This window comes from Empedobacter sp. UBA5036 (assembly GCF_002415215.1).
Taxonomy (GTDB): domain Bacteria; phylum Bacteroidota; class Bacteroidia; order Flavobacteriales; family Weeksellaceae; genus Empedobacter; species Empedobacter falsenii_B.
Genome location: NZ_DICC01000020.1, coordinates 1 through 55,224 on the forward strand (window position 1 = coordinate 1; position 55,224 = coordinate 55,224).

The 55,224-nt window shown below is 31.3% G+C and carries 53 protein-coding genes and 1 tRNA gene; 36 read left to right on the forward strand and 18 right to left on the reverse strand.

The window, feature by feature from the left end:
* The first annotated feature begins 268 nt into the window (after nt 1-268).
* Both B4J88_RS03275 and B4J88_RS03280 read left to right on the forward strand, forming a co-directional pair.
* Nucleotides 269-712, forward strand: a complete 444-nt coding sequence (locus B4J88_RS03275) for an acyl-CoA thioesterase (RefSeq protein ID WP_260392413.1) — start codon at nt 269-271, stop codon at nt 710-712.
* 54 nt (nt 713-766) lie between these two features.
* The gene (locus tag B4J88_RS03280) at nt 767-1,972 is read left to right on the forward strand and encodes an RsmB/NOP family class I SAM-dependent RNA methyltransferase (RefSeq protein WP_038333863.1); all 1,206 of its coding nucleotides are present in this window, start codon (nt 767-769) and stop codon (nt 1,970-1,972) included.
* A gap of 63 nt (nt 1,973-2,035) precedes the next feature.
* Here the strand turns inward: B4J88_RS03280 and B4J88_RS03285 are convergent, their stop codons facing one another.
* Nucleotides 2,036-4,189 (reverse strand): OmpA family protein, encoded by a 2,154-nt coding sequence (locus tag B4J88_RS03285; protein WP_291066367.1) that lies wholly within the window; start codon nt 4,187-4,189, stop codon nt 2,036-2,038.
* Between the two features lie 289 nt (nt 4,190-4,478).
* Between B4J88_RS03285 and B4J88_RS03290 the strand changes: the two genes are divergently transcribed.
* The 3 genes from B4J88_RS03290 (at nt 4,479) to mnmA (ending at nt 8,085) form a co-directional block, all read left to right on the forward strand.
* Nucleotides 4,479-5,345, forward strand: coding sequence for a cupin-like domain-containing protein (locus B4J88_RS03290; RefSeq protein WP_125350158.1), 867 nt, complete (start codon nt 4,479-4,481; stop codon nt 5,343-5,345).
* 165 nt (nt 5,346-5,510) lie between these two features.
* A complete protein-coding gene (locus B4J88_RS03295; RefSeq protein ID WP_219034557.1) occupies nt 5,511-6,827 on the forward strand; it encodes a Na+/H+ antiporter NhaC family protein in 1,317 nt (438 codons plus the stop codon).
* 64 nt (nt 6,828-6,891) lie between these two features.
* The gene (gene mnmA, locus B4J88_RS03300) at nt 6,892-8,085 is read left to right on the forward strand and encodes a tRNA 2-thiouridine(34) synthase MnmA (RefSeq protein WP_219034556.1); all 1,194 of its coding nucleotides are present in this window, start codon (nt 6,892-6,894) and stop codon (nt 8,083-8,085) included.
* Nucleotides 8,086-8,269: 184 nt separating this feature from the next.
* Here the strand turns inward: mnmA and B4J88_RS03305 are convergent, their stop codons facing one another.
* On the reverse strand, nt 8,270-8,923 hold the full coding sequence (locus B4J88_RS03305) for a CDGSH iron-sulfur domain-containing protein (RefSeq protein ID WP_219034555.1): 654 nt from the start codon (nt 8,921-8,923) through the stop codon (nt 8,270-8,272).
* Between the two features lie 161 nt (nt 8,924-9,084).
* Here B4J88_RS03305 and B4J88_RS03310 point away from each other — a divergent pair, with 161 nt between their 5' ends.
* A complete protein-coding gene (locus tag B4J88_RS03310; RefSeq protein WP_219034554.1) occupies nt 9,085-9,564 on the forward strand; it encodes a GNAT family N-acetyltransferase in 480 nt (159 codons plus the stop codon).
* Nucleotides 9,565-9,619: 55 nt separating this feature from the next.
* Here B4J88_RS03310 and B4J88_RS03315 read toward each other — a convergent pair whose 3' ends face one another.
* Nucleotides 9,620-9,832: a DUF2071 domain-containing protein gene (locus tag B4J88_RS03315; RefSeq protein ID WP_260392011.1), complete on the reverse strand. Its 213-nt coding sequence runs from the start codon at nt 9,830-9,832 to the stop codon at nt 9,620-9,622.
* Nucleotides 9,833-10,055: 223 nt separating this feature from the next.
* On the opposite strand from B4J88_RS03315, the gene B4J88_RS03320 reads away from it, so the two are divergent.
* Nucleotides 10,056-11,090 (forward strand): alpha/beta hydrolase, encoded by a 1,035-nt coding sequence (locus B4J88_RS03320; protein WP_219034553.1) that lies wholly within the window; start codon nt 10,056-10,058, stop codon nt 11,088-11,090.
* Between the two features lie 43 nt (nt 11,091-11,133).
* Here the strand turns inward: B4J88_RS03320 and B4J88_RS03325 are convergent, their stop codons facing one another.
* A complete protein-coding gene (locus B4J88_RS03325) occupies nt 11,134-11,625 on the reverse strand; it encodes a metallophosphoesterase family protein (protein WP_125350164.1) in 492 nt (163 codons plus the stop codon).
* Between the two features lie 34 nt (nt 11,626-11,659).
* On the opposite strand from B4J88_RS03325, the gene truA reads away from it, so the two are divergent.
* The 4 genes from truA to B4J88_RS03345 all read left to right on the forward strand — a co-directional run bounded on the left by truA (nt 11,660) and on the right by B4J88_RS03345 (nt 15,742).
* Nucleotides 11,660-12,415, forward strand: a complete 756-nt coding sequence (gene truA, locus B4J88_RS03330; RefSeq protein ID WP_125350165.1) for a tRNA pseudouridine(38-40) synthase TruA — start codon at nt 11,660-11,662, stop codon at nt 12,413-12,415.
* Entirely contained in the window at nt 12,402-14,162 is a 1,761-nt protein-coding gene (locus tag B4J88_RS03335) for an ABC transporter ATP-binding protein (RefSeq protein WP_038334120.1), read from the forward strand. The genes truA and B4J88_RS03335 overlap by 14 nt, the downstream gene beginning before the upstream one ends.
* Nucleotides 14,163-14,239: 77 nt before the next feature.
* A complete protein-coding gene (locus B4J88_RS03340) occupies nt 14,240-14,656 on the forward strand; it encodes a hypothetical protein (RefSeq protein ID WP_280062513.1) in 417 nt (138 codons plus the stop codon).
* 135 nt (nt 14,657-14,791) lie between these two features.
* On the forward strand, nt 14,792-15,742 hold the full coding sequence (locus tag B4J88_RS03345; RefSeq protein WP_038333906.1) for a LysR substrate-binding domain-containing protein: 951 nt from the start codon (nt 14,792-14,794) through the stop codon (nt 15,740-15,742).
* Between the two features lie 59 nt (nt 15,743-15,801).
* On the opposite strand, the gene B4J88_RS03350 is transcribed toward B4J88_RS03345, so the two are convergent.
* Nucleotides 15,802-16,920: a calcium:proton antiporter gene (locus B4J88_RS03350; RefSeq protein WP_038333912.1), complete on the reverse strand. Its 1,119-nt coding sequence runs from the start codon at nt 16,918-16,920 to the stop codon at nt 15,802-15,804.
* 228 nt (nt 16,921-17,148) lie between these two features.
* Here B4J88_RS03350 and B4J88_RS03355 point away from each other — a divergent pair, with 228 nt between their 5' ends.
* The 12 genes from B4J88_RS03355 to B4J88_RS03405 all read left to right on the forward strand — a co-directional run bounded on the left by B4J88_RS03355 (nt 17,149) and on the right by B4J88_RS03405 (nt 31,659).
* Nucleotides 17,149-17,460: a DUF3817 domain-containing protein gene (locus B4J88_RS03355; protein ID WP_038333915.1), complete on the forward strand. Its 312-nt coding sequence runs from the start codon at nt 17,149-17,151 to the stop codon at nt 17,458-17,460.
* Between the two features lie 606 nt (nt 17,461-18,066).
* Nucleotides 18,067-19,269 carry an enoyl-ACP reductase FabV gene (fabV, locus tag B4J88_RS03360; RefSeq protein WP_180906024.1) on the forward strand — a complete coding sequence of 401 codons (1,203 nt, stop codon included), beginning with the start codon at nt 18,067-18,069 and terminating at the stop codon, nt 19,267-19,269.
* Between the two features lie 312 nt (nt 19,270-19,581).
* Nucleotides 19,582-20,991 carry an amino acid permease gene (locus B4J88_RS03365; protein WP_291066370.1) on the forward strand — a complete coding sequence of 470 codons (1,410 nt, stop codon included), beginning with the start codon at nt 19,582-19,584 and terminating at the stop codon, nt 20,989-20,991.
* A 204-nt stretch (nt 20,992-21,195) separates the two neighbouring features.
* On the forward strand, nt 21,196-22,530 hold the full coding sequence (locus B4J88_RS03370; protein WP_291066372.1) for a sigma-54-dependent transcriptional regulator: 1,335 nt from the start codon (nt 21,196-21,198) through the stop codon (nt 22,528-22,530).
* A 367-nt stretch (nt 22,531-22,897) separates the two neighbouring features.
* Nucleotides 22,898-23,188, forward strand: coding sequence for a DUF7674 family protein (locus tag B4J88_RS03375; RefSeq protein WP_114999274.1), 291 nt, complete (start codon nt 22,898-22,900; stop codon nt 23,186-23,188).
* A gap of 89 nt (nt 23,189-23,277) precedes the next feature.
* The gene (gene kdpF / locus B4J88_RS15195; RefSeq protein WP_369012327.1) at nt 23,278-23,355 is read left to right on the forward strand and encodes a K(+)-transporting ATPase subunit F; all 78 of its coding nucleotides are present in this window, start codon (nt 23,278-23,280) and stop codon (nt 23,353-23,355) included.
* A gap of 18 nt (nt 23,356-23,373) precedes the next feature.
* Nucleotides 23,374-25,068 (forward strand): potassium-transporting ATPase subunit KdpA, encoded by a 1,695-nt coding sequence (gene kdpA / locus B4J88_RS03380; RefSeq protein ID WP_114999277.1) that lies wholly within the window; start codon nt 23,374-23,376, stop codon nt 25,066-25,068.
* A gap of 3 nt (nt 25,069-25,071) precedes the next feature.
* Nucleotides 25,072-27,087 (forward strand): potassium-transporting ATPase subunit KdpB, encoded by a 2,016-nt coding sequence (gene kdpB, locus B4J88_RS03385; RefSeq protein ID WP_291066375.1) that lies wholly within the window; start codon nt 25,072-25,074, stop codon nt 27,085-27,087.
* A gap of 80 nt (nt 27,088-27,167) precedes the next feature.
* Nucleotides 27,168-27,734: a potassium-transporting ATPase subunit KdpC gene (gene kdpC, locus B4J88_RS03390; RefSeq protein WP_291066377.1), complete on the forward strand. Its 567-nt coding sequence runs from the start codon at nt 27,168-27,170 to the stop codon at nt 27,732-27,734.
* Nucleotides 27,734-28,807: a porin gene (locus B4J88_RS03395; protein WP_291066379.1), complete on the forward strand. Its 1,074-nt coding sequence runs from the start codon at nt 27,734-27,736 to the stop codon at nt 28,805-28,807. The genes kdpC and B4J88_RS03395 overlap by 1 nt, the downstream gene beginning before the upstream one ends.
* The gene (locus B4J88_RS03400) at nt 28,808-29,938 is read left to right on the forward strand and encodes a sensor protein KdpD (RefSeq protein ID WP_291066381.1); all 1,131 of its coding nucleotides are present in this window, start codon (nt 28,808-28,810) and stop codon (nt 29,936-29,938) included.
* Complete coding sequence (locus tag B4J88_RS03405) at nt 29,935-31,659, forward strand: HAMP domain-containing sensor histidine kinase (protein WP_286484633.1); 1,725 nt, start codon at nt 29,935-29,937, stop codon at nt 31,657-31,659. The genes B4J88_RS03400 and B4J88_RS03405 overlap by 4 nt, the downstream gene beginning before the upstream one ends.
* A 157-nt stretch (nt 31,660-31,816) precedes the next feature.
* Here B4J88_RS03405 and B4J88_RS03410 read toward each other — a convergent pair whose 3' ends face one another.
* Both B4J88_RS03410 and B4J88_RS03415 read right to left on the reverse strand, forming a co-directional pair.
* Nucleotides 31,817-31,957 carry a hypothetical protein gene (locus B4J88_RS03410; RefSeq protein WP_291066384.1) on the reverse strand — a complete coding sequence of 47 codons (141 nt, stop codon included), beginning with the start codon at nt 31,955-31,957 and terminating at the stop codon, nt 31,817-31,819.
* 748 nt (nt 31,958-32,705) lie between these two features.
* A tRNA-Ser gene (locus B4J88_RS03415) sits at nt 32,706-32,790 on the reverse strand.
* Between the two features lie 176 nt (nt 32,791-32,966).
* Between B4J88_RS03415 and B4J88_RS03420 the strand changes: the two genes are divergently transcribed.
* The 4 genes from B4J88_RS03420 to B4J88_RS03435 all read left to right on the forward strand — a co-directional run bounded on the left by B4J88_RS03420 (nt 32,967) and on the right by B4J88_RS03435 (nt 37,137).
* On the forward strand, nt 32,967-33,389 hold the full coding sequence (locus B4J88_RS03420; RefSeq protein ID WP_291066386.1) for a GNAT family N-acetyltransferase: 423 nt from the start codon (nt 32,967-32,969) through the stop codon (nt 33,387-33,389).
* 41 nt (nt 33,390-33,430) lie between these two features.
* Nucleotides 33,431-34,606: an MFS transporter gene (locus B4J88_RS03425; RefSeq protein WP_291066388.1), complete on the forward strand. Its 1,176-nt coding sequence runs from the start codon at nt 33,431-33,433 to the stop codon at nt 34,604-34,606.
* A gap of 353 nt (nt 34,607-34,959) precedes the next feature.
* On the forward strand, nt 34,960-36,432 hold the full coding sequence (locus B4J88_RS03430; protein ID WP_291066390.1) for a TrkH family potassium uptake protein: 1,473 nt from the start codon (nt 34,960-34,962) through the stop codon (nt 36,430-36,432).
* Between the two features lie 9 nt (nt 36,433-36,441).
* On the forward strand, nt 36,442-37,137 hold the full coding sequence (locus B4J88_RS03435) for a potassium channel family protein (protein ID WP_291066392.1): 696 nt from the start codon (nt 36,442-36,444) through the stop codon (nt 37,135-37,137).
* Here the strand turns inward: B4J88_RS03435 and B4J88_RS03440 are convergent.
* A complete protein-coding gene (locus tag B4J88_RS03440) occupies nt 37,124-37,504 on the reverse strand; it encodes a hypothetical protein (RefSeq protein ID WP_180906033.1) in 381 nt (126 codons plus the stop codon). The two genes, B4J88_RS03435 and B4J88_RS03440, sit on opposite strands and share 14 nt — an antisense overlap.
* Nucleotides 37,505-37,757: 253 nt before the next feature.
* Between B4J88_RS03440 and B4J88_RS03445 the strand changes: the two genes are divergently transcribed.
* Entirely contained in the window at nt 37,758-38,096 is a 339-nt protein-coding gene (locus tag B4J88_RS03445) for a hypothetical protein (protein ID WP_291066394.1), read from the forward strand.
* Nucleotides 38,097-38,158: 62 nt separating this feature from the next.
* Here B4J88_RS03445 and lysA read toward each other — a convergent pair whose 3' ends face one another.
* On the reverse strand, nt 38,159-39,370 hold the full coding sequence (gene lysA / locus B4J88_RS03450; RefSeq protein ID WP_125350173.1) for a diaminopimelate decarboxylase: 1,212 nt from the start codon (nt 39,368-39,370) through the stop codon (nt 38,159-38,161).
* A gap of 162 nt (nt 39,371-39,532) precedes the next feature.
* The gene (locus B4J88_RS03455; RefSeq protein ID WP_291066396.1) at nt 39,533-40,666 is read right to left on the reverse strand and encodes an MBL fold metallo-hydrolase; all 1,134 of its coding nucleotides are present in this window, start codon (nt 40,664-40,666) and stop codon (nt 39,533-39,535) included.
* A 128-nt stretch (nt 40,667-40,794) separates the two neighbouring features.
* Here B4J88_RS03455 and B4J88_RS03460 point away from each other — a divergent pair, with 128 nt between their 5' ends.
* From B4J88_RS03460 to B4J88_RS03480, 5 genes are all read left to right on the forward strand, one after another.
* Nucleotides 40,795-41,343 (forward strand): YeeE/YedE family protein, encoded by a 549-nt coding sequence (locus tag B4J88_RS03460; RefSeq protein WP_291066398.1) that lies wholly within the window; start codon nt 40,795-40,797, stop codon nt 41,341-41,343.
* 4 nt (nt 41,344-41,347) lie between these two features.
* Nucleotides 41,348-41,761 (forward strand): YeeE/YedE family protein, encoded by a 414-nt coding sequence (locus B4J88_RS03465; RefSeq protein WP_135836085.1) that lies wholly within the window; start codon nt 41,348-41,350, stop codon nt 41,759-41,761.
* A 2-nt stretch (nt 41,762-41,763) separates the two neighbouring features.
* A complete protein-coding gene (locus tag B4J88_RS03470; RefSeq protein ID WP_291066400.1) occupies nt 41,764-42,393 on the forward strand; it encodes a Crp/Fnr family transcriptional regulator in 630 nt (209 codons plus the stop codon).
* Nucleotides 42,394-42,563: 170 nt separating this feature from the next.
* Entirely contained in the window at nt 42,564-43,337 is a 774-nt protein-coding gene (locus B4J88_RS03475; RefSeq protein ID WP_291066402.1) for a YeiH family protein, read from the forward strand.
* A 254-nt stretch (nt 43,338-43,591) separates the two neighbouring features.
* Nucleotides 43,592-44,986: an MBL fold metallo-hydrolase gene (locus B4J88_RS03480; RefSeq protein ID WP_291066404.1), complete on the forward strand. Its 1,395-nt coding sequence runs from the start codon at nt 43,592-43,594 to the stop codon at nt 44,984-44,986.
* A 162-nt stretch (nt 44,987-45,148) separates the two neighbouring features.
* Here B4J88_RS03480 and B4J88_RS03485 read toward each other — a convergent pair whose 3' ends face one another.
* The 6 genes from B4J88_RS03485 to B4J88_RS03510 all read right to left on the reverse strand — a co-directional run bounded on the left by B4J88_RS03485 (nt 45,149) and on the right by B4J88_RS03510 (nt 49,120).
* Nucleotides 45,149-45,376: a YHS domain-containing protein gene (locus B4J88_RS03485; RefSeq protein ID WP_114999320.1), complete on the reverse strand. Its 228-nt coding sequence runs from the start codon at nt 45,374-45,376 to the stop codon at nt 45,149-45,151.
* Nucleotides 45,377-45,378: 2 nt separating this feature from the next.
* On the reverse strand, nt 45,379-46,344 hold the full coding sequence (locus tag B4J88_RS03490; protein ID WP_280049722.1) for a hypothetical protein: 966 nt from the start codon (nt 46,342-46,344) through the stop codon (nt 45,379-45,381).
* Nucleotides 46,345-46,354: 10 nt separating this feature from the next.
* Complete coding sequence (locus B4J88_RS03495) at nt 46,355-47,395, reverse strand: cytochrome-c peroxidase (RefSeq protein WP_291066406.1); 1,041 nt, start codon at nt 47,393-47,395, stop codon at nt 46,355-46,357.
* A gap of 44 nt (nt 47,396-47,439) precedes the next feature.
* Complete coding sequence (locus tag B4J88_RS03500; RefSeq protein ID WP_280046164.1) at nt 47,440-48,282, reverse strand: MbnP family protein; 843 nt, start codon at nt 48,280-48,282, stop codon at nt 47,440-47,442.
* An 84-nt stretch (nt 48,283-48,366) separates the two neighbouring features.
* On the reverse strand, nt 48,367-48,597 hold the full coding sequence (locus B4J88_RS03505) for a hypothetical protein (RefSeq protein WP_291047165.1): 231 nt from the start codon (nt 48,595-48,597) through the stop codon (nt 48,367-48,369).
* A gap of 208 nt (nt 48,598-48,805) precedes the next feature.
* Entirely contained in the window at nt 48,806-49,120 is a 315-nt protein-coding gene (locus B4J88_RS03510; RefSeq protein WP_219034535.1) for a hypothetical protein, read from the reverse strand.
* A gap of 530 nt (nt 49,121-49,650) precedes the next feature.
* Between B4J88_RS03510 and B4J88_RS03515 the strand changes: the two genes are divergently transcribed.
* On the forward strand, nt 49,651-50,028 hold the full coding sequence (locus tag B4J88_RS03515; RefSeq protein WP_125350614.1) for a GreA/GreB family elongation factor: 378 nt from the start codon (nt 49,651-49,653) through the stop codon (nt 50,026-50,028).
* Between the two features lie 73 nt (nt 50,029-50,101).
* Here B4J88_RS03515 and murI read toward each other — a convergent pair whose 3' ends face one another.
* Together murI and B4J88_RS03525 are read right to left on the reverse strand one after the other, a co-directional pair.
* Nucleotides 50,102-50,911 (reverse strand): glutamate racemase, encoded by an 810-nt coding sequence (murI, locus tag B4J88_RS03520; protein WP_038334087.1) that lies wholly within the window; start codon nt 50,909-50,911, stop codon nt 50,102-50,104.
* A 132-nt stretch (nt 50,912-51,043) separates the two neighbouring features.
* Nucleotides 51,044-52,138 carry a PepSY-associated TM helix domain-containing protein gene (locus tag B4J88_RS03525; protein WP_291066409.1) on the reverse strand — a complete coding sequence of 365 codons (1,095 nt, stop codon included), beginning with the start codon at nt 52,136-52,138 and terminating at the stop codon, nt 51,044-51,046.
* A 67-nt stretch (nt 52,139-52,205) separates the two neighbouring features.
* On the opposite strand from B4J88_RS03525, the gene B4J88_RS03530 reads away from it, so the two are divergent.
* Together B4J88_RS03530 and B4J88_RS03535 are read left to right on the forward strand one after the other, a co-directional pair.
* On the forward strand, nt 52,206-54,428 hold the full coding sequence (locus B4J88_RS03530; protein ID WP_291066411.1) for a TonB-dependent receptor: 2,223 nt from the start codon (nt 52,206-52,208) through the stop codon (nt 54,426-54,428).
* A 208-nt stretch (nt 54,429-54,636) separates the two neighbouring features.
* Nucleotides 54,637-55,188, forward strand: coding sequence for a lipocalin family protein (locus B4J88_RS03535; protein ID WP_038334090.1), 552 nt, complete (start codon nt 54,637-54,639; stop codon nt 55,186-55,188).
* Nucleotides 55,189-55,224: the final 36 nt, after the last annotated feature.

Genomic DNA, 55,224 nt, shown 5'->3' on the forward strand with positions numbered 1-55,224 from the left:
TAATACAAATGCACTACGGGTATAATAATCTAAATATTTAGAGTTTTTTATATCAGTCTTATTTTAAATAAAAAAGAATAATAAAAAATTTCTAAAAAGTTTTGGTATTTATTAAATTATTTCTAAATTTGACCATAGGTAGTAGAGAGTAAGATTGATTTTTTTTAATGTTAAATTTATACTTACTAGTGTAAGTTTTTTTTAAAATCAATTGGGTTTAAGCTGAGGAGCTTAAACCCGTTTTTTTTTTTATACAACTTTCTTATCTTTGAGCAAAGATATCTACAAAATGGCTCGTATAAAATTAGATTTTTTAGACAAATTTTTATTTTCAACAATAATACCAGTACGCATAACTGATCTCAATTATGGAAATCATTTGGCAAACGATAAAGTATTGTCCATTATACATGAATCGCGAATTCAGTTTTTTCAACATTATGGCTATTCGGAATTAGATTTTGGAGGTGTAAGCGTGATTATGGGTGATGTTGCGATTGAGTATAAAAATCAAGCTTTTTATGGCGATGAATTGTTGATTGAGATTGGTGTGCAAGATTTTTCGCGTGTTAGTTTTGATGTAATCTATAAAATTTCTACAAAAGATAAATTAATTGCAAAAGCGAAAACAGGAATTGTGACCTTCGATTATCAGCAAAATAAAGTGGTTGAGGTTCCTCAAAAGATAAAAGATCTTTTTGAAGTTGTATAATCTTATAAATTAATTACGCTAATCATTTAAGTCTTTGTAAATTTGCACCGAGTTATGAAGATTTTACCATATAAAAATTTATTTGTCGGAATTACCGACACATTGCAACAAATTTTCTTCGAAGGAAAATATGCAGATAAAGAAGTTGAGCGAACATTGAAATCGAATAAGCAATGGGGAGCGCGCGATCGTGCTTTTATTGCCGAAACGGTTTACGATTTAGTTCGTTGGAAACGTTTGGTTGAAGGGGCAATGAGCCGTCCGCTTTCTCCTGATACAATTTGGGAGTTTGTTGGAACTTGGTTTGCTTTAGATCCAGAGCAAACGTTACCAAAATGGGAAGAATTTCAAAAAATCTATCCAAAAGAAGTCTTGAAAAGACATCACAATTCGTCTAAAAATATTGCGGTTGCAGAATCGTATCCAGATTGGATGTTCGAGTTAGGAGAGAAGTCGTTGGGAAATCGTTGGTTAGATGAAGTGCATGCAATGAACTCGCAAGCACCAACAGTTTTACGTGTGAATTCCTTGAAAACAGACCGTAAAACATTACAAAAAGCGTTGAAGGAGCGTAGAATAAAAACGAAAGTTTTATCGAAATATCAAGATGCTTTAGAGCTTGAAGAGAAAACAAATATTTTCCGTACAGATGAATTTCAGAATGGTTGGTTTGAAGTTCAAGACGCAGGATCGCAATTGATTGCGCCTTATTTACGTGTTCAGCCAGGAATGCGTGTGGTAGATGCTTGTGCTGGTGCCGGAGGAAAAACATTGCATTTAGCTGCTTTGATGGAAAACAAAGGGCAAATTATTGCAATGGATTTGTACGATTGGAAATTGAAAGAATTGAAACGTCGTGCAAAACGTAACAATGTTCAGAATGTACAAACAAAGGTGATTGAAGCAAAAACAATCAAGCGTATGGAGAATTCTGCTGATCGCTTATTGATTGATGCACCTTGTTCTGGAATGGGAGTTTTGAAACGTAATCCTGATGCAAAATGGAAATTAAGACCAGAATTTATTGACGAAATATTAGCAACACAAGAAAAAATATTAGCTGATTATTCTAAAATCATTAAAGTTGGTGGAATGATGGTTTATGCAACTTGTTCTATTTTACCACAAGAAAATGAGCAGCAAGTAGAAAAATTCTTGAAGAATAATCCAAATTATAAAATGGTTTCAGATAAAATGCATTATCCATCTCAAACTAATTATGATGGATTCTACATGGCTTTGATTGAAAGAATTTCTTAAGCTGTTAATTATTATAAGATACAAAAGACTAAGTGAAAGCTTGGTCTTTTTTTGTTACAATAATTATTTTATCTTAAATCTAACTCGTCTATTTTCAAAATTTTTCCAGTCAATACAATTTGCAGCAGGATTGCATTCTTTGTGTTTCAAGTCTGAAAAACCTTTAGCGGAAATTGAAAATCGATTTTTATTTAAGCCTTTTTCTATCAAATAATTCAACACAGCGTTTGCTCTTCGTTGTGATAAATCTATATTGTAAGATTCTGTTCCAACCGCATCTGTATGACCTTCGATAACAAAATGATGTGATGGATTTCGTTTCATAATTGCAACAACTTCATTCAATTTTGGATAATCAATAGCTCTGATTTCAGCTTTATCAAAATCAAATTCGACGGTTTCCATTAAATAATTTGAATAATCTTGAACATAATTTCCAATCTTTTTATCACTCAAATTGCTTTCTGGACAACCATTTCCAAAACGATTTCCTTTTATATACGGACATTCATCTTCGATATCCATCACGCCATCGCCATCTGTATCATAATCATTGTTGTAATTTTCTATATTTCCTTTCTGGATCAATAAATTATAAGGTGTTGAAATGTTAAATTCAGTTCCAATTTTCTCAATTTCTTTTCGATATCGTCCATCTTTTTTGCACATTTCACCGCAACGTTCCTCATCTTTTAAGAGATAATCAATTTTTTGTTTTGCCCAATAAAACTTAATTGCTTCGGTAAATTCACTTGGATTTGGTTGTTTGATTTCAAAATTTTGAGTGAAATTTTGGTTCGATTGATTACCAATAATTTCTATTTTTTTTGGATAACGACGATTACAATCGCGTGAAACAAAATTGACAGAATTTTGAGCTAAATACGTATTGAAATTCTTCGGAAACGTTTCGTTGAGGTTGATTTGGGATGATTGAACTTTAAGATGATAAATAGAAGAATTCAAAACAGCTTGCAGAAATTGTGTTATTTTCTGATTCAATTCTCTTGGTTCATTGACCGTAATCGGAAGCGTTCCTGTTGCTAAACTTATGAAATTCATCGCATGATAGTCCAATTCCTTTCCAATTCCTAATGTTATAAATTGAGTATCTTTTGCATAATTTCGGAGTGAATTGTAAACAGTTTCATTCAAATTCATCGCTCCATCAGAAATAATTGTAATGATTCGTTTATAATTTTTATCAAAAGGATTTTTCTGAATTTGTTTGATTGTTTCATCCAATAATTTTTCGCCAGTTCCATTCAAAGAATTAATTTTTTCTAAAGCTAAATTGATGTTTTCTTTCGTTGGAAATTGAGAAGAATTAAAAATTAATTCATTTTTCGTAGAATAAACCAACATATTAAATTTATCTGTTTCGTTTAGATTTGGAAGAAGTTGATACATCAATTTTTTGGTGGTTTCAATTGGTTGATTCATCATAGAACCAGAAGCATCCAAAACGAACAAAAATTCTCGTGGAGCATTATATTTAGAAGGATTATTTGCAGGTTCAATTGTTCCTAAAATATAATCGCAACCATTTTCAGTAAACGTTTCAATTCCGGTTTGTAGTTCATTTTTTGTATAAGCATATTGAAGAGTTGGAATCTTTTTATCGGAATTTTTTGAAACATAATTTCGATCATCTTCCTTTGAAAATTTTAAATCAGAAACAATTTTTGAAATCGGAAAATTTCCCGAAAGATGAATATCTGAATTTATGTTTTTCGGAAAACCATTCAATTGATTGTTCCAACGATGAATTTGGGTAAAAGATTCTGTTCGTTTCACGATAAATTCTAAAAACGAAACTTGATAATTCAAATTATTTTCTTCAACAATTTTCGAAACTTTTAGCTTAATTTTTAGTGTAGCATGTGCAGGAATTTTTCCTAAATCTAATTGTAAAACTTGATTGTTTTGTTGATTTTTAAAAATAGTTGAAGCATCAATATTTTTTAACTCTTTTCGAATATCTACAATCGATTTGGATTGAATTTCGAAAACTTTATCATTTACAAAAGCTTTTAATTCGTACACATTTTGAGAAGCTTGATAAGGATAAATAAATTTAGCCGAAATATCTTCCGAAGAATTGTTCTGAAAAGTAAAATTATGACTCAAATTACCCAATAAATGATGAAAATTATAGTCATTTTCGAGAGAAATTGCTTCTATTTTTTCAAAATCTTCTTCATTTTGAAGTTCCAAATACGGAAAAATTTGCTGTGCACAACAAAATGTATTCAGTAGAATAAAAAAAATGGAAAAAAATAGATTTTTTGTGTTCAACGAATCGATTTTAAAAATTCAATGTAAAGATAATGAAAGAATTGATGTGTTTTCTATCATCAGTTATAGTAAAGTTCAATGTATATTAAATAAATCATCAAATCAGAAATAATTATTAAATCATATTTAAAAAAGATTGGTTTAATAATTGCTTCTTTCAGATTTAACAAAAAAGTTAAGTAAATTTGCACTTTATTTTACATAAAAGATGAATTTTAATTTCACAGAAGTTGAAAGAGTAGAAAGTATTTCTGCAAAAGATTTTCAGAAATATTACGTTAAACCTCAAAAACCAGTTGTAGTAGAGCGAATTACAGAGGATTGGCCTGCGTACGAAAAGTGGAATTTTGAGTATATAAAACAAGTTGCAGGCAACAAGGTTGTCCCTTTATACAATAATGATCCGGTTGATTATACGAAGAAAGTAAATGAACCAGTAGCAAAGATGAAAATGTCTGAATATGTAGATTTGTTGCAAAGTGAGCCGACAGATTTGCGTATATTTTTGTACAATTTGATGAGTCAAGTTCCGCAATTGCAACAAGATTATAAAATGCCAGATTTGGGTTTGAATCTTTTCAAATCGATGCCAATGTTATTTTTTGGAGGTGAAGGATCGAATGTTTTTATGCATTATGATATCGATTTAGCGAATATTTTGCATTTCCATTTTGCAGGAAAAAAACGTTGTATTATTGTTCCGCCAAAGGATTCGAAATACATGTACAAAATTCCGCATTCGGTAATTTGTAGAGAAGATATTGATTTTGATAATCCTGATTTTGATAAATGGCCAGCGCTGAAAAATATAAATCCGATGGTTGCAGACCTAAAACACGGAGAAATGCTTTATATGCCAGAAGGTTGGTGGCATTATATGAAATATTTGACGCCAGGTTTTTCGATGAGTTTGCGTTCGTTGGCACATAAACCAAAAAATTTGTCCGAAGCGATTTATAACATATTTTTGATGCGTACATACGATAATGTGATGCGAAAAATAAAAGGTAAAACTTGGATTGAAGAAAAAAATGAGCGCGCAATTACACAAACAAATAAATTAATTGCGAAATAAAAATACAGTTTTTAGAAAATTTTTCTAAATGAAGGAATATCTTTCGAAAGATGTTCCTTTTTTTATTCTACTGTCCTAAAAACTTATAAATCAATAAATATTTGATTTTCATGTTTTAAAATTTCGATAGATATTTGCAGAATATTTTTCTGAATTTTTAGTAATATGATCATAAAAAAAGGAAATTTTTGGGCTTTATTGCCTTTAATCATTTTCATACTTGTCTATTTTTCGGCATCTATTTATCTGAACGATTTTTATTCTGTTCCAGCATTGGTTGTTTTCATGTTAGCATTAGTAATTGCATTTGTTCAATTCCCTAAGGTTTCATTTCATACGAAAGCCGAGGCTTTTTGTAAGAATGCGGGTGAAGAAACCATTATGTTGATGATTTTAATTTTTCTTCTCGCTGGAGCGTTTGGAAGTTTAGGATCTACAATTGGTGCTGTAGAATCAACAGTGAATTTATTTTTGAATTATCTTCCTTCTTCCTTTATTGTAGCAGGTTTCTTTTTGTTATCTTGTTTTATTGCGACGGCTTTGGGAACATCGGTTGGAACAATTGTAACTGTTGCGCCGATTGCAGTGCAAATGGATAAAATGATTCCAGGTTCTATGCCAATTTTGTTAGGAGCAGTAGTTGGTGGAGCGATGTTTGGCGATAATTTATCATTTATTTCTGATACAACAATTGCTGCAACACGTACGCAAGAAGTGAGCATGAAATCTAAATTTAAAACTAATTTTCGAATAGTAGTTCCAGCAGCTATTGTTTCGACGATTATATATTTTTCACTTTCTCAACATTTTGACACAACCAATTTTCAAGGAAAACAGTTAGATTTTGACTTGATTTTAATCTTACCTTATCTATTAGTTTTTGGACTAGCAATGTCTGGAATTAATGTGATTTGGGCTTTAATTGTAGGAATTCTTTCGTTTCTTGGAATTGGTTTGTTCTATTCTGGTGTTCCTTTACTAGACTTAGTTTCTTCTATTAATGAAGGTTTTAAAGGAATGTTTGAGTTGAGTATTATTTGTTTAATTATTGGTGGAATTGTTGGAATTATTCGTTTGAATGGTGGATTAGATTTTATCATTTATCATCTAACCAAAAATATTAAAACAAAACGTCAGGCTGAGATGAGTATTGCGTCGCTTACAGCTTTGGCGAATGCTTGTTTGGCAAATAACACGATTACAATTTTGATTTGTGGTAAAATTGCAAAAGATATTTCTGATCATCATGATTTAGAGGGAAAACGTGTGGCAAGTATTTTGGATACGGTTTCGTGTTTTGTACAAGGAATCTTACCTTATGGTGCGCAAGTTTTGGCAGCGGTTGCAGCTGCAAATACAATTTCAAGTGCAACAAAGGTTTCTTCGGTTGATGTGTTATCTAACTTATATTATCCATTTTTAACTGGAATTTGTACGCTTATTTTTATCTTATTTTTTCAGCCAAAATCATTCAAAAAATAGATTGATGTATGATATTCATTCGTCGAATATTATTTTATAACTTTGTAGACTGAAATTTTTTAAGATGAAAAGAGTTGTCGTAGGACTTTCTGGAGGAGTAGATTCAAGTGTTACAGCCTATTTGCTAAAAGAGCAAGGCTATGATGTGATCGGATTATTTATGCGTAATTGGAACGATGCATCGGTAACGTTGGAAGATGAATGCCCATGGATAGAAGATAGTGCAGACGCTTTGTTGGTAGCTAAAAAATTAGATATTCCTTTTCAGGTAATTGATATGTCTGATTCGTACAAAGAACGTATTGTAGATTATATGTTCAATGAATACGAGCAAGGAAGAACACCAAATCCTGATGTGTTGTGTAACCGAGAAATTAAGTTCGATTTGTTTTTGAAAACAGCTTTAGAACTTGGTGCAGATTATGTAGCAACAGGGCATTATGCACGAAAAACTTCTACAATTGATGAAAATGGAAAAGAGATTTTTCAATTGTTAAAAGGTAACGATAACAATAAAGATCAATCGTATTTCTTGTGTCAATTGTCGCAAGATCAATTAAGCAAAGCATTATTCCCAATTGGAGATATAGAAAAACCAGAAGTAAGAAGAATTGCGCAAGAGCAAGGCTTGGTTACAGCGAATAAGAAAGATTCGCAAGGTTTATGTTTTATTGGAAAAGTTAGTTTACCTGAATTTTTGCAACAACAATTAAAACCAAAAGAAGGTGTAATTGTAGAAATAGCCAAAGATTGGAACGGATATAAAAGAGAAATTCCAACTTTTGAAAATAAATATGAAGCATTAGATTTCGAAGCAAAAGGTTTCTCATACAAACAAGAAGACGGAGATATTGTAGGTAAACATCAAGGCGCACATTATTTCACTCGCGGTCAACGAAAAGGATTGGGAGTTGGAGGAAAAGTAGAACCTTTGTTTATTATTGATACAGATGTAGAGACTAATGTTATTTACACAGGTCAAGGCGCTGATCATTCAGGTTTATTGAAGAAAGCATTGTTTATAAAAGAAGAGGAAGTACATTGGGTTCGCGAAGATTTAACTTTGAAAACCGACGAAACAATGGAAGTGATGGCGCGTATTCGTTACCGCCAACCTTTGCAAAGAGCAATTTTACACAAAGCTGAAAACGGAATGTATGTTGAATTTGAAAACCCTCAATCTGCAATCACAGAAGGTCAATTCTGTGCTTGGTATGTTGAAGACGAACTTTTAGGCTCTGGTGTAATTAATAATTAAAAAATATAAACATCATTATTATATTGAACGCTCAAGATTTTCTTGAGCGTTTTATGTTAATATCATTTATAAAAAAAAATCCTTTTACTTTTTGTTGCTTTGGTAAACCATCTTGAAATCTCATCTAAGCATGTGTTCCATCACAAAAAGACTAATTAAAAGATTGTCCACAACGGCAAATTGTTTATCGATTTCCCACTTCGTAATATTCGCCATTCGCACTTTTTAGCGGAATTCCTCCCCATAACGCATAAGGACCGCTCAAATCATTCGCAACATCTTCAATAATTCCAATAGAAGCTGAGGTGTTATCGTTTTCAATTGGTTGATTATTTTCATCCCAAACAATCAATCGTCCAGAAGGACAATGATGCGCCATTTCAATACTCAAATTAACAGAGTTGTGTGTGGAATCTTGGACTTGATTCCAAATACGTTTTCCATTATCACAAAATCGAGCAAAAGCACATAATTTCTCGTCATCAGTAAGTGAAATAACAGGTTCTTCTATAACTTCTGCAGTTAATAATTCGGGATTAAAAGTTGCTCTTTCAGTTAAATCAACATTATTTTCTGCTGCTTTTTTATGCGAACCATCACAATAAGGTTTGTGTTGAGATAATCCACAACGGCAAAGATAAGTTGTATCTTTTGCTTCAAATTTTTCTCCTTCTTGGTAATTGACAGAAATTCCTTGCTGATTTGGAATGATAAACTGCTGAACAATTTTAGGTTTTCCGTGCAAGATATAAGATCCATTTTCTGTGATTTCTATATAGATACCATCTGTATTTTGACTTGTTCCTATTTGAATATTTAACTTGTTTTGATCATCCATAATTGTAGATTTAGACTGATATTTACTACAATTTAAAAACTATTTTGGTTAGAATGAGTTTAAATTTTGTGCAGTAATTGACTATAATTTAATAGATAAAGGTTGTTGTTTTTACATAGGATTTAGAATGTTTTGATTACTTTTATTTGAAAATAATGATTATGCCAACAATTCAACTCAAACATACAGAAATTAAACATCACAATGCTTTGTTATATCATTTACCAGAAGATCAAATTTCTTTTACAGCCTTACCTAGCGAGACTTTTGAGCGTTTGAAATTACGCACAGATGGACATGCAAAACCAATTACAATTTTGTTAGATGATGAACCAATTGGTTTTTTTGTGTTAGACTATGGTGACGATAAATTGGAGATGACGAATAATACGAATTCGTTGTTGTTGCGTTCTTTATCAATAAACCCTGAGTTTCAAGGAAAAGGTTACGGAAAAATTTCGATGAGTTTGATGGATGATTTTGTAAAAGATAATTTTCCAACAATTGATGAATTGGTTTTAGCGGTTAATTTCAAAAATAAATCAGCATATGATTTGTATCTAAAAGTTGGTTATATAGATGATGGTTCTCAACGAGAATGGTTCAATGGAATGCAACATTTATTGAGAAAGAAAATTTAATTGTTAAACTTTATCCTTTTCCAAGCGACAACTTGCACACCTTCTGAATAATGCATTAAATCTGGTCTCGAATCGATGAAAAATAAATACCAGATTTTCCATTTTTTGTGAGATATGTTCTCAAATTAATTTCGTCAAAATCAGAAGTAGGAGAGAGTGCAGGCAAAAAACGAGGTCGAATTTTTTCCATTGTAAATGCGATAATTGAGACCCAATCAGAATCATTTATTTCATCAATTTCTAAATCTTTTGGAACTAATTCTCTCAAAATTTCTTTGTCAATTCTGTAATGAAAAAATAACGCTCTGTTCCATTCTTGATAATATTTCCATCGTTTTGTTGGGTCATTTCAACCACGATGATTTTTTTTCGGTTAGAATTTGTTTGATCGTATATTTCACTTAAAACCTTGTTAAACTTATGGTTGAAGGTGCAAAATCTATTGCGAAATAAAGAAAATTGTAGTTACTTCGCATACCAATTTTTATCATATGAAAAACTTGTTTTATATCTTCGTGATTAGTTTTTTAACGTCATGTGCAGCAATACATAATGTGCCAACTTCTCAGAATCCAAATAATTTTATTCAACCGAATACAACAAGTTCTTTTGTGGATCAAAACGGAAATTTTTACCCAGATAATTGGTTGAAATCGTATGGTAAACCTCCTAGAAATGCAAGTCGTAGAGATTATTCGTTGATGAAAATTGCGACTGAAAACAACTTTCAAAATCAATTAACTTCTTATGAAAGTTTGCGTTTAAAAAATATCGAAAAAAGAGTTAAAAATAAGAAACGTGTCATCATTTTTGTGCATGGAATTGATAATGATTATTTGTTTAGCCTGAAAAATTACAATAAAGCCAAAACTTATATGAATATTAATTCTTCGAATGATGAGGTGATTAATTTTTATTGGGATGGATTGGTGAACGAGAGTCTTTTTGGTACTGCAAAAGTTTGGGTAAGTGCAACGACAAATAGCCAAATGGCGGGTGTTTTCGGGCTTCGTAGAATTTTGAATGTCATTCATAACAAAGACGTTTATTTGATTTCGCATAGTCGTGGCGCATCGGTTGTTTTGAGCTCGTTGGTGAATCCTTCGTTGCGTGAAAGTGAGATAAAACGTGCTGAAACTGCGCATCATGTCGATTTTACGAATGCAGAAACTTTGTTAGAAAATAATAATAAAATTTACAGCATTATGTTGGCACCTGCGATTGGAAAAGTTGATTTCACATTGGATAATAATCAATTAAAAACCTTTACACCTCAGTTAAAACGCATGCATATCACGATAAATAATACGGATTATGTATTAGGGAAAGGAAAGATTGGGGTTTTATCTCGAAGCTTGATTGCGACAGATTTTGGTTACAAAAAAGATTTATATGATGAACTTTCTAAAAATTATACATTCTTAGAAGAAACAGATTTTTCTGGACAAGATTCGCACGAATTTAGAGAATATATCACTAATTCGAAGTTTGTTACTATTCTGAAAGAATTCAAGTTGGCGAAATAAAGCGAAATGCGAACTTCGAATCTCGAAATGCGAGATTCGAAAATCATTTCTTAAATTCAATCACTTCCAAATTTTCAATTTTTCCTTTATTCAACTCAAACCGTAACATTGTACGAACTTTCTGAAAACCGTGTTTACCAACTGCGCCAGGGTTCATATGAATTAACCCTAATTGTTTATCAGGCATTACTTTTAGAATGTGTGAATGTCCACAAATAAATAATTTTGGAGGATTTTCTGTGATTTCTTTTCGTATTGTAGGATTATATTTTCCTGGATAACCGCCAATATGTGTAATCCAAACATCAACACCTTCTAACGTAAATCTGTTGTTGAGCGGAAATTCTGCGCGAGCTTTATTATCATCAATATTTCCATAAACAGCACGCAAAGGTTTTATTTCAGCTAATTTATCGGTTACAGAAATATCGCCAATATCGCCAGCATGCCAAATTTCGTCTGCTTGTTGCGCATATTCCAAAATTCTATCGTCGATATAAGAATGCGTGTCCGAAAGTAAAAGAATTTTCTTCAAAAGGTTGTATTTTTGTTGCTCAAATTTACAACAATTGCGATATTTTTTAGAATTAGCATACAACGGAAAAAATTATTTTGGTTATCAAATTCAACCCAATCAAATTTCGGTTCAAGAAGTTATTGAAGATAGATTGTCTAAAATCTTAAGAAAAGAAATTTCGATTGTCGGAGCAGGGCGTACAGATTCTGGTGTTCATGCGAAAAAGATGTTTATTCATTTTGATTATGAAGAAGAATTATCGGTTGATATAATCAAAAAGTTAAATTCTTTTTTACCAAAGGATATAGCTGCTTATCGTTTATTTTTGATGGATGATGAAGCGCATGCTCGTTTTGATGCAACTTCGCGTTCTTACAATTATTTTATTTCACCTTTCAAAGATCCTTTCGCGTTTGATAGTGCTTGGATTTTTAACCGAGAATTGGATATTGAAAAAATGAATGAAGCAGCAAAATTGTTAATTAAGCAAGGAGATTTCGGAAGTTTTGCTAAATTACATACCGATGTGAAAACAAATATTTGCGATGTAAGGGAGGCATTTTGGCGCAAAAATGAAAACGGACAATTGGTTTTTCAAATCACTGCTGATCGTTTTTTGCGAAATATGGTGCGCGCAATTGTTGGAACATTGGTTGAGGTTGGATTAGGAAAAATTTCTATCCAAGATTTTGAAGAAATTATTGAACAAAAACAACGTTCTTCGGCAGGAGCTTCGGCGCCAGCGCAAGGATTGTATTTGGTAGATGTTCAATATCCAAAAGAATTATTTAAAAATGAGTTCAAATAACGAAAATACATCGTTTGATTTTAATGGATTAAAACGTGTTTTACAAATCGGGGCGCAAAGCAAAGTGATGTTTTGGTCGGTGGTTTTTGTCGCGGTTTTTAGTGCGTGCTTTTCTGTTTATCGTCCGTATTTAACGGGGAATATCATCGATGATTATATTCAGACAAAAGATTTACCAGGGCTTCAAATGCAAATCGTGAAACTATCTTTGGTATTAGTTTTCGAAGGAATTTTGTCCTTTTTTATGGTTTATTTAGCGAATGTTGTTGCACAGCGAGTTATCCGTTTGTTGCGTGTTCGTTTGTATAATCATTTGATAAAATTCAAGCTTGGTTATTTCGATAAAACGCCAAATGGCGTTTTGGTGACGCGTTCAGTTTCTGATATTGAAACGATTGCAGAGGTTTTCAACGACGGAATTTTAGTGATGTTAGGCGATGTATTGAAAATCGTTTTCATCGTTTTTGTGATGTATTGGATGAACTGGGTTTTGGCAACGGTTGTGATTGTGATTCTTCCGTTGATGATGATTATTACACGATTATTCCAAAAAGCATTGAAAAATGTATACCAAGAAGAACGTACAATTGTGGCGAAATTAAATACGTTTGTGCAAGAACGATTAACAGGAATGAATATTATTCAGGTTTTTAATCGTCAGCAAGCAGAATATGACAAATTCGTTTCGATTAATAATGATCTAAAGAAAAATTATCTAAAAACAGTTTTCTATTTTTCATTAATGTTTCCTGTTGTCGATATTATTTCGGCTTTAGCAACAGGAAGTTTGATTTGGTTTGGAGGTCTTAGAACTGCTGTTTATGGAGATGTTTCTGTCGGAGATTTGATTGCTTTTACACAATATGTTACGTTGTTAACTGCGCCAATGCGTGCAATTGCAGAACGTTTCAATACCATTCAGCGTGGTTTGGTAGGAGCAGATCGTGTGTTCAAAATTATTGATGATGATCAAACGTTGCCAGATAATGGAACAATAAAATTGGATCATGTAAAAGGTAAAATCGATTTTGAAAATGTGAAGTTTTCTTATGTTCCGAATAATTTAGTATTGAAAGGAATTTCTTTTTCGACAAAACCAGGAGAAAAAATTGCAATTGTAGGTGCGACAGGAGCAGGAAAATCCACAATTATTAATTTATTGAGTCGTTTTTATGACATCGATTCTGGAACAATTAAAATAGATGATGTGAATATTCATGATATGGAATTGAAGAATTTACGTCAACACGTTGCGGTTGTTTTGCAGGATGTTTTCTTGTTTAATACAACGATTTACGACAATATTGTTTTAGGAAATAAAGATATTTCGTTGGAAGAAGTACAAAATGCTGCGAAAATTATTGGAATTGATAATTTTATCATGTCACTACCAAAAGGCTATTACAGTGAGGTAAGCGAGCGTGGTTCGACACTTTCTGTAGGTCAACGTCAATTGATTTCGTTTTTGAGAGCATATATTTATAATCCAGAGATTTTGGTGTTGGACGAGGCAACGTCTTCTATTGATACAGAGTCGGAAGAATTGATACAAAAAGCTACTGATAAGCTAACGCAAGGCAGAACTTCTATCATCATTGCGCATCGTTTAGCGACGATTCAAAATGCAGATAAAATTATTGTGATGGATAATGGAATGATTGTTGAGCAAGGTACACATAACGAATTGTTAGCTCAGAAAGGTTATTATGCCAATTTATATGAAGTCCAATTCTCGAAAGAAAATTAAAAATTTAACAGAAATAAATCGTTAGATTTGTTTAACTTGAACAATCAATAATATTAACTTTAAAACTCTAATTAAAAATGAAAAAATTATTTTTAGCTGCTGCAGTATTAGGTGTAGTTTCTTTATCTTCTTGTAAATCTGAAAAAGAAAAAGTAGATGCAAAAGTAGAAAATACGCAAGAAAATGTAGCAAATACAGTAGAAGAGCAAGTAGAAGCTGGAAAAGAGACAATGGATAAAGTTGCTGATGTAGCAAAAGATTTACCAACTTTCTCTGATCCAAAAATTACTGAATTTGTTGGGAAATACAACAAATGGGCTGCTGATATGAAATTAGCTGCAACTGCTGGTGATGCAAATAAATTAGCTGAATTGACAAAACAATCAGTAGATTTTCAAAAAGAATTACAAGGTTTTACTCAAACTTTGAAACCAGAAGATGCTAAAAAATTACAAGATTGGACAGCTGAAATTCAGAAACAATTAAACAAATAATTAAATTTATATTTAATGATAAGCTCGAATTTATTCGAGCTTTTTTTATGGATTAAATTATGATTTATGATATAGATTGATAATATAATAATGTATATCTTTATCACAAAAATTTATAGATATCAATTTTTATATATGACATTAGTACAATTACAATATGTGCTGGCAGTGGCTGAGCATAAGAACTTTACAATTGCTGCTGATAAATCCTTTGTAACTCAACCAACATTGAGTATGCAGATTCAGAAATTGGAAAAAGAATTGAATATTGATATTTTCGATAGAACATCGCATCCAATCAAAATCACTCAAATTGGAGAGAAAATTGTTGCGCAAGCAAAAACAATTTTAATGGAAGCTAACCGAATGAAACACTTGGTAAACGAAGAAAAAGGTTTATTAGAAGGTGATTTCATTATTGGTGTTATTCCTACTGTTTTACCTTCTTTGGTACCTTTATTTTATAAAACATTTCAGAAAAATAATCCGAAATCAAATCTTATTATCAAAGAATTGCAAACGGATAAAATTATAAAAGGAATAAAAGATGGTTCGTTGGATTTTGGTATTGTGGTTTCGCCACTTTTCGAAGATCAAATTATCGAAAAACCTCTTTATTATGAACCATTGGTGGCTTATGTGCCAAACGGGCATCGCTTATCTGACAAAGATAAAATCAATGAAGATGATCTAAACACTTCTGATTTATTAATCTTGCAAGAAGGACATTGTTTCAGAAATAATGTGTTGGCTTTATGTGATACTTCAAATCTAAAAAATCGTCCGATTAAGTTAGATTCAGGAAGTTTTGAAGCTTTAGTTAAATTAGCAAACGATGGATACGGAATGACTTTGTTGCCTGCTTTGGTTGCAGATGATTTGCCACAAGAATATAAGAAATTTGTCAAAAACTTTGAGTCGCCAGTTCCAACGCGAGAAGTTTCGTTGATTTTTCATCAATCTCAATTAAGAGATTCTTTCGAAAAAGAGTTAATCAATACAATTCAAAGTATTTTGAGAGGAAAAATATTCTTAGAAAAAGATCAAAAATTAGATTCGAATATGGTTTCTTTACCAAAAAAATAAAAACAAAAAACGACTCAAAATTAAATTTTGAGTCGTTTTTTTATGTCTTCAAATTTCCTTTAAGGAACTATTGTAGTAAATAAATACGTGGCAAAAAGTGTTAATAAAACAATTCCTTGCTGAATATTTGTTCGACCAGAATTTAATGATAAATAAACAGTGAACAAGGATAGTACTAATAAGATAGATGATTTTGCATCTATTCCTAATGTAACTTCTAATCCTGTGAAATAACAAACAATTGCTACCGCAGGAATCGTCAATCCAATTGATGCTAAGGCTGAACCTAAAGCTAAGTTAAGACTTGTTTGTAAACGGTCTTGTTTTGCTGCTTTATATGCCGCTAAACCTTCTGGTAATAAGATAACTCCGGCAATTATAATTCCAACCAATGATTTTGGAGCGCCTAAATCCATCACAATTGTTTCGATGGTTGGCGATAATTTTTTTGATAACAAAACCACTGCGCATAAGGCAACTAATAATAAAACCAAACTCGAAATCGTTGTAAGTAAATTTGGTTTTTCAACATGCAATTCTGATGTTACATTATCTTTGCTACTTTGTGGTAAGAAATAATCTCGGTGACGAATGGTTTGGACAGAAATAAATCCGCCATATAAAATCAACGAAATAATTGCTACAAAAATTAATTGACTTGTCGAAAATTCTCCTCCTTTTTCTGAAGTTAAAAAATTAGGTAAAACTAAGGTTAATATAGATATTGCAACTAAAGTAATTAAAGCAGTTGAAACACCTTGTTTGATAAAATTTTGTTCTCTATAGCGAACTCCTCCAGCCAATAAACAGATTCCGATAATTCCGGTAAGAATGATCATTACAGCAGCAAAAACGGTATCTCTAGCCAAAACTGAAGGAAAGCCGGTAGGTTCGGACATCATTAATGAAACAATTAACGAAACTTCGATAACTGTAATGGCTAAGGCCAAAATAATGGTTCCGAAAGGTTCTCCAACTTTATGCGCTACAACTTCTGCGTGATGTACAGCTGATAAAACGGCTGAAATTAAAATGATTCCTAAGACTCCAGAAAACCACATCTGATCTTTAAATCCTTCGGCTATAGTTAGTGAAAATATGGCAAGAATGGGACAGATAATTGTCCAGTAGGGTAAAGCTAAATTGAATTTTTTTGAAAGAAAATTATCTACGTGCATTAATTATGAGGTTTTGGATTTTTACAAATTTAATAAATAATATTGATAATTATTATGCATAATTATCATAAATAATAATAATTATAACATTTAATTATCATAAATAATAATAATTATAACATTTAATTATCATAAATATTAATAGTTATTTCAATAATTGAGTAAAAATAACCTTTTTAACTAATGATTATCATACCTCTACTATCAATAAACGATTAAATTTGCAAAATGTTAAACGTATCTGACGAAAAGTTAAAAAAATGGTTTAGCACATCATGTGTGTGGGAAACGATAAGTTGTACGCTCTTATTTTTGGTCGCAATGCCAATTAAATATCAATTCGATTATGTGTTGCCAATGCCATTTGCCGGTTGTTTTCACGGTTTTTGGTTTACAGCTTACTTGATTTTACTTTTTAGAGTCAGAAGAATATATAAATGGGATGACGAAGACTTTATCATTTATGTGATGTACGCATTTATTCCGTTTGCAACTTTGGCGGTACATAAAGTAATAAAAGAGGATAAAAATAATAGATAAATAAAAAAAACGGTTTCTTTTTGAAACCGTTTTTTAATACCCATATATTTTACGCCATTTAGCTACAGTATTTCGACTGATTTTAAACTTATCAGCAGTAAAAGTATTGGTGTAATTATTTTTTTGCTGAATTTTTAAAATCTCTAAAACAGAATTCAAATTATAAGATTTAATTTTTTGGTAGGAGTTTTTTATCCAATTATGAATAGTGTTTTTAGGGATATTGTATTCATTAGAAATTTCTTTTTTTCTTCAGTGTATAAATTCTAAAAAAAAATCATATTCCAACAACTTCGACCATTTTAATAAATCGTCTGTTTGTATGCTTTTACTTAAATATTGAGCATTAATTTCTTTTTCAGAATAAGTTTTGAAGAAGCCCTTGATACGGGATATATCAATTCCAAGTTCGTCGACTCTTTTTTTGATTAAAGAGCCTATGTGAATATCTTTCATAGGTAAGTAGGTTTTGAGTAATTGTAAATATAGTAAATCGAAATCAGTATTCCTATTAATTATCTCAAAAATAGAATGATTTTATGTACAAAAAGATCGTTTCGTTATATAGAATTTATTTTATAAATTTATGCGACTAAATTAAGTATAATGATTATTCAACCAAGAACAAGAGGTTTTATTTGCATTACGACTCATCCTGAGGGAACTGCAAAAAATGTTCACAATCAAATTGAGTACGTAAAATCAAAAAATATTTCAGCCGAAGGACCAAAAAAAGTATTGGTAATTGGAGCTTCGACAGGTTTTGGTCTGTCATCTCGTATTACAGCTGCTTTCGGATATAATGCTGCAACAATAGGTGTTTTCTTCGAAAAACCTGCTGCGCCAAGAAAACCGGGGACTGCGGGTTGGTACAACACAGCTGCTTTTGAGAAAGAAGCGCAAGAAGCTGGTTTGTATGCAAAAAGTATTAATGGAGATGCTTTTTCTGATGAGATTAAACAACAAACGATTGATTTAATCAAACAAGATTTAGGTCAAGTAGATTTAGTGGTTTACAGTTTAGCTTCGCCACGTCGTACACATCCAAAAACAGGTGTTGCGTATTCATCAGTTCTTAAACCAATTGGAGAACCATTTACAAATAAAACAGTAGATTTTCATACAGCAGAAGTAACAGATATTACAATTGATCCGATTGAATCTCAAGAAGAAATTGATAATACAATTGCTGTAATGGGAGGTGAAGATTGGAAATTTTGGATGGAAGATTTGAAAGCTGCTGGTGTTTTAGCTGAAGGCGTAAAAACTGTTGCTTATTCTTACATCGGGCCAGAATTGACTCATAGAATTTATAAAGATGGATCGATTGGTATGGCTAAAAACGATTTAGAAAAAACGGTTCCAGTTATCAACGAATTATTGTCAGATTTGAATGGTGTTTCTTACGTTTCTGTAAACAAAGCTTTGGTAACACAGTCTAGTTCTGCTATTCCAGTTGTGCCATTATATATTTCGTTATTGTACAAAGTAATGAAAGCAAAAGGAATTCATGAAGGTACAATCGAGCAAATGCAACGTTTGTTTGCAGAGCGCTTGTATACTGCAAACGGAGAAGTTCCTTTGGACGAAAATGGACGTATTCGTATCGATGATTTAGAAATGCGCGAAGATGTACAAAAAGAAGTGGATGATTTATGGAAAATTGTAACTTCTGAGAACATCAAAGAAATTTCTGATATCAAAGGTTATCATGATGAATTCTTACAATTGTTTGGATTTAGTTTTGATGAAATCGATTATGATGCTGATACAAACGAATTGGTTTCAGTTCCAAGTATTGCAGAATAAGAAGATCATTTCAATAAAATAATACAAAACCTCGAAAATAATTTTCGAGGTTTTTTTTGTCTCAATAAAATAAGTCAAAAATAATTTTATTCGTATTTGTTTAGATTATAAGATTTTGTTTCGTTAAAAATATGGAGTGATTATTATTAATAATTTAAAAAAATATTTTAATATTAGTTTTAAATTATATTATTCTTAAATTTTAAGTTTTCTTTTAGAAATATATCCAAAAAAAATAAAATTTATTTTTCGAATTTTAAAAATATATCTGAAACACTTTACATTTCGTCAAGTTTTAATACATGTATTTTTATGTCAATTTGGAAAATTAAACCATTAGCGAAGTTAATAGAAGATTCGCAAGAAACGGAAGGTGGTTTAAAAAGATCTCTCTCTTCGGGAGCCTTAGTTGCTTTGGGTATTGGCGCTATCATCGGTGCTGGATTATTTAGTTTAACAGGTATTGCAGCGGCAGATCATGCAGGTCCCGCAGTCACTTTATCGTTTGTTTTAGCCGCAGTTGGTTGTGCTTTTGCAGGACTTTGCTATGCCGAATTTGCTTCAATGATTCCAGTTGCTGGAAGTGCTTATACGTATTCTTACGCAACAATGGGAGAGTTTATTGCTTGGATTATCGGTTGGGATTTGGTGTTAGAATATGCTTTGGCAGCGGCAACTGTAAGTGTGAGTTGGTCGGCTTACGTCGATAAATTTTTGCAAGGAATTAATATTCATTTACCTCAAGAATTGTTGCACGCTCCAGCCGATGGCGGAATGGTTAATTTACCTGCAATCTTTATTGTATGTCTACTTTCTTTAGTGTTAATGAGAGGTACAAAAGAATCTGCAATTATCAACAATATTCTTGTAATTTTAAAAGTAAGTGTCGTAATTGTTTTTATCATTTTGGGTTGGAGTCATATCAATCCAGAAAATCATATTCCATTTATTCCTAAAAATATTCCAGGAACTCAATTCGGAGGAATGCCAGGAATTGCAGCAGGAGCAGCAGTTGTTTTCTTTGCTTTTGTTGGATTTGATGCGGTTTCTACTGCGGCACAAGAAGCTAAAAATCCACAGAAAGGAATGCCGATTGGTATTTTGGGATCGTTGGTTATTTGTACCATTTTGTACGTATTATTTTCGTGGGTAATGACAGGTTTGGTACCATACGAAACCTTTAAGGGGGATGCGTCACCAGCAGCGACAGCATTTGCAGTAACAGGTTATACATTTTTACAAAGTGTATTGATTTTGGCAATTATCGCAGGCTATACATCGGTTATATTAGTGATGTTATTAGGACAAAGTCGTGTGTTTTATAGCATGAGTAATGACGGATTGTTACCTTCTTTCTTTTCAGATGTACACAAAAAGTTTCGTACACCTTGGAAAACCAATTTATTCTTTTTGGTTTTTGTAAGCATTTTTGCTGGTTTTGTACCAATCAAAGATTTAGGTCATATGGTAAGTATCGGAACTTTATTTGCCTTTACTTTAGTTTGTATTGGAATTATTGTGATGCGTAAAAAAATGCCAAATGCCGAACGTAAGTTTAAAGTTCCTTTGGTTCCTCTAGTTCCAATTTTAGGAATAATTGTTTGTGTTTATTTAATGACTTCATTAACAATGGAAAGTTGGTGGCGACTTTTGATTTGGTTAGTAATCGGAATTTGTATTTACTTTTTCTACGGAAAACAACATAGTAAGGTTGATGGTTAGAAAATCATCATTTTGAGTTTTTTAGAAATCCTTTGTCTTTTTAGACGAAGGATTTTTTTACAATTGATAAATATAAAAACTCTAGAGATGGTTTGAAATTTTATTACATACTAGAAAAACATGCTTATTATTAAAATTAACTAAATAATTATTTCAAATCTATATGCATAAAAACAATACCTTCGTTGTTCACAAGTAATAAGAATGCATTCAATTTTAATCATAGACGATGAAACAAAAATCAGAACTCTCCTAGCTCGAATTCTCGAATTAGAAGGTTTTGAAATACATCAAGCTGAAGATTTAAAATCAGGCCTTAAGAAAATTAAAACACTTTCTCCTGAGGTTGTTTTATGTGATGTAAAATTACCTGATGGTAATGGTGTTGAGTTTGCAAAAGAAGTCAAAGAAAAATTTCCTTTGATAGAAATTATTCTGCTTACAGCTTACGGAAATATTCCTGACGGCGTTCAAGCCATTAAAAACGGAGCATTTGATTATATTACAAAAGGGGATGATAACAATCGTATTTTACCTTTGTTGTATAGAGCTTTGGATCGTGTGAAATATAATAAAGAGAATGAAATTTCTCAAGAAACAACATCAACAAAATTAGACAGTAATTTATTATTGGGTAAATCTCCAATTTTTGAACAAGCTTTACAATTAGCTCAAAAAGTTGCACCAACGAATGCTACCGTTCTTTTAACTGGAGAAACAGGAACTGGAAAAGAAGTTTTTGCAACAGCTATACATCAATCAAGTTTGAGAAAAAACCAAAATTTTGTTGCAATTAATTGTTCGGCTTTTAGTAAAGACTTATTAGAAAGTGAATTATTTGGTCATAAAGCAGGTGCATTTACAGGCGCAATGAAAGATCAGAAAGGTTTGTTTGAAGAAGCACATTTAGGAACTATTTTTTTAGATGAAATTGGCGAAATGGCCTTGGATTTACAAGCAAAATTGTTGCGAGTTTTAGAATCAGGTGAGTTTATTAAAATCGGCGAAACAAAACCTACAAAAGTTGATGTACGAATTATTGCAGCCACTAACCGAAATTTGGAAAAGGAAATTGCAAACGGAACATTTCGAGAAGATTTATTTTATCGAATTTCTGTGTTTCATATCGAGTTACCTTCTTTACGTGAACGCGTTTCGGATATCGAACTAATCGTGAATCAGTTTATAAAACACTTTAATCATTATTATCAAAAAAATATAAAATCTATCAATCAGGAAGCTTTACTTTTTCTAAAAAAATATTCGTGGCCAGGAAATATTCGTGAATTAAAAAATACGATCGAACGTGCTATTATTTTGTCGGAAAATGAAGAACTTTCTACAAATGATTTTCCTTCATTTATTCAAACAAGCGAAATTGATCAGAACGAAAATTCATTAGAATTAGCTTTAATGGAAAAAAAACATATTCAGAAAGTTTTAAAATTTACAAAAGGAAACAAAACAAAAACGGCAGAATTATTAGGTATTGGTTTAACAACGCTTTATCGAAAAATAGCCGAATATGAACTGAATTAATATAAAATACTGACCATTATATATTTTGATAATTTTATCAATAAAACCGTCAGTTCGAGTGAAATTCTGAAAAGAATTTTATATCGAGAAGTAAGATGGTTTTAGGTATATATTCGTCTAAGTTCTCGATACTATTTTCTTATTCTATCGAAACGAAAATAACTCGAACTGACGAATTTTTGTTCAAAATGAAAAACAGATATAAAATACTTTATCATAATGAAAATAAACCCTTCCATTTTGGAAGGGTTTTTTATTTGAGTAAAAACCCATAAAAACATAACGTATTGATTTTGTTTCGTCTAATTAATTCTAATTGCTTTGGCATTTTGATTGGCTTATGTAGAGAAATTTAAAAATCTACAAAATGAAAATGAAACAAACGATTTCATTAGATGAAGTCAAAGAACTTAAAAGTAAAGTACTGCAAAACATTTTAGATAATAATCCAGCACGTGTAAAACAGCTATGTTATAGTGTAGGAAAATTGTTTTCAAAAACAAATGATTTGGGTAAAACATACATCAATAATCTGTTTATACTACCCGTTACTTTGATGATTGAAGCGGATTTCAAAAACCGAAAACAGTTTTTGAATTTGTTTCCAATGAATTTGAAATCAGAATATGTTAAACAAATTTATCATTCAGGAATATGATAACAATTGTATTACTATTAGCTGGTATTTTATGTTTTGGAGTATTCTTCAAATCCATTGACTTTTTTGATAATATATAATTCTTCACCATGATTTTCTTATTAATCATCGCCATTGCCTTGTTTGTATACTTGGTATATGTGCTATTAAAACCCGAAAAATTTTAAACTTAATTATTCGTAAAAATGAATTCAGAAATATTTGGCGTTATCGTACAATTTTTAGTTGCGATCGCTCTTTCCATTCCGTTAGGAAATTATATTGCACGTGTTTATCTCAATAAACCAACTTTTTTAGACCGATTAATTTCCCCAATAGAAAAGTTGTTATTCAAAATATCAGGTATCAATTCGGAGGAACAGATGAATTGGAAACAACATTTAAGTGCATTATTAACGATTAACTTGATTTGGTTTATCATTGGATTTATCCTATTAATGACACAAGGTCTGTTGCCTTTTAATCCAGATAAAAATCCAAGTATGAGTCCTGATTTGGCTTTCAATACGATTATTTCGTTTGTAGTGAATTGTAATTTACAACACTATTCAGGAGAAACAGGCGTAAGTTATTTAGCGCAATTATGGCTGATGTTTTTACAATTTGTGAGTGCAGCAACCGGTATGGCAGCAGCAGTTACATTATTTGAAGCCTTTCGACAAAAAACAACGACAACTTTAGGTAATTTTTATACTTATTTCATCAAATCGATTACGCGTATTTTATTGCCATTATGTGTAATTGTATCATCAATCTTAATTTTTCAAGGAACTCCAATGACATTTGAAGGAAAAGATGAAATGATGACTTTAGAAGGAAATAAAGTGGAAGTTTCTCGAGGACCTGCAGCAGCTTTTATAGCCATAAAACATTTAGGAACAAATGGCGGAGGATTCTTTGGTACCAACTCTGCACACCCATTCGAAAATCCAACATATATAAGTAATATGACGGAAATGATTGCACAAATGCTGATTCCGTTGGCGATGTTATTTGCATTTGGCGTTTATACTAATCGCAGAAAATTTGCTTGGATGATGTTTGGTGTCATGACTGTTGGCTTTCTATGTTTAACGATTCCGAATGTTTACATGGAATCGCAAGGAAATCCAATGATTGAAAGACTCGGTATTGATAATTCATTAGGTGCAATGGAAGGTAAAGAAGTTCGAATTGGTTCTGCCGCTTCAGGATTTTGGAGCATCGCAACAACCGTTATTTCTACAGGTTCAGTCAATTCTATGCACGATAGTACAATGCCATTATCTGGGATGAATGAACTGTTAGCTATGATGATCAACAGTGTTTATGGAGGTGTAGGAGTTGGTATTTTAAACTTCTTTGTATTTGTAATTTTAGCGGTATTTATTAGTGGATTGATGGTTGGTAGAACACCTGAAATTTTTGGAAAAAAAATAGAAGCCAAAGAAATGAAAATCGCCATGATGATTACCCTTTTACATCCATTCTTGATTTTAGTAGGAACAGCTTTGGCTGCTGGAATACCAAGTGAAACACTATCAACCTTAAACAACTCCTCGTATCATGGATTTAGTGAAATGTTATATGAATTTACTTCATCTGCTGCAAACAACGGTTCTGGTTTTGAAGGATTAGGAGACAACACTCCATTTTGGAATATTGCAACTGGTTTTGTATTAATTTTAGGACGATTCTTACCTATAATTGGTCCTGTTGCAATTGCTGGATTATTAGCAAAAAAACATTTTGTTCCAGAAGGTTCAGGAACTTTAGCAACCGATACAGCAACTTTTGGAAGTATTGTTTTTGCCATCATCTTAATTGTTGCAGCCTTAGCATTTTTTCCAGCTTTAACCTTAGGTCCCATTGCTGATTATTTTTCAACTCCAAAATTTTAGAAAATGACACGAGAAAATAAAACCAATTTATTTGAAAAAACATTGGTACAAACAGCCTTCAAAGAAGCTTTCATCAAACTAAATCCAGCAACTTTATATAAAAACCCTGTCATGTTTGCTGTAGAAATTGGTACTGCAATTATGTTAGGAGTTTGCTTTTGGATTCTTTTAGGTGAAACATCTCAAGGTAGTTTTGGGTATAATTTTTCAATTTTCATCTTACTTCTTTTTACATTATTATTTGCCAATTTTGCTGAAGCAATTGCTGAAGCAAGAGGAAAAGCTCAAGCTGATAGTTTACGTAAAACGCGAGAAGAAACGCCTGCTAAATTAGAAAATGGTGAAATCATTTCGTCTTCTGCTCTAATCAAAGATATGATTTTTATCTGTGAAGCTGGAGATATAATTCCAACCGATGGTGAAATTATAGAAGGTTTAGCAACGATCGACGAAAGTGCTATTACAGGAGAAAGTGCACCTGTAATTCGTGAAGCTGGAGGCGATAAAAGTTCGGTTACTGGAGGAACAAAAGTTCTTTCGGATCGAATTAAAGTCAAAGTTACGACACAACCAGGAGAAAGTTTTTTAGATAAAATGATTGCATTAGTTGAAGGTGCAAATCGTCAGAAATCTCCAAATGAAATTGCTTTAACCATTTTATTAGCTGCTTTTACATTAGTATTTGTCATTGTTATGGTTACCCTAAAACCTTTCGCTGATTATGCAAATGTTCCCATTACCATTGGCGCTTTAATCTCATTATTTGTATGTTTAATTCCAACCACTATTGGAGGTTTATTATCCGCAATCGGAATTGCTGGAATGGACAGAGCTTTGCGCGCAAATGTCATTACAAAAAGTGGAAAAGCAGTAGAAACAGCAGGCGATATAGATGTTTTATTATTGGATAAAACAGGAACCATTACAATCGGAAATCGTAAAGCAACAGCTTTATATCCTGCAATTGGAATAGAAATGGAAGCTTTAGAAAAAGCAGCAGTGCTTAGTTCGATGAGTGATGAAACTCCTGAAGGAAAATCAATTGTAGAATTAGTTCAGATAGATCCATTAAAATACGCAATTCAACATCCTATTTTCATCAATTTTAGCGCAGAAACACGTTGTTCAGGAATTGATTTTGATCAAATCCGTATTCGAAAAGGAGCTCTAGATGCTATCAAAAATTTGGTTGAAAATGCTGGAAATACTTTTCCAAACGAAATTCAAATGAAAGCCAATGAGATTGCTCAAAATGGAGGAACACCTTTAGTTGTTTCTCAAAATGAACAAGTTTTAGGAGTGATCGAACTACAAGATATTATTAAACCTGGAATTCAAGAACGCTTTGCTCGTTTACGTAAAATGGGAATCAAAACGGTTATGGTAACAGGTGATAATCCTATGACTGCTAAATTTATCGCAGAAAAAGCAGGTGTAGACGATTTTATTGCGGAAGCAAAACCGGAGGATAAAATGAATTACATCAAAAAAGAACAAACCGAAGGTCGTTTGGTTGCGATGATGGGCGATGGTACAAATGACGCTCCTGCTCTGGCGCAAGCTAATGTTGGTGTAGCCATGAACAGTGGTACGCAAGCAGCAAAAGAAGCCGGAAATATGGTGGATTTAGATAATGATCCAACCAAATTAATTGAAGTTGTTGAAATCGGAAAACAATTATTAATGACGCGCGGAACCTTAACAACCTTTAGTATTGCCAACGATGTAGCAAAATATTTTGCCATCATACCCGCTTTATTTATTACAGCAATTCCTGCCTTACAAGGATTAAACATCATGAATTTACATAGTCCCGAAACCGCTATTTTATCAGCTGTTATTTTCAATGCGATCATTATTCCTTTCTTGATTCCTTTAGCATTAAAAGGTGTTCCATACAAACCAATTGGAGCAAGTGCACTTTTGAGAAGAAATTTACTGATTTATGGAATTGGAGGAATAATCGTTCCATTTATCGGAATAAAACTAATCGACATCTTTATTTCCATATTTTTTTAATTAATGTAATGAGCTGTTTTGAAGGAGTTCAATATTCTATTAATAAAATTCAAAACAGCAATTTTTAAAACTAATACAAAATGAAACAAAATAGTATAAAAGCAATTTTACTAACATTTAGCTTAATGCTCCTTTTAATGGTACTATATCCGTTAGCTATGTGGGGAATTGCTCAACTTTCTCCAAATCAAGGAAAAGGTTTTTTAGTTGCCGATAAAAACAATCAGCATTATTACGAAAATATTGGACAATCATTTTCAAAAGATCATTATTTCTGGGGACGACCATCGGCTGTAGATTACAATGCAGCAGGTTCTGGTGCAAGTAACAAAGGATCAAATAATGAAGAATATTTGCAAGAAGTTGAAAAACGCTTAAATGATTTTCTTCAAAAAAATCCAACGGTAAAAAAAGAAGACGTTCCTGTAGATTTAATTACAGCTAGTGGAAGTGGTTTAGATCCTAATATTTCAGTTCAAGGAGCAATTGTGCAAGTTGATCGAATTACAAAAGCTCGAGGTTTAGATCACGAAAAAGTAAAAGAATTAATTGATAACCAAATTGAAAAACCTTTATTAGGTAGTTTAGGTCCTGATAAAATCAATGTGTTAAAACTGAATATCGAATTGGATAAATTATCGAAATAATGAAAAAAATACTTGCTTTTGGTTCTTTTATTTTGGGTTTAAATGTTCAAGCTCAAAACGATTCTATTCAGAAATTAAAACTTTCTGGTTATGCAGAAGTTTATTATACCTACGATTTTAATCAACCAAAAAACAATCAGCTTCCGAATTATTTGTATTCGTTTAATCGACATAATGAGGTGAATTTAAACTTCGGTACAATTCAATTGCAATACACTGATGAACGAGTTCGAGGAAATCTTGCTTTAATGGCAGGAACTTATGCGCAATCAAATCTTGCTGCAGAACCTGATGGTTTAAGAAATATTTACGAAGCAAATATCGGTATCAAACTTTCAAAGAATAAAAATTTATGGCTAGATGCAGGTATTATGCCTTCTCACATTGGATTTGAAAGCGCAATTGGTGCTAATGTTGCAACGCTTACACGAAGTATTCAGGCAGAGAATTCACCATATTTTTCAACTGGTGTTAAACTGAGTTATATTTCGCCTAATAACAAATGGGCAATAAGTTTGCATTATTTAAATGGTTGGCAACGTATCAAGCGTCTTGATGGTAATTCTACACCAGCTTTTGGACATCAAATTACTTACACTCCAAATGAAAAATTTTCGATCAACAGCAGTTCGTTTATTGGTAGCGATACTCCTGATTCTTTGCGTCAAATGCGTTATTTCCATCATCTTTATGCTGTTTTTAAACCTATTAAAAAGCTTTCAATAACCGCAGGTTTTGATATTGGTGCACAACAAAAATCGAAACGATCAGACAGTTATAATATTTGGTACAGTCCTATTTTAGTTGGGCAATATACATTCAATGAAAAATGGTCTGCAACTGCACGTGCCGAATATTATGCTGACGAAAAAGGTGTAATAATCTCAACGAATACACAAAATGGTTTCAAAACAGTCGGCTTTTCTTTGAATTTAGATCATTATTTTACAAATAATTTGATGTGGAGAACAGAAATTAGAAGTTTTTCGAGTAAAGATGATATCTATTTTCGAAATGATAAAAATGTATCAAATGAAACATTTTTCACAACTTCTTTAGCATTAAAATTATAAATGGAAAAAGAAACACAACATACAGCAGAAGACTTTCTTGCCTTGATTCGGAAATCGAAACGAGGCAAGTTTAAGGTATATATTGGAATGTGCGCTGGCGTTGGAAAATCGTATCGTATGTTGCAAGAAGCCCACGAATTGCAAAAAAATAAGATCGATGTAAAAATTGGATATATCGAAACGCATAAACGTGTCGAAACAGAAAATTTTGTTATAGGATTAACCATAATTCCACGAAAAATAATTTACTACAAAGGTAAATCTGTCGAAGAAATGGATTTGGAAGAAATCCTAAGACAAAGACCCGAAATTGTTATTGTGGATGAGTTAGCACATTCTAATGTTTTTGGAAGCAAACATGCGAAACGCTGGCAAGATGTTATGGAAATTTTAGATGCTGGTATCAATGTTATTTCTGCTGTTAATATTCAACATTTAGAAAGTTTGAATAATAGTATTTCCGAAATTACAACAATTGATGTTTCGGAACGAATTCCTGATATAATTTTGGAACAAGCAGATGAGATTGTAAATATTGATTTAACAGCAGATGATTTAATTGAACGATTAAAAACAGGAAAAATTTATCCGAAAGATAAAATTCAAACGGCTTTAAACAACTTTTTTATTCCATCAAATATTTTACAATTGCGTGAATTAGCTTTAAAAGAAGTTGCTTCTCATGTAGAAAAAAAGGTTGAAACCGAATATGTATCATCTGTTTATGCAAAACCGTCGCGTTTTTTGGCATGCATTAGTAGCAATGATAAAAATGCCAAAACTGTTATTCGAAAAACCGCTCGTTTGGCTGGATATTATAATTCACGTTGGTTTGTATTGTACGTAGAAACACCAAAAGAACATCCTAATAAAATTGCTTTGGACAAACAACGCCATCTCATTTATAATTTAAAATTAGCAACCGAATTAGGCGCTGAGATTATTAAGGTAAAAAATCAACGGGTTTCTACAGCTATCATTCAACAAATTGAATTGCGAAATATTACCACTGTTTGTTTGGGAAAACCAAAGTTAAATTTAATCCAGATTATTTTGGCTACGAATGTATTTAATCAATTACTAAAAAAACTATCTTCGTTACATGTTGATGTGATTATTTTATCAAAATGAGAATTAAAACTAAACTTCGCTTAGGATTAGGCTTGCTGTTTTTATTGATTGTATTATTGGCAGCTGTAGCAACTACGTCTATTTATTCATTGAAAAATGATACACAAAATATTTTGCATGATAATTACAACTCGTTGATTTATGCAAAAAGTATGATGCGAAATTTAAATGATGCGGAAAACTTTAATTCCAAATCGTTTGAAAAGCAATTAGCAAATCAAGAATTAAACGCAACAGAACAAGGTGAAAAAGAATTGAATCAACAGATTCGAGATAAATTTGATGCTTATAAAGAAGGAAATCATTCTCCAGAACTATTAAAAGATGTTAGAATCTCGCTTTTAGAAATGATGGAAATGAATATGCAAGCCATAGAAATTAAAAGTGAATTTGCCGAAAAAACCGCTAATCAAGCCATTTTATTAATCATTTTCACAGGTATTGCATGTATTTTTATAGCCTTTAATTCTTTGATTAAAATTCCATCTAATATTGCTAATCCTATTCAGAAATTGACGAATAGTATCAAGGAAATTGCTTCGAATAATTACAAAGAGCGCGTGTATTTAGACAAAAAAGATGAATTTGGGGATTTAGCGCAATCTTTTAACACCATGGCTTCTAAATTAGAAGAATACAACGAAAGTCATTTAGCAACTATTCTAAAACAAAAAACAAGAATGGAAACGCTGATTAATAATATGCACGATGTTGTAATTGGTTTGGATGAACAAATGCAAGTAATTTTCGCGAATAATGAAGCTGTAAAAGTAACAGGATTGTCTGCTAAACAAATGGTAAATAAGGCAGGTAAAGATTTGGCTTTGCACAATGATTTGATTCGATTGTTATTGCAAAATATCGAAACAGAAATTATAAAAGACGAAAAACCTTTGCAAATTGTAGTGGATGAAAAAGAACAATTTTTTACCAAAGAAATTTTTCATATCGAAATAATTCCAACAGGAGAAACGATAAAACAAGTTGTTGGGCATGTGATTATTCTTAGAAACATTACCGAATTTAAAGAACTAGATGCAGCCAAAACACGATTTATTGCTACAGTTTCGCATGAATTTAAAACGCCTATTTCATCTATGGAAATGAGTTTGCAATTACTTCGAAATAAGCAAATAGGAACATTAAACGAAGAACAAAATGATTTGGTAACTAGTATTGACGATGATGTACATCGTTTATTGCGAATAACAAAAGAATTACTCAACTTAACACAGATAGAAAGTGGTACAATTCAAATGAATAAAACAGAAGTCTTCCCTATTGAAATAGTAGAAAATGCAGTTAAAGCCAACCAAACTTTAGCTGAACAAAAACATTTAATCATAGAAACGAATATACCAAATCATTTAGAATCTATAAAAGTTGATCTTGAAAAAACGGCTTGGGTTTTATCAAATCTAATCTCAAATGCAATACATTATTCTCACGAAAATGCTCGAATTTGGATTACTATTGAACAAACAACAACCGAAACATCCTTTAAAGTTAAAGACGAAGGAATTGGGATTCCAACTGAATTTTTACCCAAAGTTTTCGACCGCTATTTTCGTGTACCAGGTACTCACAAAGAAGGTACAGGTTTGGGCTTGGCTATTAGCAAAGAATTTATCGAAGCTCAAAAAGGAACACTAGATGTATTTAGCGAATATGGCGTTGGAAGCGAATTCGTGATGAGGTTATCACAAAAAGAATATTCATAAAATCTATTCGTTTGGTTTGAAAACAAAAAAGCTTGAACCAGTGTTCAAGCTTTTAGCAAGCCAAGAATTACTTCAACAGGAGACTTGATATTTTTTTACGTTTTTAAATAATTTATATTATTCTAGTCAAAGTTTTAATGACTCAGTTTTATAATACTTAGTTCTCTATAATAGTCATGTTATTATAATATGAATTTAAAGTAGCTCCACTTCCCGATGTTGTAGAATTGAATAACTTTTGTTGACCAGGATCTAAATCGATCCAAGCTTCAGGTCTAATTTTTTGTCCTGTTAGCATATAAAAACTAGCTGTTCAATTAGATGCAGCAGGTGCACACCCCGCATCATTTGTATTATTTCTACTATCACTAGGGAAATTATTAGCATATTTAACTTCTTGTAAAAAATATTTTTTGAAGAAGTTTAGAATTTTTTGGCGTGAAATATATTTCTTTTATAAGTAACATTATAAAAGTGTTGTGAATTGTATCTAAATAAGCGTAAATCCTTTTGGTAATTTCGCAATATCTAGATCTTTAGGATTAGCTACTTGGATTAACGATTTTATGATTTCGTCTTCTATTATTTCTTCAAATTTGTCGTAGCTTAAATCAAAAAGAGATTGAAGATTAAGGTTTAGAAGCTATTCTTTTTGATTGACAAAATTGTCTGAATAAATCCTAATAAATTCTTTTTTTCAGAATTTCATTCATTTCTAAGTTTTTATATTTACTAAAATCTCCTTCTTTAATCTTAAAAATTCTTTTTAGAAAAGTAAAATCTTGTATTTCAGTATCTGAAATCACATTATCTTCTAATATAAAATCTGCATAGGAAATTAGGAAGTCTAAAGATTCGATTTTAATATCAGTTATCTTATCAATTCCATTATGATTAACAATTTTATTAAAAGAGTTATAATCAAAATTAATTTGAATCGATTTTAATATTTCTAGAAAATATGGTAATTCAGTTTTAGGTTTATAAGACTTTATAAACTCAGAAAAATAAAAAAACCAACAGATTACTCTATTGGGTTTTCTTAGCGGAGAGTGAGGGATTCGAACCCCCGGAGGTGTGACCCTCAACAGTTTTCAAGACTGCCGCATTCGACCACTCTGCCAACTCTCCAATAACGCAGTCTACTGCGGTATTGCGAGTGCAAATATAGAACGCTTTTTCGTTTTTCCAAATTCTAAAAACAATTATTTTTAAAATAATTTTTAACAAAATGATTCTCAATAGAATATTTTTATTGTTTTTTTTGAAAAGAGTCGTTTATATCTTTGTCTAAATTAATTATAGTCATGATTAGAAGAATTGAAGAAGTAGATTTTCCGAGATTGAGAGATATTTGGGTAAGTTCGGTTAGTAACACACACCATTTTTTAGCAAAAGAAGATTTTGAATATTATAAAGAAAATTTACCTAATTATTTTCCGCATGTTACTTTATTTGGTTACGAGATTGAGAATAAATTGGTAGGATTTGTCGGTGTCGCAGAACAAAATCTCGAAATGTTATTTATTCACAATGATTTTCGACGAAAAGGAGTAGGGAAGGCGTTGTTGGATTTTTCTATTCAAGAATTGAATGTAAAATCTGTTGATGTGAATGAACAAAATCAGCAAGCAATTGATTTTTATTTAAGTCAAGGTTTTAAGGTTATTTCTCGTTCTGAAAAAGATGGCGAAGGAAAAGCTTATCCTATTTTGCATTTGAGTTTATAATTTCGGGAGAGAAGCTTAACTTTGCAAATCATTTTTTAGCCATGCATTCATCAACAGAATTATCATCAACTCAAAAAAATCGCATTCGTTTAGCTGTTTCGCTTTTCTTTTTTTCGCAAGGTTTAGCCTTTTCTTCATGGGCAAGTCGTATTCCGACAATCAAATCAGATTTAGGAATTTCAGAAGGACAATTAGGAACTTTGTTGTTGTTAATGCCGATTGGTCAATTGTGTACAATGGCACTTTCCGGAAAATTAGTAGCGAAATTTGGAAGCAAAAATGTCTTACGAATTGTTGTTTTAATTTATCCTTTGATACTTTGTTGTATAGGTCTAGCTCAAAATTTTTATCAATTAGGTGCTGTGTTATTTTTCTTTGGAGTAATCGGAAACATGTGCAATATTTCGGTGAATACGCAAGGTGTTGAGGTTGAGAAAATATATGGAAAATCGATTATGTCATCTTTTCATGGAGCGTGGAGTATAGCTGGTTTTACAGGTGCTTTGATTGGTTTATTGATGATGAATTTGCATGTGAATACATTTTATCATTTTGTGATTATTTATGGCTTAATTATTTTGAGCTGGTTCATTAATAAAAAATATTTAGTCGATTCTACATCAACTCCAGCGAAGGAAAAGAAATCTATTTTTTCAAAACCAGATACTGTTTTGGTTCAACTAGGAATTATAGGTTTTCTAAGCATGGCAACAGAAGGTGCGATGTTCGATTGGAGTGGTGTTTATTTCCAAGATATCGTAAAAGCACCTCAAAATTTGGTTGTCGTTGGTTATGCTTCGTTTATGGTAATGATGGCAACAGGACGTTTCGTTGGTGATTATTTTATCAGTAAATATGGAAAACAACGCGTGATGCAAATTAGTGGAATTTTGATGTTTTCTGGTTTGATGCTTTCAGTATTTTTTCCTCAATTTATTGTGTGTACAATTGCATTTATGATGGTTGGATTGGGTGTTGCGTGTAATGTTCCGACAGTTTATAGTGTAGCGGGAAAAAACAAAAATGTAAATCCAGGCGTTGCATTGGCAATGGTTTCGAGTATCTCTTTTTTAGGATTTTTAATGGGACCACCACTGATTGGTTATATTGCTGAAGCTTTTGATTTGAGATATTCTTATGCGTTATTTGCTTGCTTTGGATTGATTATGGTTTTTATGGTTGGTAGAATGAAAATCTTTAAAAACATTAATAACTAATTTATAGCTTTTCAAAAAAAAAGTAATGATTAACTTGTAAGAAGTATACATAATTATAAATTTGCCTTTTTAATTATTATGAAACAAATATGTTTCGAATTTTAGTAAACAATAAGTTTTTTAACGTAATCCTTTCAATATCGTACACATTAGCTATTATAGCATTATTGGTAATGTTTGGATTTGGATTTCCTGTTGAGTATAAACTTTATATAAACATTTTTTTTATCATTCTACTATCTGTCGGAATTTTAAGAACAATACTTAAATATGTTTATTTTAAAGAAAAAATTATTCCGCGAGTCATCATTTTTGATATAGTAAGTATACTATTTATTCTTTATTGCATTAAAATGCAAATAACCGATTATAGTTGGTTTTTTGTCAGCAAATATTTGCAATTTGCTATTGTTTTAAAATTAGTAAGAGAAATTGCTACGCCTAATTTTACATTCAAGCGATCAGTTATTACGCCGCCGCAACTATTTATTTTCAGTTTTTTCATTTTAGTTTTTGGCGGAGCGTGTTTATTGATGTTACCAAAAGCAACTTATCATCCAATTTCTTTTCTAGATGCATTGTTCACGTCTACAAGCGCCGTTTGTGTAACGGGTTTAACGTCTGTTGATACCTATGTCACGTACACGCCAGTTGGTCATTTTATTTTGATGTTACTCATTCAGGCAGGAGGTTTAGGTATTTTGACTTTTGCCGGATATATTGCTTATTTTTTCAAAGGAAATAGCTCTTATGAGAATCAAATTGCCTTGGGAAGTATTGCGAATAATGACTCTTTGAGTGAAGTTTTTTCGTTTGTAAAAAAGATTATTTATTTAACTTTTGGAATCGAATTAGTAGGTGCGGCTTTAATTTATATTTCGATTGCACCATATAATATTAGTATTGTAGACAAATTATTTTTCAGTATTTTTCATTCGGTTTCGGCTTTTTGTAACGCTGGTTTTTCGACTTTGCCCAACGGTTTGATGAACAAAGGATTTGTACACAATTATGGTTTTCAGTCAGTTCTAATCACTTTGATTTTTTTAGGAGGAATAGGTTTTCCTATCTTGATTAATATTTTGCGTTATGTGGATTATTTAATTCGAAAATTAATCTCAAAAATTATTCACAACAAGAATAATCGTAAAAATTGGGTGTTTTCGTTAAGTTCTAAAGTAAATTTAATAACTTCATTAGTCATATTAATTATTTCTACGATCATTTTATTCTTCGAAGAATATTATTTGACATTAGGTCAACATCATGGTTTTGGTAAATTTATTTCGGCTTTATTTGTTGCAATGACGCCTCGTACAGCAGGTTTTAATAATATCGATTTTTCTCACTTACAATTCTCTTCCATACTTTTGGTTATTTTGTTAATGTGGATTGGTGCTTCACCAGCATCAACAGGAGGAGGAATTAAAACGAGTACTTTTGCAATTGCAATTCTTAATTTTATTAATATTGCACGCGGAAAAAATAAAATCGAAATTTACAAAAGAGAATTAAGCCCTATCAATGTACAAAAAGCTTTTGCAACAATGACATTATCTTTTTTAGTGATTGGAACAGGAATATTTTTGATTACTAAATTTGATAATCATTTGCATCTCATTGATGTTGCATTCGAAGCTTTTTCGGCATATTCAACAGTTGGTTTATCTTTAAATTTAACACCAACATTATCCGATCCAAGTAAAATTGTTGTCATTACAATGATGTTTATTGGTCGTGTTTCGATGATTACAATTTTGATGGCTTTTTTCAAGAAAACGGTTTCGTCAAATTATCGTTATCCATCAGATGATATTTTAATTTAAAAGAAAATTATGAAAGTAATAATTATAGGTTTAGGAAATTTTGGAGCAGCGCTTGGAAAGAAAATGGTGAAACTTGGGCACGAAATTATTGGTGTTGATAATAATATACAACGTGTTGAAGCTCTGAAAGATAAATTATCTTATACCATTTGTTTGGATGCAACAGACGAATTGTCTATGAACAAGTTACCGCTTAATAATACCGATATTGTAATTGTGAGTATTGGCGAAAATGAAGGCGCAAATATTATGGCGACGGCTATTTTTAAAAATAAAAATGTAAAACGCTTGATTAGTCGTTCCATTAATTCATTGCATGAAAATGTATTGCAAGCAATTGGAGTGTCAGAAATTATTCGTCCCGAAGCTGAATCTGCTGAGCGTTGGACCAAAAAACTAAATGTAAAAGGTGTTGTAGATTCTTTTGAATTGAACAAAGAATACAGTATCATAGAGGTGGTGACGCCAAATGAATTGGTTGGAAAGACGTTTGATGAGATACAGTTCAAAAAGCAACATAATATTTTGGTAATGACAATTATTAAAAACAAAGAAGAAGCTAGTTTTTTAGGTCAATATAAAATTGTTCCAGAAGTACAAGGTTTTCCTACATCAAATACAGTAATTACAAAAGATGATGTATTGGTAATCTATGGAGCAAATCAAGAAATTTATAAATTCTTAAAGAAATTTAATATTCAATAATCTTATTCTTAAACTCTAATACATGTGGTTTATGGAATTTTAAGTAAAAAATAATTCCCATAAAATAACAGACAACATCTAATATATCTGCTGTATAATTCGAAGAAAATTTTGGCATAATAAATTCTAATAAAAGACTCAAAACAAAAGCAGTAATTACCAAATAACTTGTTGGATAAACATAAACTTGATTGTTGTATTTAATTTTCGAAATGATATAACTTCCTAAGTGCGTCATAGCAGGTACCGCAAAAATATCAGTTAAATAATGGTTGAGATACTCAATTTCTATGGAATAAATTCGGGTAAGTTTGATAAAAATCCAACTCAGAATATAAAAACTAAAATAAGTATCAAATAGTTTCATTTTTTAGACCACAACAAGAATTATTAACACACAAAAAGCTCCAAGAATCATCAAAAATAGGAAGAAAGCATCGTCTATTAATTTTTGAGAGGCACTTCGTTTATCTTTTTTTTCTTTCATATACTAACTTTGAGGCAAAAGTATTTAATTCATTTCGAATTGCATAAGACGAATGTCATTGTAAAGTTTTTAAAATTGGATAGATTGAATCTTTAAAATATTTTCATAACTTTAAAACAGTAAATGATTGATAATGAAAATACTTTTATTCTTTCTTTTTCCAATTGCTCTTTTTGCGCAAGAAGTTGCTCAGAATGATAATTTAAAAAATAAATTGTTGATGAATTTTGCTCAACAATCTGGCTATTTTGATTTTAAGTATTCGCAAGATTTATCGCTTGAAAAGAATAATGAATTGATTTTGGATAATGTGAAGAATTATATTAATCAGCCAACAAGTATTTCTCCTTTAAAACCTATTGAAGAAAGAATTGAATATAAATATGATGACACAATGACGAATAGAGAAAATCTAATTAGAAGTGTTATTCATGAAATGTTTCTAAGTAAACCATTAAAATTAAGTAAATAGAAAAAAGCCCAATCCTTAGATTGAGCTTTAAAATACTATAAAAATATATAAAAATTCTGAGCTTAGAATTTTATATCCTCTGTTGTTGCGATTAAATCTTGAATTGTTTCGCGACGACGAATTAAATAATCCTTATCGTCAATTAACAAGACTTCCGCAGGTTTGAAACGCGAATTGTAGTTCGAAGCCATCGAGAAACAATATGCTCCAGCATTGTGGAAACACAACACATCTCCTTCGCTAATTTCATTTATTTTACGATTCGATCCAAACGTATCTGTTTCACAAATATATCCCACAACTGTGTAATAACGGCTACGACCTTCTGGATTCGAAATATTTTCAATTTCGTGATGAGCACTATAAAACATTGGACGAATTAAATGGTTGAAACCTGTATCAATTCCAGCAAAAACAGTAGAAGTTGTTTGTTTCACAACATTTACAGTTGCTAAGAAAGATCCTGCTTCAGAAACCATATATTTTCCTGGCTCGAACATTAATGTCAAAGGTTTTCCGTACGCTTTTTCGAACTCATTGAAACGTGCTGATAAACGCTCTCCTAAATATTCAATATCTGTTTCGTCTGCGCCTGGATAGTAAGGAACTTTAAATCCTGATCCAAAATCGATATAAGATAAATTCTTGAATTCTGCTGCAACTTCAAATAAAATTTCAGCTCCTTGTAAGAAAACATCAATATCTAAAATATCAGAACCTGTATGCATGTGAACACCATCCAAATGTAAACCTGTATTTTCTACAACACGTTTGATATGTGGTAATTGGTGAATAGAAATTCCGAATTTTGAATCAATATGTCCAACCGAAATATTTGCATTTCCACCTGCCATAATATGTGGATTAATACGCACACAAACTGGATATTTAGGAAAATCTTGACCAAATGTTTCTAAAACAGAAAGGTTATCGATATTGATGCGAACACCTAAATCAATTGCTTTTTTAATTTCAGCATACGAAACACCATTTGGCGTATAAATGATTTCTTTTGGTTTGAAACCTGCCATCAATCCCAATTCTACTTCTTGAATAGAAACCGTATCCAATCCTGAACCAAGTGATTTGAAATACTTTAAAATATTAAGATTTGTGTTTGCCTTACATGCATAATTTAACTTTAAACGTTTGACTGTAGAAAATGCATTTGTCATCTTTTCATATTGCGATCTAATTTTGTTCGCATCATATACATACAAGGGCGCACCATATTTTTGCACCAATTCCAATAGACGTTCTCTATTCAGTTCCATTTTGTTTATTTTTTTGTTTAAAGTTAAATTTCAGTTGCCAAAATTACGGAATACAAATGGTTTTCTGAAGATAATTCAGAATAAACTTATTATAAATCAATAATTTCGAATATTGTTTAAAAAATTAAAAAATATTTCGAATATTATTCGGTAATAAATGTTTTAATCCCTCCACCATTCTTTGAAGTGAAAGACAGAATCGTTCAAATTTAGTGGTTCACCAATCATAGGCGTCAAAATATCGAGCTTATTTTGCTTACCATTCTCTATAATTTTTTCCAAAGGTTCGTCCCAAGCATGTTTTGCCAAAGCAAATTTTGCAGCATGTACAGGAATAATATGTTTAGCTTTTAAATCGGTAATGATCGCAGGTAAATCTGTTGGTAAAGCATGAATGTATTTCCAAGCATCGTTGTATTGTCCATTTTCTAGAATCGCAAAATCAAACGGACCATATTTTTCTCCAATTTCTTTGAAATGCGTATCATAACCGCTATCACCACCTAAAAATATTTTTTGCGTAGGTGTTTCCAATACATAAGAAGTCCAAAGTGTTGTATTTCGTTTAAATTTTCTACCAGAAAAATGACGAGCTGGTGTAAAAGTAATTTTTAAGTTATTTTTTAATGAAACGCTTGTGTTCCATTCTTCTTCGATTAATTGTTCTGGTAGATAATTCCACTTCTCGAAATGTGCGCCAACTCCAAGCGGAAGAATCACTTTCTCCACTTTTGGACGTAATTCTTTCACTGTTTCATAATCCAAGTGATCGTAATGATCGTGTGAAATAACCAAATAATCAATCTTTGGGAAATCTTTTGCGTGATACGTATTTGCTCCTTTAAATGCTTTATTGAAAATTGGTAAAGGCGAACCGTAATCACTAAAAACAGGATCGATTAGGAAATTAACACCATCCAATTGAATATAATAAGACGAATGTCCCAACCAAATAAATACATTTTCAGATTTATCAATAGATTTGATATCCGTCTGAATATGCGGAATAGAATCTTTCGGATTGAGTTTTGGATTTTTCGCACCAAAGAAAAAGTCCCACATCACTTTTTTGGTATCAAAACCTTCTGCAAATGCTGGCGTGTGATGAATATTTTGAAATTGTCCATTTTTATACAACTTCGATTGTTTCATTCGTTCCAATCGTTTTCCAGTTGCATCAGCACCAAAAGTATTCATTTGTAGAACCGCGAAAGTTGCAATTACAAGAATTACAATCAAACTTAATAGGAAGTAAAGCATTCGTTTAAAAATTTTTCGTTTATTGATTTTTTTCATTGATGGTCAAAATTATAAAATTATTGGATTGATTTTGAAATAATATATCTTAAGTAAACTGTAACATTTGTAACTTTCATTTTAATTTAGATTTATCAACTTTGTACACGTTTTAGAAAAAATACAAAATGGAATTTATCTTACAACCTTGGCCATGGTATATTGGCGGACCAATAATTGCGATTGTAATGCTTTTATTGATTTATTTCGGAAAAAGTTTTGGATTTTCTTCAAATTTCAGAACGATTTGTTCTGCTTTGGGAGGAGGAAAATCATGTGATTTTTTCTCGTTTGATTGGAAAGCTCAAAAATGGAATTTATTATTCTTAGTTGGCGCAGTAATCGGAGGTTTTGTTTCGGTACATTTCTTATCAGATAATCAAATTCCTGAAATTTCAGAAGCTACAATTGCAAAATTGAATGCAATGGGATTTGAAAGTGCAGGAAAAGCATATTCTCCAACCGAAATTTTCGAAACGATGTCTGTAAAAAATATTGCTTTATTATTTGTTGGTGGATTATTAATTGGTTTTGGAACGCGCTATGCAGGAGGTTGTACATCTGGACATGCGATTTCGGGTTTAAGTGATTTGCAATTACCTTCATTAATCGCTGTTATCGGCTTTTTTATCGGTGGACTTTTGATGGTTCACGTTTTGTTTCCTTTAATTTTTTAATCGCATGAGAAGTTTAGTTTATATCATATTAGGTGTTATCTTTGGTGTAACCATGTACAAGGCAGAAACAGCCTCTTGGTTCCGCATTTTCGAAATGTTCAATTTTCAATCTTTCCACATGTACGGATTTATCGGTTCGGCTTTGGTTGTCGGTTTGATTGGAATACAATGGATGAAAAAGAAGGAAGCAAAAGATATCGATGGTGAAAAAATTGTGATTCAGCCCAAAACAAAATCAATAGCTCGTTATTTGATCGGAGGAATTTTCTTCGGGTTAGGTTGGGCGTTGGTTGGCGCTTGTCCTGGACCAATATTTGTACTATTAGGCGCAGGAGTTTATCCAATTTTAATTACAATTGTAGGTGCATTAATCGGTACATTTCTTTACGGAAAAATTAGAAACAAAATCCCACATTAAACATGATAAAAGAGAAAATAGAAGCAACTTATCCATATCAATTTGAAGATGAATTATTGAATGAAATTGATGAATTAGGATCTTTGGTTGATTTCAAAGCGAATGATGTAATGATTGATTTGAACCAATTTATCAAAGGAATGCCAATTCTTTTGAGTGGTGCAATCAAGATTATGCGCGAAGATTTTGATGAAGGAGAACTATTGTTGTATTTTCTCGAAAAAGGTGATACATGTGCCATGACGATGGCTTGTTGTTTAGGTGATAAACAGAGTAAAATACGTGCTGTTGCTGAAACTGATGGAGAATTGGTGATGATTCCGATTGTAAAAATGGACGAATGGTTGGCAAAATATCCATCGTGGAGACGTTTCATTTTTGATAGTTACAATAATAGAATGGAGGAAATGTTGGTAGCAATTGACAATTTAGCTTTCAATGATATGAACGAACGTTTGAAAAAATATCTGTTGGATGTCGCAAGTATCAACAAAGGCAAAGTTGTGGTAAAAACGCATCAAGAAATCGCTTACGAGCTCAATACTTCTCGTGTTGTTATTTCTCGTTTGTTGAAAGCGTTAGAAAAAGAAGGTTTTCTTCAACTAAACCGAAACGAAATCACGATTAAGTAAGAAATTATTTAAAAAAATATATACAAAGGAAGCTCAGTTTTTGAGCTTCCTTTTTTTATTTGAAACAACTTATAGTAGAAAATTTTTCTAAAAATAATCTCATTTGTAACAAATGTTACAATCTATTTTGATACGGTCAATTACTTTTGTTTTTGTATTTCATAAAACAAATGATTGCCCGTATAGTTTATTTTGGATTGTTGCTATTTACTTTTTTTCCTTTTGTAGAGTCGTCTGTGGCGTTACTTTTAGGGATTGGTTATGGTTTAATTTTTCAGAATGAATTTGGGGAAATTTCAAAGCGATATTCAAAGAAATTATTGAATATTGCAATCATTAGTTTAGGGTTAGGTTTGAATCTTCACGAGGCAGTTTCGGTAAGTAAAGATGGATTTTTTCTCACTTTTATTTCTGTGTTAAGTGTTTTTACATTAGGATTTGTATTCTACCGATTATTAAAAATCAACAAGAATACATCGCTGCTGATTACTTCAGGAACTGCTATTTGTGGAGGAAGTGCCATTGCCACAATTTCTTCGGTTTTACAACTAAAAGCGAATCAAATTACCATTGCTATGGCAGTTGTGTTTGTGTTGAATGCGATTGCATTAATGATTTTTCCGTTTATTGGACATTATTTTCAGTTATCGCAATATCAATTTGGTTTGTGGTCGGCAATTGCAATTCACGATACAAGTTCTGTTGTCGGTGCAGCCAAACAATACGGTGAACAAGCTTTAGAAGTTGCAACTACTGTAAAATTGAGCCGAACATTATGGATTTTTCCATTGGCTTTATTAATTGGTTATTTCAACAAAAAAGAGAACTCTTCTTACAAATTTCCTTATTTTATTATTGGTTTTATTGCAACAATGCTTATCGCTACTAATTTTCCTCAAGGCGAAAAAGTTTATCACATTTTACAAGGAATTTCGAAACAATAAATGGTTGTTGCTTTATTTATGATTGGCTCGTTGATTAACATACAATCCATCAAACAAGCAGGTTTTAAAACCTTATCATACGGAATTTTACTTTGGATTTTTATCTCCATTTTATCTTTGGTTTTGGTTTTAAATTATTTTTAAAATCTTTATTCTTTCTATTTTAAGTCTGTAACATTGGTTACTGTCGATTTTTTTTTAGCAACTTAACTTTGCTTAACAAATTAGAAAAGGTTAAACCATAAAAATATCATATGTTTTTTCAACACATTTTTGAAAAGTCATTGGCACATTCAAGTTACCTTGTAGGTTGTCAAGCAAAAGGAGAAGCAATTGTAATCGATCCAAAAAGAGATATTGATATATACTTAAAAATAGCAGAAGAAAATAAGCTGAAAATTACGCATATTGCAGAAACACATATTCATGCTGATTATCTTTCTGGTAGCCAAGAGTTAGCTTATGTAACAGGAGCAAAGATGTATTTGTCTGATGAAGGAGGTGAAGATTGGCAATACGATTTTGAACATATCGGATTAAAAAATGGCGATAAAATAGAAGTTGGAAATCTAATTTTTGAGGTGATGCATACACCAGGTCACACGCCAGAAAGTATTAGTTTCTTATTAACAGATACGCCTGCGACGAAAGAACCGGTTATGATTTTTACTGGAGATTTTGTTTTTGTAGGAGATATTGGTCGTCCAGATTTATTAGAAGAAGCTGCTGGATTAATTGGTACTAAAGAAGTAGGAGCGAAGCAGATGTTTGAATCGTTGAAAAAATTTCAAGCATTGCCAGATTATCTACAAGTTTGGCCAGCACATGGAGCAGGTTCTGCTTGCGGAAAAGCTTTGGGTGCTGTAGCAAGTACGACGGTTGGTTATGAGAAAATCAGAAATTGGGCGTTGCAATTTGATTCGAATGAAAAAGGATTTGTTGATTATTTATTGGCAGATCAACCCGAAGCACCAGCTTATTTTGCAATGATGAAAAAGCTGAATAAAACAAAACGTCCTTTGTTGATCGAAGTTCCGAAATGGGCTAAATTAACATACATCGAATTTGAAAAAGCGAAAGATTTTGGAATGAAAGTGATTGATGCGCGTATCAAAACAGATTTTTCTCAAATCCATTTACCAGGAACATTAAATATTCAAAACAATAAAACATTCAATACTTGGATGGGTTGGATGGTAAATTATCAAGAACCAATTGTGTTGATTGTAGAAGAGGATGAAGTAGAAGAAATGACACGAAAATTGATGCGAATTGGTTTGGATAATGTTTATGGTTATATTACTTCAACAGATATGTTGAGTAATTTTAGTTCTTTAGAATCTTCTATTTTTATCGACGCAGATACAATGGAAAATTACATTGGAAATGATGAGGTTCAGATTTTAGATGTTAGAGGGGAAACAGAATTTAAAGAAGGTCATATCGAAGGAGCGAAGCATATTTTTGTCGGTTATTTACCAAAAAGATACAATGAATTAGATCCAACTAAAAAAATTGTCTTGCATTGTCAAGCTGGAGATCGAGCAACGATTGCACAAAGTTTTTTGGAATCGAAAGGTTTTGAAGTTGAAAACTATAGTGGAGGAATTGCTGATTGGAAATTGAATCAAAAATCATTAGTGAAATAATATGTTTTTTTAAAATATTTTAAAAATGTTGACATCAAATTCGAATGTAGAAGTAGAGCTCGTACTACTCAAGCAGTAACAATTTTAAATAAAAATGACAGTAGTTACTTAATAATTCTTCTTAGAATCAAGTACAACTACTGTCAAATTATTTTCTTACTCTTACTTTTTCTTCATGTATTTTTTTGGATTTTTTTTGAATTCAACTTTACAGCTTTTACTACAAAAACCATAAATTTTCTTTTGATAAATTGCGGTATCTGTTAAGAATTGTGCGGTATTCATTCCACAAATAGGATCTTTCTCGTTTACAACTTTTACTTTTAGTTTTTGTTGAGCAAAAATTGAAAAAGAGATGATGAAGAATGTTAATGTTACTATTTTTTTCATTGTTATTGATTTTTAGATTGAAATAAATTGTAATTAAAAAAGAAACCTATTCTGTTTTTTACTTCGATTTCTCCCGAATTTAAATCAGAAAGTATGGGTTGAAAATATTCTATACCAAAATTAAACTTTCGAGCAGCTGCTTCTAATCCTAATTTCGCAAATTGAGCTTTTCCCTTAGATTTTGGAATCGTCTCCCCAAATTGTTCATTTTTATAATAAAATTCGTTTTGAAAACCGACTTTTCCAAGTAATTTTAATTCATTGTTAATGAAAAGGTGTTGTAATTGAATTAATTGATTCCATTGATCTCCAAATTTGTATTTCTTCTTATTCTCTCCTTTCAAGTTGTAGTCTGTTACTAATTGTAAAGTCGAATTCTTATAAGCTAATTGGTAATTTATTGCAAACTGAGTATCCCAACTTCCTGTACCTAATTGAAAACTAGGATTGGTTGTTTCAGCATTTGCTTGATTAAATTTTGCGATTGGAATTTTTAAACCTATTGCAGCACTTAATCCATGTTTTAGCTCGTTAGAATTTGTATTTGATTTAATAACTTTAACTATTCCCATCATATTTAAATCTCCAATACCAGAAATAGAAGAAGAGTTTTTACCTTCTTTATTATGAAAATGGTAAGGAATGCTAGCATTGATGTCAATTCTATTATTTATTGGAATTCTTGCCCATAATTGAATGGTGTTGAATTGTTGTTTTTGTGTTCTTTTATTAGAAAAAGCATCTTCTTTAGCTTTATAAGATTGATGAAGGTAACGAATACCAACGAAATTTGAATTTATAAGATTTTCAATTCCATTTGAGGTTGAAGTTGCTGAACAACCACAAGCATCACAATCTAATTCTAAATCATATAAATGAGAGATTACAATAGAATCATTATCAGTATGTGCAAATAATGAAATGGGAGTAAATAATATAACGAAAAATAAATTGATATATAATTTCATTTGAATAGATTTAAAATTCTGCATAAGCAGGGTTATTAATAAATGAGTAATCAGTTAATGTTTTTAGAAAAGAGATAATTGCCTTTTTTTCTTCTTCTGTCATAGGAATTCCAATTCGATTATTTTGTTTGAGTTGAGAATCCAAATATTTATCATTTTGTACACCTTCTGAATAAAAATTCAAAACAGCTTCTAAACTATAGAATCGACCATCGTGCATATAAGGTTTGGTCATTTCAATATTTCTTAAACTTGGAACTCTAAACTTCATAAAGTCAGTCGAATCTAATGTGACACGATATAAACCTCCATCTTTGTATTGTTTATTATAATACATTCCTGTATTTCGAAAAGACTCATCTGTAAAAAGTGTTCCTTTATGACAGCTTGAACATTTCTGTTGAAAAAGTTGTAAACCTTTTTTTTCGGTTTCGTTTAAATCTGCCTCTTTCCTTAAATATTGATCATATTTAGAATCTTTTGATACAACTGAAGCCATAAACTGTCCTAATGCGCTGAGAATACGATTTGCATCTATTTTATCATCTCCAAAAGCATTTTTAAACATTTTTCGATAAGAAGAATCTGATGATAATTTCTTAATAATTTCGGGAAAAGTTGTATCCATTTCTTCTTCAGCTGTAATAGGAGAAATTGGTTGTTGAGCTAAATCATGAATAACGCCATCCCACATAAATCGATTTAGAAAAGCTAAATTTTGAATAGGAGGAGCATTTCGAATTCCTAATCGATCATCAATTCCATGACTAACAGGATGTCCGTGGTGAGTAAAGGCATTTTCTTGAATATGGCAAAAAGCACATGAAATAGTATTATTTCTAGATAATCGACCTTCATAAAATAGTTTTTTTCCTAACTCAACACCATTCTTAGTTAACGGATATTTATCTGTATCAAATGTTATTTTAGGAAAATAAGAAGGAATTTCTAATTGATAAGGTTCATCAACGATCTGTCCATAATCAATATCATCATCGTTACAACTTAGCAAGATGAATAAACTGAATATAATTGTTATTATTTTATTCATTGTTTGTAGAATTATGCGGTGTTTATAAAACACCGCTATAAACTTTATTGATTTTTTTCGTCGTTATGTACATGATCAACTCGAAACATATTTTGTATATTTTCTGTTACCAATTGTGCAAAGTTGGAAGATCCCATAATGTTATTGTTCGACTCATCTAATATCAATTTATGATCACCACTTAAATAAGTGTTCAAATTTGCCATAATATGAATAGATGGCTTAATCTTAGAAGTTACCCGTGCAGATGTAGGTAAATCTAATGTTACTTCTCTATATAAATCTTGAACATTATTTTTGTTAATATCTCCCATATTTCCAGTATGAGTTAAGAAGAAAGTGTCAGTAGTAGTTTTCCCATAAAAACCTTCTATTTTAAAGAAAACATAACCAGCAGCCCAAGACCAAGTCATTCCATTTTTCTTTGCTTTTTCCCAAAAAGTAGCTTGTCCAGTCTGGCCTAATAAATAAGCTTTCTGAGATACACCAAGTCCAAAACGTACTTTTGTATATTTATTTTGAGGAATATTATCCAAATTTAAATAAACGACATTAGCTATTGCAGAATCTTGATTAATAACAAAAGCGCCTTTGTCTGGATCGTTTTTATGATAATCAAATTCATTTCCTTTTTCGTCAATTAATGTGATGTTAGAAATGATATATTTTAATGTTGTTAATTTATGTTTTTGTCCGTTTGATGAGGTTTGTGTTGTTTGATCTAGAACAATTCCTCCCAAATTATCAAATCCATTTTCAAACTTTAATTGAATTTTACCTGTTTCAGTTGATTTAATTTCAGAGAAATCATCATCGTTGTTGCAGGAAGTAAATAAAGTAAGTAATGCGATAAATGATAAGTTTAAAAAATATTTGATTGTTTTCATTGTAATAATTGTTTAATTTTTTTGAATAAAAATGCTGTTGGAAAACAATTATTGTTCTCCAATACTGAATATTTGTTCTATTAATTAAACAATTGGAGGTTTTAGATATTTAAAAACCCAATCGATAGAATAGGATGATAGCCAAAAGAATCGATGTTTTATTTTTACAATAAAATCTTGAATAAATGGAATATTTAAGGATTCGAAATGTATAAAAATTTCTGCAAATCGAATATTTTTTACTAAAACCGAATCAGATTCTTGTTCTGTTTCTTTTAGTTGCTTCGATAAATAACATTTTCCATTACATTGCATTTCTGGTCGCTCTTTATTGATACAATACTCATCAATAATCTTCTCCTGAGTACTAATGAATACAGTAAAAGGAATTAGTGATCGAAAACCAATTAAAAGCACGAACAATGCAATCAATAAACAATTGAAACTTTTGACAAATCTTATATGAAATGTCAACTTGATTAAATGTTAATGAGATAATAATTTGATAAACAAGAATTATTTATCAAATAGGAGGCTGAAGTTGTTGATCTAATTGATATTGAGTTTCGAAAGCTAATTCGATAGTCGAAATTTTTTCAATAGATTTTATGAAGGTAAATGTGTTAATTTCGAAGGTAGGTTGATAAATAAAATAATCAATTGCACGCAAAGAAACTTGAATTTTATTATCATCATTTTGTTCATCATTAACAGTCTTGGAAATTTGTTCTTTCAGATAACAAACTCCATTACACAATAATTCTGGACGCTCTATATTAACACAATATTCGTTAGAAATCTTATCATAATTTACCAAATAGTCAATAACAGGTAGCAATGGTCTACAAGTTATTAGAACAACAGTTAGTATGAAAAGGTAAGATTTCAATTCCTTAAAATTTTTATAAAATTAGACAGTTTTTATTTATTTTGAAAATGAAGATTATCAGTTTTTTCAGAAATTGAATTCAAGTTTCTTTTTATTGAAATGACATTAATGAAATAATCTTAAAAGGTTTATATTTTTTAGATTGAGAAAGATATCGTAACTTTGAATTAATCATTTTAGAATCAATTCATGGCAAATTTTATTGACATCTATAGAAGAAACAACCAATTGTGGTTGTTTTTGTCGTTGGCATATTTGCATGATGATACTTTCTTAAGAAGCTCGAAAGAGTTTATCAACTAATCCCTGTTACGACTCGAGACAGGGAACCTTCTATTTTTTTCAATTATCAATTATTTTCAATTTTCTGTAAGGAGATTTGTATCAAATTTTAGCGAATTTTATTTTCGGTTATTTGATATTTGAGTCTTAGAGAATCTTCTTCGAATGATTGAAAGTTTAACTAAGAATTTATCAAAATGACAACAAATATTATTTTAACAACAGGATTATACGATTTAATTAAAGACCATTTAAGAAGAAAAAAAGTAACAGCAGAACAAGAAAATATCTTAACAAAAGAATTGCGTCATGCAGAACAAATTTTGAGAAGAGATTTGGCTGATAATATTGTGACTGTTGGGAAAAAAGTAACAATAAAAGAATTAAATTCAAATCAAGAATATCAATTAAATTTTGTTAGCCCAGAAAAGGCAAAACCGAAAAAGAATCGTCATTCTATTTTAATGGACGAAGGTTTAGCAACAATTGGTTATAAAATTGGTGATGTAATTGAATGGCCAGCAAATGATGGCTCAAAAAAATATGAAATTCTGAATGTAGAAGCAGTTTCATAATTTGTCCAAAAGCATAATAAAAAAACCGAGCATTAGCTCGGTTTTTTATTGGTATATTTTCTGGAAAAATATTTTAAACATCTAAATGTGAAGCAGTAATTTTCTGACCATAAAAAATTGTCGTATTTGCTTCAAAACTTTTCGCATCATCTGTCGTATAAAATGTAAGATGTCCATTTTTTGAGCATTGTGTTTCTACTTCGGGATGGCGATGTAAATAGTCAGTTAATTTATTCGCGACCAATTCTCCTTGCGAAAGAATTGTTACATTTTCTAGTACATATTGCGAAATCACAGGAAGAAGAAGCGGATAATGTGTGCAAGCCAATACAATTGTATCGATTTCGGATGATTGATCAAATAAGCGTTGAATATCTTTTTCTACAATATCGTGCGCAGCTTTGCTATCAATTTCATTATTCTCAACCAAAGGAACCCAAAGTGGACAAGCTAATTGAAAAACATCAATTGTTGGATGAAATTTGTTCATCTCAATTTTATACGATTCGGACAAAACAGTTCCTTGCGTAGCTAAAATTCCGACTTTGTTATTCTTTGTGTATTCATTTATCGATTCTGTTGTTGGGCGAATAACACCCAAAACTCTTTTGCCTTCGGGTAAATCATTTTGCTGAATTGTTCGTAAAGCCTTTGCAGAGGCTGTATTGCAAGCAAGTATAACCAAATTGCATCCCAAATCAAACAATTTAAAAACGCATTCTTTGGTGTATTCATAAACTGTCTCAAACGAGCGAATTCCATAAGGGCAACGAGCATTATCACCTAAATAGATATAATCGTATTGCGGAAGTTTTTTCTGTATTTCTTTGAAAACGGTTAATCCTCCATAACCAGAGTCAAAAACACCAATTGGTCCTTGCATATTCGCTTATTTTTGAAGTACAAATTTACAAAATGTATTAAGATGTTAGCCTAATAATTTGGTTTGAAAAATTGCTTATGATTAATAGAAATAATAAATTTTATAATCTATTCAACAATTGTTTGAATAAAATTATTTTCTTTTCTGCTTTCGTTTTTTATTTCGCCAAATAATAAAACCTGTAATGGGTAAACTTGCGACGATTATTGAAGAAGTAAAGGCTAATACTTTGCCAAATAAACCCAATATTTGTCCTGTATGGATGTCGTACATTGAGTTTGCAAACTTTTTACCATTTGATAAATTCTCATTCATTAATTTAGAAACTTGAAATTGTTTCGAATCAAATTGGTATTCGTCAACCGCATAATAACGCAAACTTTTATGATACGCTCTTATGGCCAAAGGATTTTTTTCGGGTACGGGTAAATAAATCCAATACATAGAAGCTGTTGGACTATTTTTTAAACTATAAGCATATGCAGAATCAACAATAGTGTAATTGTCTTCTAACATTTTTTTAGGCTGATAGACATATCCTTTTTCTTCATTTGGAAATGATTTTCCAAAATTAACGATTTGCATATATGAATTGCGAACAGGTTTGAAACTAAATGCAATACCTGATAAAGCGACAATAAATGCAATACTAAAAGCATAAAATCCCAGTACATTATGCAAATCATAATTGATACGTTTCCATTTTGCTTTGTATTTTATCGTTAACCCATTTTTAGCTTGTTTTCTCTTTTTGGGCCACCAAAGTATTAATCCACTTATCATAATCATGATAAAAATAACAGTCGAAAAACCAATTATATTTTTTCCGATATCACCCAATAAAAGATTCATATGAATGTATTGTATCACCAAGAAAAAATCTTGTTTCATATTTTCTTGATGTAAGATTTTCCCTGAATATGGATTGACATATACAAAGTAAGATTCTTTTTTATCATCCTTCGTCATCACAACCGTTGATCGATCTTTATCCATATACATCACTCGAAGTACAATATGTTTAGGATTTTTGTCTCGTACTTCATGGATAATTTCACTTGGTTTTATGAATGGTTGATGAACAATTTCAACCTTTCTATAATCAAACAACGCATCTTTTATTTCATCTTGAAAACAAAATATAGCTCCAGTTATTGCTACAATACAAACAATAATACCTGTAAATAATCCAAACCATTTGTGAAGGAAAAGAAAATATTTTTTCATTAATAAATTAATTTAGAATAAATAAAAATTATATTTGCAGCAAATATAAATTATTTAAAAATACACTATGAAAAAAAATATCATCTGTTTAACTATTTTATTTGGGAGTGCTTCGCTGTCATATGCCCAAACGAATGATAGTATATCCACAGATTTGAATGATGTTGTGGTAGTTGCTTCAAGAAAACCTACTAAAATATCTGATTTGGCAGGAACTGTTTGGGTGATCAATCAAGAACAAATTGCGCAACAAGCTAAAAATGGTGTTCCATTAAAAGAGGCTTTAGCGATTATGATTCCAGGGATGGATGTTGGTTCGCAAGGAAGATCAAATTATGGTCAGAATATGCGTGGACGTTCGATGTTAGTGATGATAGACGGTGTTTCCTTAAACAGTATCCGTAACATAAGTCGTCAATTGGATGCGATAGATCCATTTAATATTGAAAGAATTGAGGTTTTATCTGGTGCAAGCGCAATTTATGGCGGAAATGCGACAGGTGGTATTGTCAATATTGTAACGAAAAAAGCACTAAAAAATGGAATTAGTGGCGAAACAGAATTTGGTTTACGTACAGGTTTTTCAGGTAGTGATGATCATGATTGGCGCGCTGCTCAATCTATTGGTTACAAAGATGATAAATTTACGGGACGTTTGGCTGTTGCTTTTCAACAAAATGGTGGAGCTTATGATGCAGATGGAGATCAAATATTTGCAGATATTTCGCAATTAGATTTACAATATAATCAATCTATTGATGTGTTGGCAACAGCGGGTTACAAATTCAATCCGAAACATCAAATCAATGGATCTGTGCAATATTATCGTTCAAAATATAATGGAGATCGTAGTTTATATTTAGGTGAAAATATTAGTGTTTTAACCAAAGGAGATGCTTCTGTTTTGGAAATGCGAGATGGTTTTGATACGGATAAAAATCCAGGAACAGAGCGTGTAATGGGAACATTGAGTTATAATGGAACGAATATTTTAGGAGGGCAAGACGTTTATGTTCAATTTGCTTCTCGTGTTGAGAAATTAGGATTTTACCCATTTCCAGGTAATTTAACGTTGCCTTCTGGGACAAGTCCTTATATGTCGGCTTCTCAACAGGATACGTATTATTCGGGTCTAAAAGCTGTTTTGGTAAAAGATTGGGGGAAATTGAAATTAACATATGGTGTAGACGCTGACTTTGAAAAGTTTGAAGGTCAACAAAATGTATTTGATTCTCAGAAATCATTATCAAGTGGAGGAATGATTAATCACACTGTTTTAACAATTGATCGTTATCCAACCAATCATTCTACAAGTTTTGCAGGATATGCGCAAGCTGAGTATGATATTTTACCTCAATTGAAAGTTTCGGGAGGAATTCGTTACCAAGATATTTCGATTAAGTTGGATGATTTTGTTGGTTCTACTCAACAATTGCAAATCGCAAATGGTTATGGAAACAGCGCCGATTATATTCCAGGCGGAAAAAGTAGCTATAATATGACGATGCTAAATGCTGGTTTGTTGTATAAAATTAATGAATTGAACCAAGTTTGGACAACTTATTCACAAGGAGTTTCGTTGGCTGATCCATCAAAATTTTATGGATATGGAAATTATAAATTTAATTCTGCAACCAATAATTGGGATTTAAGTTCGAGTGTCAATGTAAAAGATTCTCCTCTTTCTGGTGTGAAAACAGGACAATTTGAACTTGGTTATCGTTTCAGAACAAATAATGGATTTAAAGGACAAATCTCTGGATTTATCAGTAATTCCGATAAAAATATTGCTTTAAAACGTGATGGATTAAATCTTTGGGTAGAAGTAGTTGATCAGAAATTAAGAAATATGGGCGTAGAAACAGAGGTTTCTTACACGAACGGAGGATTTTATGTTGGAGCAAATACATTGTTAATCAAATCTGAAGTGGAGAAAAATGGTGATTGGCAAAAACAAGACGTTTCAACTTCTGGACCTTCTAAATTTACAGCTTACGCAGGTTATGGATTTGATAATTGGAATTTTAGATTTCAAACTTTACAAAGTTTCAAATACACAGATGGTTTGGAAAATGTGATTGATTCATACAATACATCAGATTTAATGATTGCTTACAAATTACCTTTCGGTAAAATTAATTTAGGTGTTCAGAATATTTTTAATACCGATTATCAAACAATTTGGAGTGCAAAATCACAAGTTTTGTATAGTGCATATAAAGTTCCAGAATTGTTTTATTACGCTGGACGAGGAAGAACTTTTAATCTAAGTTTTACATACAATTTTTAATTTATGACAAGCGAATCTTTTGATTCGCTTTTTTCTTGAAAATATTTTTTAGATAGGAAATATTGAAAACTGTACTAGAAAGTTTTGTGTATTTCATTTATAAAGAAAACTAAACAAGAAAATGTATTAAAACCTTTTCAAATATGGTTATTGGCTTAATGATTGCAATTGAATTTATAAATAAAGTTTCTCACAAAAAGAATGAATTATGAAGCAATTAAATAAAAAAATGATCTCAGGTTTAGCGTTAGCAGGTTTGGGAGGGTTGACTTATGCTTGGTTGAATTGTCGAAAAGTTAAAATCCCGGATTATGTTACAGCGGTCGAAAATTTTGATCCGCAACAATACATGGGAAAGTGGTATGAAATTGCACGATTAGATTTCAAATATGAAAAAAATATGAGTCATGTAACTGCGACTTATTTTTTGAATAAGAAAGGTGTAATAGAAGTTCATAACAGAGGTTTTGATGATAAAGAAAACCAATGGACAGAAGCTCATGGAAAAGTTAAGTTGAACGGAGAAGAGGGGAAAGGAGCTTTAAAAGTTAGTTTCTTTGGACCATTTTATTCAGGATATAATGTAGTGTTGATGGATCCTAATTATGAAACAGCTTTGGTTTTTGGTGAAAGTCATGATTATATGTGGATTTTATCACGACAAAAAACAATTTCGGAAGAAACAAAACAAAAGTTTCTTTTGTATGCAGAAGAAAAAGGATATGCGATAGAGGAACTTACTTGGACTGTACAAGAATAAGTTGATAAATATAGTTTCATCTCAAAGGGCTAATTT

Excerpts from the sequence above, each read along its gene's own strand:
- B4J88_RS03280 (WP_038333863.1), top strand. The coding sequence starts at position 767 with ATGAAGATTTTACCATATAAAAATTTATTTGTCGGAATTACCGACACA.
- B4J88_RS03290 (WP_125350158.1), top strand. The coding sequence starts at position 4,479 with ATGAATTTTAATTTCACAGAAGTTGAAAGAGTAGAAAGTATTTCTGCA.
- B4J88_RS03295 (WP_219034557.1), top strand. The coding sequence starts at position 5,511 with ATGATCATAAAAAAAGGAAATTTTTGGGCTTTATTGCCTTTAATCATT.
- mnmA (WP_219034556.1), top strand. The coding sequence starts at position 6,892 with ATGAAAAGAGTTGTCGTAGGACTTTCTGGAGGAGTAGATTCAAGTGTT.
- B4J88_RS03305 (WP_219034555.1), bottom strand. The coding sequence starts at position 8,923 with ATGGATGATCAAAACAAGTTAAATATTCAAATAGGAACAAGTCAAAAT.
- B4J88_RS03310 (WP_219034554.1), top strand. The coding sequence starts at position 9,085 with ATGCCAACAATTCAACTCAAACATACAGAAATTAAACATCACAATGCT.
- B4J88_RS03320 (WP_219034553.1), top strand. The coding sequence starts at position 10,056 with ATGAAAAACTTGTTTTATATCTTCGTGATTAGTTTTTTAACGTCATGT.
- B4J88_RS03335 (WP_038334120.1), top strand. The coding sequence starts at position 12,402 with ATGAGTTCAAATAACGAAAATACATCGTTTGATTTTAATGGATTAAAA.
- B4J88_RS03340 (WP_280062513.1), top strand. The coding sequence starts at position 14,240 with ATGAAAAAATTATTTTTAGCTGCTGCAGTATTAGGTGTAGTTTCTTTA.
- B4J88_RS03345 (WP_038333906.1), top strand. The coding sequence starts at position 14,792 with ATGACATTAGTACAATTACAATATGTGCTGGCAGTGGCTGAGCATAAG.
- B4J88_RS03350 (WP_038333912.1), bottom strand. The coding sequence starts at position 16,920 with ATGCACGTAGATAATTTTCTTTCAAAAAAATTCAATTTAGCTTTACCC.
- B4J88_RS03355 (WP_038333915.1), top strand. The coding sequence starts at position 17,149 with ATGTTAAACGTATCTGACGAAAAGTTAAAAAAATGGTTTAGCACATCA.
- fabV (WP_180906024.1), top strand. The coding sequence starts at position 18,067 with ATGATTATTCAACCAAGAACAAGAGGTTTTATTTGCATTACGACTCAT.
- B4J88_RS03365 (WP_291066370.1), top strand. The coding sequence starts at position 19,582 with ATGTCAATTTGGAAAATTAAACCATTAGCGAAGTTAATAGAAGATTCG.
- B4J88_RS03370 (WP_291066372.1), top strand. The coding sequence starts at position 21,196 with ATGCATTCAATTTTAATCATAGACGATGAAACAAAAATCAGAACTCTC.
- B4J88_RS03375 (WP_114999274.1), top strand. The coding sequence starts at position 22,898 with ATGAAAATGAAACAAACGATTTCATTAGATGAAGTCAAAGAACTTAAA.
- kdpF (WP_369012327.1), top strand. The coding sequence starts at position 23,278 with ATGATTTTCTTATTAATCATCGCCATTGCCTTGTTTGTATACTTGGTA.
- kdpA (WP_114999277.1), top strand. The coding sequence starts at position 23,374 with ATGAATTCAGAAATATTTGGCGTTATCGTACAATTTTTAGTTGCGATC.
- kdpB (WP_291066375.1), top strand. The coding sequence starts at position 25,072 with ATGACACGAGAAAATAAAACCAATTTATTTGAAAAAACATTGGTACAA.
- kdpC (WP_291066377.1), top strand. The coding sequence starts at position 27,168 with ATGAAACAAAATAGTATAAAAGCAATTTTACTAACATTTAGCTTAATG.
- B4J88_RS03395 (WP_291066379.1), top strand. The coding sequence starts at position 27,734 with ATGAAAAAAATACTTGCTTTTGGTTCTTTTATTTTGGGTTTAAATGTT.
- B4J88_RS03400 (WP_291066381.1), top strand. The coding sequence starts at position 28,808 with ATGGAAAAAGAAACACAACATACAGCAGAAGACTTTCTTGCCTTGATT.
- B4J88_RS03405 (WP_286484633.1), top strand. The coding sequence starts at position 29,935 with ATGAGAATTAAAACTAAACTTCGCTTAGGATTAGGCTTGCTGTTTTTA.
- B4J88_RS03410 (WP_291066384.1), bottom strand. The coding sequence starts at position 31,957 with ATGCTAACAGGACAAAAAATTAGACCTGAAGCTTGGATCGATTTAGAT.
- B4J88_RS03420 (WP_291066386.1), top strand. The coding sequence starts at position 32,967 with ATGATTAGAAGAATTGAAGAAGTAGATTTTCCGAGATTGAGAGATATT.
- B4J88_RS03425 (WP_291066388.1), top strand. The coding sequence starts at position 33,431 with ATGCATTCATCAACAGAATTATCATCAACTCAAAAAAATCGCATTCGT.
- B4J88_RS03430 (WP_291066390.1), top strand. The coding sequence starts at position 34,960 with ATGCAAATAACCGATTATAGTTGGTTTTTTGTCAGCAAATATTTGCAA.
- B4J88_RS03435 (WP_291066392.1), top strand. The coding sequence starts at position 36,442 with ATGAAAGTAATAATTATAGGTTTAGGAAATTTTGGAGCAGCGCTTGGA.
- B4J88_RS03440 (WP_180906033.1), bottom strand. The coding sequence starts at position 37,504 with ATGAAACTATTTGATACTTATTTTAGTTTTTATATTCTGAGTTGGATT.
- B4J88_RS03445 (WP_291066394.1), top strand. The coding sequence starts at position 37,758 with ATGAAAATACTTTTATTCTTTCTTTTTCCAATTGCTCTTTTTGCGCAA.
- lysA (WP_125350173.1), bottom strand. The coding sequence starts at position 39,370 with ATGGAACTGAATAGAGAACGTCTATTGGAATTGGTGCAAAAATATGGT.
- B4J88_RS03455 (WP_291066396.1), bottom strand. The coding sequence starts at position 40,666 with ATGAAAAAAATCAATAAACGAAAAATTTTTAAACGAATGCTTTACTTC.
- B4J88_RS03460 (WP_291066398.1), top strand. The coding sequence starts at position 40,795 with ATGGAATTTATCTTACAACCTTGGCCATGGTATATTGGCGGACCAATA.
- B4J88_RS03465 (WP_135836085.1), top strand. The coding sequence starts at position 41,348 with ATGAGAAGTTTAGTTTATATCATATTAGGTGTTATCTTTGGTGTAACC.
- B4J88_RS03470 (WP_291066400.1), top strand. The coding sequence starts at position 41,764 with ATGATAAAAGAGAAAATAGAAGCAACTTATCCATATCAATTTGAAGAT.
- B4J88_RS03475 (WP_291066402.1), top strand. The coding sequence starts at position 42,564 with ATGATTGCCCGTATAGTTTATTTTGGATTGTTGCTATTTACTTTTTTT.
- B4J88_RS03480 (WP_291066404.1), top strand. The coding sequence starts at position 43,592 with ATGTTTTTTCAACACATTTTTGAAAAGTCATTGGCACATTCAAGTTAC.
- B4J88_RS03485 (WP_114999320.1), bottom strand. The coding sequence starts at position 45,376 with ATGAAAAAAATAGTAACATTAACATTCTTCATCATCTCTTTTTCAATT.
- B4J88_RS03490 (WP_280049722.1), bottom strand. The coding sequence starts at position 46,344 with ATGAAATTATATATCAATTTATTTTTCGTTATATTATTTACTCCCATT.
- B4J88_RS03495 (WP_291066406.1), bottom strand. The coding sequence starts at position 47,395 with ATGAATAAAATAATAACAATTATATTCAGTTTATTCATCTTGCTAAGT.
- B4J88_RS03500 (WP_280046164.1), bottom strand. The coding sequence starts at position 48,282 with ATGAAAACAATCAAATATTTTTTAAACTTATCATTTATCGCATTACTT.
- B4J88_RS03505 (WP_291047165.1), bottom strand. The coding sequence starts at position 48,597 with ATGCAATGTAATGGAAAATGTTATTTATCGAAGCAACTAAAAGAAACA.
- B4J88_RS03515 (WP_125350614.1), top strand. The coding sequence starts at position 49,651 with ATGACAACAAATATTATTTTAACAACAGGATTATACGATTTAATTAAA.
- murI (WP_038334087.1), bottom strand. The coding sequence starts at position 50,911 with ATGCAAGGACCAATTGGTGTTTTTGACTCTGGTTATGGAGGATTAACC.
- B4J88_RS03525 (WP_291066409.1), bottom strand. The coding sequence starts at position 52,138 with ATGAAAAAATATTTTCTTTTCCTTCACAAATGGTTTGGATTATTTACA.
- B4J88_RS03530 (WP_291066411.1), top strand. The coding sequence starts at position 52,206 with ATGAAAAAAAATATCATCTGTTTAACTATTTTATTTGGGAGTGCTTCG.
- B4J88_RS03535 (WP_038334090.1), top strand. The coding sequence starts at position 54,637 with ATGAAGCAATTAAATAAAAAAATGATCTCAGGTTTAGCGTTAGCAGGT.